General features: G+C 52.0%; 45 protein-coding genes, 1 tRNA gene and 2 other RNA genes. 32 read left to right on the top strand and 16 right to left on the bottom strand.

The annotated features are described in order from the left end of the window. Positions 1–83: IS3 family transposase (locus tag ACJHYD_RS22150; protein ID WP_131728219.1), on the top strand; the 83-nt coding region annotated here is incomplete at its 5' end. A 101-nt stretch (positions 84–184) separates the two neighbouring features. Then, on the top strand, positions 185–337 hold the full coding sequence (gene hokA, locus ACJHYD_RS22145) for a type I toxin-antitoxin system toxin HokA (protein WP_019842825.1): 153 nt from the start codon (positions 185–187) through the stop codon (positions 335–337). On the opposite strand, the gene ACJHYD_RS22140 is transcribed toward hokA, so the two are convergent. From ACJHYD_RS22140 to ACJHYD_RS22130, 3 genes are all read right to left on the bottom strand, one after another. Next, a complete protein-coding gene (locus tag ACJHYD_RS22140) occupies positions 314–385 on the bottom strand; it encodes a hypothetical protein (protein WP_212734940.1) in 72 nt (23 codons plus the stop codon). The two genes, hokA and ACJHYD_RS22140, sit on opposite strands and share 24 nt — an antisense overlap. Positions 386–524: 139 nt before the next feature. Then, the gene (cspA, locus tag ACJHYD_RS22135; protein ID WP_000014594.1) at positions 525–737 is read right to left on the bottom strand and encodes an RNA chaperone/antiterminator CspA; all 213 of its coding nucleotides are present in this window, start codon (positions 735–737) and stop codon (positions 525–527) included. 280 nt (positions 738–1,017) lie between these two features. Then, positions 1,018–1,308: an HTH-type transcriptional regulator gene (locus tag ACJHYD_RS22130; protein WP_000455798.1), complete on the bottom strand. Its 291-nt coding sequence runs from the start codon at positions 1,306–1,308 to the stop codon at positions 1,018–1,020. A 433-nt stretch (positions 1,309–1,741) separates the two neighbouring features. Between ACJHYD_RS22130 and ACJHYD_RS22125 the strand changes: the two genes are divergently transcribed. Then, positions 1,742–2,452: a DUF3053 domain-containing protein gene (locus ACJHYD_RS22125; protein ID WP_000190516.1), complete on the top strand. Its 711-nt coding sequence runs from the start codon at positions 1,742–1,744 to the stop codon at positions 2,450–2,452. Positions 2,453–2,501: 49 nt separating this feature from the next. Here ACJHYD_RS22125 and ghrB read toward each other — a convergent pair whose 3' ends face one another. Beyond that, positions 2,502–3,476, bottom strand: coding sequence for a glyoxylate/hydroxypyruvate reductase GhrB (gene ghrB, locus ACJHYD_RS22120; protein WP_000805031.1), 975 nt, complete (start codon positions 3,474–3,476; stop codon positions 2,502–2,504). Positions 3,477–3,579: 103 nt separating this feature from the next. Continuing rightward, complete coding sequence (locus tag ACJHYD_RS22115) at positions 3,580–4,239, bottom strand: OmpA family lipoprotein (protein ID WP_000747625.1); 660 nt, start codon at positions 4,237–4,239, stop codon at positions 3,580–3,582. A 152-nt stretch (positions 4,240–4,391) separates the two neighbouring features. On the opposite strand from ACJHYD_RS22115, the gene bisC reads away from it, so the two are divergent. After that, complete coding sequence (gene bisC, locus ACJHYD_RS22110; protein WP_001551816.1) at positions 4,392–6,725, top strand: biotin sulfoxide reductase; 2,334 nt, start codon at positions 4,392–4,394, stop codon at positions 6,723–6,725. On the opposite strand, the gene ACJHYD_RS22105 is transcribed toward bisC, so the two are convergent. Beyond that, positions 6,694–7,134 carry an N-acetyltransferase gene (locus tag ACJHYD_RS22105; RefSeq protein WP_000617470.1) on the bottom strand — a complete coding sequence of 147 codons (441 nt, stop codon included), beginning with the start codon at positions 7,132–7,134 and terminating at the stop codon, positions 6,694–6,696. The genes bisC and ACJHYD_RS22105 overlap by 32 nt on opposite strands. Continuing rightward, positions 7,131–7,694: a DNA-3-methyladenine glycosylase I gene (gene tag / locus ACJHYD_RS22100; RefSeq protein ID WP_000438962.1), complete on the bottom strand. Its 564-nt coding sequence runs from the start codon at positions 7,692–7,694 to the stop codon at positions 7,131–7,133. The genes ACJHYD_RS22105 and tag overlap by 4 nt, the downstream gene beginning before the upstream one ends. Positions 7,695–7,888: 194 nt before the next feature. On the opposite strand from tag, the gene ACJHYD_RS22095 reads away from it, so the two are divergent. The 11 genes from ACJHYD_RS22095 to dppF all read left to right on the top strand — a co-directional run bounded on the left by ACJHYD_RS22095 (position 7,889) and on the right by dppF (position 18,817). Continuing rightward, complete coding sequence (locus tag ACJHYD_RS22095) at positions 7,889–8,548, top strand: autotransporter outer membrane beta-barrel domain-containing protein (RefSeq protein WP_096945186.1); 660 nt, start codon at positions 7,889–7,891, stop codon at positions 8,546–8,548. A gap of 228 nt (positions 8,549–8,776) precedes the next feature. Continuing rightward, positions 8,777–9,985 (top strand): MFS transporter, encoded by a 1,209-nt coding sequence (locus ACJHYD_RS22090; RefSeq protein WP_000189022.1) that lies wholly within the window; start codon positions 8,777–8,779, stop codon positions 9,983–9,985. A 323-nt stretch (positions 9,986–10,308) separates the two neighbouring features. Next, complete coding sequence (eptB, locus tag ACJHYD_RS22085) at positions 10,309–12,000, top strand: kdo(2)-lipid A phosphoethanolamine 7''-transferase (RefSeq protein ID WP_001269196.1); 1,692 nt, start codon at positions 10,309–10,311, stop codon at positions 11,998–12,000. A 91-nt stretch (positions 12,001–12,091) separates the two neighbouring features. Beyond that, a tRNA-Pro gene (locus ACJHYD_RS22080) sits at positions 12,092–12,168 on the top strand. A gap of 34 nt (positions 12,169–12,202) precedes the next feature. Continuing rightward, a non-coding RNA gene (locus tag ACJHYD_RS22075) (RtT sRNA) lies at positions 12,203–12,336 on the top strand. 32 nt (positions 12,337–12,368) lie between these two features. After that, a non-coding RNA gene (locus ACJHYD_RS22070) (RtT sRNA) lies at positions 12,369–12,504 on the top strand. Positions 12,505–13,132: 628 nt separating this feature from the next. Then, positions 13,133–14,740 (top strand): dipeptide ABC transporter substrate-binding protein DppA, encoded by a 1,608-nt coding sequence (gene dppA, locus ACJHYD_RS22065; RefSeq protein WP_001222876.1) that lies wholly within the window; start codon positions 13,133–13,135, stop codon positions 14,738–14,740. A 150-nt stretch (positions 14,741–14,890) separates the two neighbouring features. Then, positions 14,891–15,910 (top strand): dipeptide ABC transporter permease DppB, encoded by a 1,020-nt coding sequence (dppB, locus tag ACJHYD_RS22060; RefSeq protein ID WP_000938855.1) that lies wholly within the window; start codon positions 14,891–14,893, stop codon positions 15,908–15,910. A 9-nt stretch (positions 15,911–15,919) separates the two neighbouring features. Continuing rightward, positions 15,920–16,822 (top strand): dipeptide ABC transporter permease DppC, encoded by a 903-nt coding sequence (dppC, locus tag ACJHYD_RS22055; RefSeq protein WP_000084677.1) that lies wholly within the window; start codon positions 15,920–15,922, stop codon positions 16,820–16,822. Positions 16,823–16,832: 10 nt separating this feature from the next. Continuing rightward, the gene (dppD, locus tag ACJHYD_RS22050) at positions 16,833–17,816 is read left to right on the top strand and encodes a dipeptide ABC transporter ATP-binding protein (protein ID WP_001196487.1); all 984 of its coding nucleotides are present in this window, start codon (positions 16,833–16,835) and stop codon (positions 17,814–17,816) included. Then, the gene (dppF, locus tag ACJHYD_RS22045; RefSeq protein ID WP_000103574.1) at positions 17,813–18,817 is read left to right on the top strand and encodes a dipeptide ABC transporter ATP-binding subunit DppF; all 1,005 of its coding nucleotides are present in this window, start codon (positions 17,813–17,815) and stop codon (positions 18,815–18,817) included. The genes dppD and dppF overlap by 4 nt, the downstream gene beginning before the upstream one ends. A gap of 29 nt (positions 18,818–18,846) precedes the next feature. Here the strand turns inward: dppF and ACJHYD_RS22040 are convergent, their stop codons facing one another. Beyond that, entirely contained in the window at positions 18,847–20,118 is a 1,272-nt protein-coding gene (locus ACJHYD_RS22040) for an aromatic amino acid transport family protein (protein WP_001521562.1), read from the bottom strand. Between the two features lie 475 nt (positions 20,119–20,593). Between ACJHYD_RS22040 and ACJHYD_RS22035 the strand changes: the two genes are divergently transcribed. The 3 genes from ACJHYD_RS22035 (at position 20,594) to ACJHYD_RS22025 (ending at position 21,668) form a co-directional block, all read left to right on the top strand. Then, positions 20,594–20,701, top strand: a complete 108-nt coding sequence (locus ACJHYD_RS22035; protein WP_001295224.1) for a type I toxin-antitoxin system toxin Ldr family protein — start codon at positions 20,594–20,596, stop codon at positions 20,699–20,701. Between the two features lie 376 nt (positions 20,702–21,077). Further along, positions 21,078–21,185 (top strand): type I toxin-antitoxin system toxin Ldr family protein, encoded by a 108-nt coding sequence (locus tag ACJHYD_RS22030; RefSeq protein WP_000170738.1) that lies wholly within the window; start codon positions 21,078–21,080, stop codon positions 21,183–21,185. A 375-nt stretch (positions 21,186–21,560) separates the two neighbouring features. Continuing rightward, the gene (locus ACJHYD_RS22025) at positions 21,561–21,668 is read left to right on the top strand and encodes a type I toxin-antitoxin system toxin Ldr family protein (RefSeq protein ID WP_001521561.1); all 108 of its coding nucleotides are present in this window, start codon (positions 21,561–21,563) and stop codon (positions 21,666–21,668) included. A gap of 86 nt (positions 21,669–21,754) precedes the next feature. Here ACJHYD_RS22025 and bcsG read toward each other — a convergent pair whose 3' ends face one another. The 3 genes from bcsG to bcsE are packed head-to-tail and all read right to left on the bottom strand — an operon-like array spanning position 21,755 to position 25,190. Beyond that, positions 21,755–23,434 carry a cellulose biosynthesis protein BcsG gene (gene bcsG, locus ACJHYD_RS22020; protein ID WP_000191596.1) on the bottom strand — a complete coding sequence of 560 codons (1,680 nt, stop codon included), beginning with the start codon at positions 23,432–23,434 and terminating at the stop codon, positions 21,755–21,757. Next, a complete protein-coding gene (gene bcsF / locus ACJHYD_RS22015; protein ID WP_000988308.1) occupies positions 23,431–23,622 on the bottom strand; it encodes a cellulose biosynthesis protein BcsF in 192 nt (63 codons plus the stop codon). The genes bcsG and bcsF overlap by 4 nt, the downstream gene beginning before the upstream one ends. Continuing rightward, complete coding sequence (gene bcsE, locus ACJHYD_RS22010; protein ID WP_019842823.1) at positions 23,619–25,190, bottom strand: cellulose biosynthesis c-di-GMP-binding protein BcsE; 1,572 nt, start codon at positions 25,188–25,190, stop codon at positions 23,619–23,621. Before bcsE ends, bcsF begins: the two co-directional genes overlap by 4 nt. 271 nt (positions 25,191–25,461) lie before the next feature. On the opposite strand from bcsE, the gene bcsR reads away from it, so the two are divergent. The 9 genes from bcsR to ACJHYD_RS21965 all read left to right on the top strand — a co-directional run bounded on the left by bcsR (position 25,462) and on the right by ACJHYD_RS21965 (position 41,202). After that, on the top strand, positions 25,462–25,650 hold the full coding sequence (bcsR, locus tag ACJHYD_RS22005) for a cellulose biosynthesis protein BcsR (RefSeq protein WP_001063314.1): 189 nt from the start codon (positions 25,462–25,464) through the stop codon (positions 25,648–25,650). Between the two features lie 11 nt (positions 25,651–25,661). Next, positions 25,662–26,414, top strand: a complete 753-nt coding sequence (bcsQ, locus tag ACJHYD_RS22000) for a cellulose biosynthesis protein BcsQ (RefSeq protein ID WP_000279507.1) — start codon at positions 25,662–25,664, stop codon at positions 26,412–26,414. Next, positions 26,411–29,029: a UDP-forming cellulose synthase catalytic subunit gene (gene bcsA / locus ACJHYD_RS21995; protein ID WP_000025849.1), complete on the top strand. Its 2,619-nt coding sequence runs from the start codon at positions 26,411–26,413 to the stop codon at positions 29,027–29,029. The genes bcsQ and bcsA overlap by 4 nt, the downstream gene beginning before the upstream one ends. Positions 29,030–29,039: 10 nt before the next feature. Further along, a complete protein-coding gene (bcsB, locus tag ACJHYD_RS21990; protein ID WP_023910089.1) occupies positions 29,040–31,379 on the top strand; it encodes a cellulose biosynthesis cyclic di-GMP-binding regulatory protein BcsB in 2,340 nt (779 codons plus the stop codon). A gap of 6 nt (positions 31,380–31,385) precedes the next feature. Then, a complete protein-coding gene (gene bcsZ, locus ACJHYD_RS21985) occupies positions 31,386–32,492 on the top strand; it encodes a cellulose synthase complex periplasmic endoglucanase BcsZ (RefSeq protein WP_001302749.1) in 1,107 nt (368 codons plus the stop codon). Next, positions 32,474–35,947, top strand: coding sequence for a cellulose synthase complex outer membrane protein BcsC (gene bcsC / locus ACJHYD_RS21980; protein WP_220412354.1), 3,474 nt, complete (start codon positions 32,474–32,476; stop codon positions 35,945–35,947). The genes bcsZ and bcsC overlap by 19 nt, the downstream gene beginning before the upstream one ends. An 81-nt stretch (positions 35,948–36,028) precedes the next feature. Next, complete coding sequence (hmsP, locus tag ACJHYD_RS21975; protein WP_001266309.1) at positions 36,029–38,017, top strand: biofilm formation regulator HmsP; 1,989 nt, start codon at positions 36,029–36,031, stop codon at positions 38,015–38,017. 182 nt (positions 38,018–38,199) lie between these two features. Next, the gene (dctA, locus tag ACJHYD_RS21970) at positions 38,200–39,486 is read left to right on the top strand and encodes a C4-dicarboxylate transporter DctC (protein WP_000858214.1); all 1,287 of its coding nucleotides are present in this window, start codon (positions 38,200–38,202) and stop codon (positions 39,484–39,486) included. Positions 39,487–39,705: 219 nt separating this feature from the next. Further along, entirely contained in the window at positions 39,706–41,202 is a 1,497-nt protein-coding gene (locus tag ACJHYD_RS21965) for a M16 family metallopeptidase (protein ID WP_001163160.1), read from the top strand. A 95-nt stretch (positions 41,203–41,297) separates the two neighbouring features. On the opposite strand, the gene kdgK is transcribed toward ACJHYD_RS21965, so the two are convergent. Further along, a complete protein-coding gene (gene kdgK, locus ACJHYD_RS21960) occupies positions 41,298–42,227 on the bottom strand; it encodes a 2-dehydro-3-deoxygluconokinase (protein WP_001296796.1) in 930 nt (309 codons plus the stop codon). Positions 42,228–42,458: 231 nt separating this feature from the next. Between kdgK and pdeH the strand changes: the two genes are divergently transcribed. Together pdeH and ACJHYD_RS21950 are read left to right on the top strand one after the other, a co-directional pair. Further along, entirely contained in the window at positions 42,459–43,226 is a 768-nt protein-coding gene (pdeH, locus tag ACJHYD_RS21955; RefSeq protein WP_001551807.1) for a cyclic-guanylate-specific phosphodiesterase, read from the top strand. 69 nt (positions 43,227–43,295) lie between these two features. Beyond that, positions 43,296–45,356: an AsmA family protein gene (locus ACJHYD_RS21950; RefSeq protein WP_410228831.1), complete on the top strand. Its 2,061-nt coding sequence runs from the start codon at positions 43,296–43,298 to the stop codon at positions 45,354–45,356. Positions 45,357–45,537: 181 nt separating this feature from the next. On the opposite strand, the gene ACJHYD_RS21945 is transcribed toward ACJHYD_RS21950, so the two are convergent. The 3 genes from ACJHYD_RS21945 to ACJHYD_RS21935 form a co-directional block, all read right to left on the bottom strand. Next, positions 45,538–46,860 (bottom strand): MFS transporter, encoded by a 1,323-nt coding sequence (locus ACJHYD_RS21945; RefSeq protein WP_001149003.1) that lies wholly within the window; start codon positions 46,858–46,860, stop codon positions 45,538–45,540. A 391-nt stretch (positions 46,861–47,251) separates the two neighbouring features. Further along, positions 47,252–48,265 carry an inner membrane protein YhjD gene (yhjD, locus tag ACJHYD_RS21940; protein WP_000191259.1) on the bottom strand — a complete coding sequence of 338 codons (1,014 nt, stop codon included), beginning with the start codon at positions 48,263–48,265 and terminating at the stop codon, positions 47,252–47,254. A gap of 48 nt (positions 48,266–48,313) precedes the next feature. After that, a complete protein-coding gene (locus tag ACJHYD_RS21935; protein ID WP_024186492.1) occupies positions 48,314–49,213 on the bottom strand; it encodes a LysR family transcriptional regulator in 900 nt (299 codons plus the stop codon). Positions 49,214–49,733: 520 nt separating this feature from the next. Here ACJHYD_RS21935 and ACJHYD_RS21930 point away from each other — a divergent pair. Next, entirely contained in the window at positions 49,734–50,336 is a 603-nt protein-coding gene (locus ACJHYD_RS21930; protein WP_001167676.1) for a helix-turn-helix transcriptional regulator, read from the top strand. A 50-nt stretch (positions 50,337–50,386) separates the two neighbouring features. On the opposite strand, the gene ACJHYD_RS21925 is transcribed toward ACJHYD_RS21930, so the two are convergent. Continuing rightward, complete coding sequence (locus ACJHYD_RS21925) at positions 50,387–52,036, bottom strand: alpha,alpha-trehalase (RefSeq protein ID WP_000934216.1); 1,650 nt, start codon at positions 52,034–52,036, stop codon at positions 50,387–50,389. Positions 52,037–52,440: 404 nt separating this feature from the next. On the opposite strand from ACJHYD_RS21925, the gene ccp reads away from it, so the two are divergent. Then, positions 52,441–53,838, top strand: coding sequence for a cytochrome c peroxidase (gene ccp / locus ACJHYD_RS21920; protein WP_001564186.1), 1,398 nt, complete (start codon positions 52,441–52,443; stop codon positions 53,836–53,838). Positions 53,839–54,048: 210 nt separating this feature from the next. Continuing rightward, positions 54,049–54,838, top strand: a 790-nt coding sequence (locus ACJHYD_RS21915) for a glutamate decarboxylase (protein ID WP_169030324.1), incomplete at its 3' end; no start/stop codon positions are given.

Below are 54,838 nucleotides of genomic sequence, written 5' to 3'. Positions count from 1 at the left end.
ACAACAGCAGAAGAATTAGCCTGAAATTAAAAGGTCTGACTCCAATTGAATATCGGAATCAGACCTATATGCCTCGTGTTTAACTGTCCAACTTTTTGGGGTCAGTACAAAGTGAGGCCCCTCTATGCATAGACACCATAAGGTTAGCCTCTTACTCGTTGGAAATCAACACAGGGGGCTGGGAATGCCGCAGAAATATAGATTACTTTCTTTAATAGTGATTTGTTGCACGCTTTTATTTTTCACCTGGATGATAAGTGATTCACTGTGTGAATTGCATATTAAACAGGGGAGTTATGAGCTGGCGGCATTTTTAGCCTGCAATTTGAAAGAGTAAGAGTCTTCGGCGGGAAGTTATTCCCGCCTTTCTTACGGCGTTGCGCATTCTCATTGCACCCAAATTTATTTTTCACAAAAATAATAATAGATTTTATTACGCGATCGATTATTTATTTCCTGAAAAACAAATAAAAAAATCCCCGCCAAATGGCAGGGATCTTAGATTCTGTGCTTTTAAGCAGAGATTACAGGCTGGTTACGTTACCAGCTGCCGGGCCTTTAGCGCCGCTTTCGATGGTGAAGGACACTTTCTGACCTTCGTCCAGAGATTTGTAACCATCGTTCTGGATAGCAGAGAAGTGTACGAACACGTCTTTAGAGCCATCGTCAGGAGTGATGAAGCCGAAGCCTTTGTCAGCGTTGAACCATTTTACGATACCAGTCATTTTACCGGACATAGTGTATTACCTTTAATAATTAAGTGTGCCTTTCGGCGATATGGCGTGCTTTACAGATTTTGAAGCGTTAAAGGAATGTGCACTACGAGGGGTATCAACGATAACTCTTGAAGGGACTTGCCTTACTACACTGCTTTAATGGTCTGTACGTCAAACCGTTGATGTGCATTAAGCCACGCATTGGCGGGTGATGCAACAATTATTTTTCATATTTATGATTAATCGGTTGGAAAACGGTCCTGTCATCAGGACCGTAAACAGCAATAAAGTGGATAAAAGTCTATTCCATCAACTGCTTACTTAATGCCGGGTTGGCTTGAATCAAACGCATCAATTTTAGTTCGGCACTTGAAGGCTTCACGCGTCTGGATTCCCATTCCTTTACCATGGCGACTGATACGCCCAAAACCCGGGCGAAATCATCGATTTTTAATCCTGTCCCTTTTCGTAACTGCTCAATTTCGGTACAGGATGTTGTTCTGTGCGTCAGGGTAATTTTCTGCGTTTCATCTTTAAAAACAATCTGTTCCAGGCTGCTCAACAGCTCATGCATTGGATCTTTATATTCCATTGAAAACTCCTCAAATCACACTGCGGGATCGTGAATTGCATCGAAGCTCATTAAGAATAGTCGGGAAAAGCAGACACAGCGGGGTGAAGTCAGGGCATGCTCTGGCTATGATTCGATTCAGCCAGTCATTTAGCGTGACTTATAGCCACCTAACGATCTGATAAATGCCGATATATCTCTTACCACTCCCGGTTTGTAAAGATTTCGAAAATCTAACGTTCTGCGAAGGCGTAAATCTCGGTCTACAAAAAAAGCAACGGCACTATCATTTATTAACAATGAAACAACAAATTAACCTTGTTTCATTTTCTCCATGATTTTACCAGGAAGATTACGTAGAAAGGGTATCCTGCAAGCCTGTCCTGGACTATCCTTGTCACGTCAGACACGCGTGTGTCGTTGTGCGCTTTTTTTGGGTGAAAGGAGTAAGAAAATGGCGACAGGAAAGTCCTGCTCTCGCTGGTTTGCGCCTCTTGCGGCGTTATTAATGGTAGTTAGCCTGAGTGGGTGTTTTGATAAAGAAGGCGATCAGCGTAAAGCGTTTATCGACTTCCTGCAGAATACAGTGATGCGTAGCGGTGAACGTCTACCAACCCTGACTGCCGATCAGAAAAAACAGTTTGGTCCTTTTGTCTCTGATTACGCGATTCTGTATGGTTATTCTCAGCAGGTGAATCAGGCGATGGATTCCGGTCTGCGCCCGGTCGTAGACAGCGTTAACGCAATTCGCGTACCGCAGGATTACGTTACGCAAAGCGGCCCACTGCGTGAAATGAACGGTTCTCTGGGCGTACTGGCGCAACAGCTGCAAAATGCGAAGTTGCAGGCCGATGCTGCGCACTCTGCGCTAAAACAGAGCGATGACCTGAAACCGGTCTTTGATCAGGCATTCACCAAAGTGGTAACGACGCCAGCTGATGCATTGCAACCGTTGATTCCGGCGGCACAAACTTTCACGCAACAACTGGTGATGGTTGGAGACTACATTGCCCAACAAGGTACTCAGGTGAGCTTTGTCGCAAATGGCATCCAGTTCCCGACGTCACAGCAGGCAAGTGAATATAACAAACTGATTGCGCCATTACCGGCACAGCATCAGGCGTTTAATCAGGCCTGGACTACAGCAGTTACTGCAACCCAATAAAGAGTAAAAGCCCGAGCGATTATCGGGCTTTACTCCACGCAGTCGCGGCTTAGTCCGCGACGTGCGGATTCACACAGTTCTTCTCAACCTTTCCTTGTAACGCATCAATCAAATTATCCACGGCACAGGCGGCCATGCCATAACGCGTCTCATGGGTGGCAGATCCAATATGCGGTACTGCGACGACATTTGCCATTGAGAGCAACGGCGAATCTACGGAAAGTGGCTCTTGTTCGAAGACATCCAGCCCGGCGGCGTGAATTTCGCCTTTCTGCAATGCAGCAATCAGTGCATTTTCATCAACCACCGGGCCACGTCCGGCATTAATGAAAATGGCGGAGGATTTCATTTTGCCGAATTGTTCTGCGCCAAATAGATGATACGTCTCATCAGTTAACGGCAGGATCAGGCAAACGAAATCTGACTCTTGTAACAGTGTATCCAAATCGCAGTAGCGGGCGTTGAAGCGTTCTTCTGCTTCTTTATGGTGGCGGCGCGCGTTATAGAGGATGGGCATGTTGAAACCAAAGTGCGCACGTTGTGCCAGCGCCATACCGATCCGTCCCATCCCGACAATGCCCAGTGTTTTATGGTGAACGTCAGTGCCGTACCAGTCCGGGCCTATGCTCGCGGTCCATTCGCCTGCTTTTACCCGTTCTGCTACCTCCACAACCCGACGAGCGGTAGACAACACCAGCGCCATCAGCGTATCGGCGACGGTTTCTGTTAATACGGTTGGCGTGTGCATCAGCAGAATTTTTCGGGCGGTAAGCGCATCGACATCAAAATTGTCATAGCCGACAGAGATCGTTGATGTGGCACGCAGTTTCGGCATTTTTTCCAGCAATGCGGCATCAACATTCTCGTTTGAACCCAGTAAACCTTCAGCTTCGGCAAAAATTGCTGCATTTTGTTCGACGGTTTGTGGGCTGAGGTTTGCCACCTGGTGAACGGTGAAATGCTCTTGCAGGCGTTGCAGTAAATCATCAGGTAAGGCTTTGTAGAGGATAACGGACGGCTTCATGCTTCTCTCCATTCACTGATAAGGCGATCACCTTAGCCTGAAATATGATGAAGGAAAACTGAAGAATGCCAGGTGATTTCTGCATCACCTGGCATGAAAGGGATTACAGCGGGCTTAAGGTAATTTCTACACGGCGGTTTTGCGCCTTACCTTCTGCAGTGCTGTTGCTGGCGATTGGGTTAGCCGGGCCAAGGCCCTGAGTACGGATGCGGCTGGCGTCCACGCCCTGGGTGATCAACGCGCTGGCAACGGAATCCGCACGCTGCTGGGAGAGACGCATGTTCAGGTCGTGACCACCCGTGCTGTCGGTATAACCAATCACGTTAACCGCCGTTTTCGGATACTCTTTCAGCACCATTGCCACGCCGGTCAGGGTGTTAGCGCCTGCCGGTTTCAGGGTCGCGCTGCTGCTGTCGAAGGTCACATTGTTCGGCATATTGAGGATAATGTTATCCCCGCTGCGGGTTACGCTAACACCAGTGCCACGCATTTTGTCACGCAGCTTCGCTTCCTGCACATCCATGTAATAACCCACGCCGCCGCCCAGAGCTGCACCCGCTGCTGCGCCAATCAGCGCGCCTTTACCGCGATCTTTCTTCGAAGAAGAGAGCGCACCAATACCCGCGCCAACGAGAGAGCCCAGACCTGCGCCGATAGCAGATTTACCTGCTTCGCGTTCGCCGGTGTAAGGGTTAGTTGTGCAGCCAGATACCGCCAGAGCGCCACTCACTACGGCGGCAATAAGATAAACACGTTTCTTCATTGTTAATCCTTAATAACCTTTTTATTCTTTGCCACGGGTTCCGTGGCGGGAGATTATGCCGCGTGAACATGAAGATTATTCCTGGGAATACTCGGAAATTTGTAAGTAATATTTAACTGCTCAATACATCTAACCTTTCAGGAGTCTTCGGTTTGGCCAACTCATCCTCACGATATTCCGTTCTGACTGCCGCCCACTGGGGGCCCATGCTGGTTGAAACTGACGGCGAAACCGTGCTTAGCTCGCGTGGCGCGTTAACCACAGGAATGGAAAACTCCTTGCAGAGCGCGGTTCGCGACCAGGTTCACAGCAATACGCGGGTACGATTTCCAATGGTGCGCAAAGGCTTTCTCGCGTCACCGGAAAAACCGCAAGGCATTCGCGGGCAGGATGAATTTGTTCGTGTGAGTTGGGATGAGGCGCTGGAGCTTATTCACCAACAACATAAACGCATTCGTGAGGCTTATGGTCCGGCATCGATTTTTGCTGGTTCCTACGGCTGGCGTTCAAACGGCGTGCTGCATAAGGCCTCGACATTATTACAACGCTATATGGCGCTGGCAGGCGGTTATACCGGGCATCTGGGGGATTATTCGACCGGTGCAGCACAGGCGATCATGCCGTATGTCGTGGGGGGCAGCGAAGTTTATCAACAGCAAACCAGTTGGCCCCTGGTGCTGGAACATAGCGATGTCGTGGTGCTGTGGAGTGCTAATCCACTCAATACGCTGAAAATTGCGTGGAATGCATCCGATGAGCAGGGGCTTTCTTACTTTTCCGCACTGCGTGACAGCGGGAAAAAGCTGATCTGCATTGATCCAATGCGATCGGAAACCGTCGATTTCTTTGGCGATAAAATGGAGTGGGTGGCACCGCACATGGGCACCGATGTTGCGCTGATGCTGGGGATCGCCCATACGCTGGTGGAAAATGGTTGGCACGACGAAGCGTTTCTGGCGCGTTGCACCACCGGTTATGCCGTCTTCGCCTCTTATTTGCTGGGCGAGAGTGACGGAATAGCCAAAACCGCCGAATGGGCGGCAGGGATTTGTGGAGTTAACGCAGAGAAAATCCGCGAGCTGGCGGCTCTTTTCCACCAAAACACGACCATGCTGATGGCTGGCTGGGGAATGCAGCGTCAACAGTTTGGTGAGCAAAAACACTGGATGATCGTCACGCTGGCGGCAATGTTGGGGCAAATCGGCACACCCGGCGGCGGTTTTGGTCTTTCTTATCATTTTGCCAATGGTGGTAACCCCACGCGGCGTTCTGCGGTGCTCTCTTCCATGCAGGGCAGCTTGCCTGGCGGCACCGATGCGGTAGATAAAATCCCTGTTGCCCGCATTGTTGAAGCACTGGAAAACCCTGGTGGCGCATATCAACACAACGGTATGAACCGACATTTCCCGGATATTCGTTTTATCTGGTGGGCGGGCGGTGCCAACTTTACTCATCATCAGGATACCAATCGCCTGATCCGTGCCTGGCAAAAACCGGAGCTGGTGGTGATCTCTGAATGCTTCTGGACGGCTGCGGCGAAACACGCGGATATCGTTCTGCCTGCGACCACTTCGTTTGAGCGTAATGATCTCACCATGACCGGCGATTACAGCAATCAGCATCTGGTGCCGATGAAACAAGTGGTGCCGCCACGTTATGAAGCGCGTAATGATTTTGATGTCTTTGCCGAGTTGAGTGAACGTTGGGAGAAGGGCGGCTATGCGCGGTTTACGGAAGGAAAAAGTGAGCTGCAATGGCTGGAAACGTTTTATAACGTTGCCCGGCAGCGCGGGGCAAGCCAGCAGGTTGAATTGTCGCCATTTGCTGAGTTCTGGCAAGCCAACCAGTTAATTGAGATGCCGGAAAACCCGGACAGTGAGCGGTTTATTCGCTTCGCCGATTTTCGCCGCGATCCGCAGGCGCATCCATTAAAAACCGCCAGCGGTAAGATTGAAATATTCTCGCAGCGTATTGCCGATTATGGTTACCAGGATTGCCCTGGGCATCCGATGTGGCTGGAGCCGGATGAGTGGCAGGGCAATGCCGAACCAGAACAGTTGCAGGTACTTTCTGCTCATCCGGCACATCGTCTGCACAGCCAGCTGAATTACAGTTCTCTGCGCGAATTGTACGCGGTGGCAAATCGTGAGCCTGTCACCATTCATCCTGACGATGCCCAGGCGCGCGGCATACAAGATGGCGATATTGTTCGGTTGTGGAACGCACGCGGGCAAATTCTTGCCGGAGCGGTCATTAGCGAGGGAATTAAACCTGGCGTGATTTGTATTCATGAAGGGGCATGGCCGGATCTGGATTTAACCGCTGACGGTATTTGTAAAAACGGCGCGGTGAACGTTCTGACCAAAGATCTCCCCAGCTCGCGGCTGGGGAATGGCTGTGCGGGTAATACGGCACTGGCATGGCTGGAAAAATACAACGGTCCGGAACTGACACTTACAGCGTTTGAACCACCGGCCAGCTCATAATCCAGGTGGGTAGTTGGGTTTCATCCTGCCATGCGCAGTCGACAATGTGAAAACCCTGCGCATGGTAAAAATCTATCGCCGGTTGATTTTTTTGATAAACCTCCAGCATCAGATGGGGATGGCGCTGCTGCACATACTGCATTAGCGCCTTACCAATACCGCGTCTGACGGCCTTCGGTGCGACAAACATTGCAGCCAGAAATCGGCCTTCCATAATGCTGACAAAACCGAGAAGCTTACCGTCTTCTTCCCAGACCCAGTTTTGCGCATTGGCAAGATAGGCATCCCGCACCAGCGGAATGCAATCACGCCAGTAATTCGCTTTTATAAAGGGATGCCCCCAGGTTGTACTTTCCAGCCACAGTTCGAGGATCGCGGGGAGTTCTGAACGTTGCGCTTCCCGAATCATGGTTTATTTCCCGGATAGCAACAGCAGCCAACCACATGATCATTCACCAGCCCACATGCCTGCATAAAGGAGTAACAGATTGTGGTACCAACAAACTTAAAACCACGCTTTTTCAGGGCTTTAGATAGAGCGTCGGAGGCGGGCGTAGATGTAGGGATTTCGCTCAACGTTGTGGCTTGTGTCACCTGTGGTTGATGATTGACAAACGACCAGACAAAGTCGGCAAACGGTTCGCCGTTCTGTTCCATTTGCAGGTACGCCCGCGCATTACCAATAATTGCCTGAATTTTCCCGCGATGGCGGATAATCCCGGCGTCCTGTACCAGTCTTTCGACATCCTCTTCCTGCATTGCAGCCACCTTCACCGGATCGAACTGATGAAAGCTGGCGCGATAGTTTTCGCGTTTTTTGAGGACGGTGATCCACGATAATCCAGCCTGCTGCCCTTCAAGGCAGATCATTTCGAACAGTTTTTTACTGTCAGTTTCAGGCACGCCCCACTCATTATCATGGTAGGCAATATAAAGCGGGTCCTGACTCACCCAGCCGCAACGTTCCATACTTTCCCTCGCTATGTACCCGATCGTAAAAATTTCAGCCGCTTTTCTTGACGCATCGGTGAAAAAGTCAATATTTAATACAGGGCTACTATGCCCGATATCCTTCATACAATGACAATAATATTGCCGAATTCGGCTCTTCCCTGGAGTCGTGTTAATGATCATAAAAAAGCGGTGGTCGCTGGCAGCTAAGCCTGCTGGCGAGTGTGGTAATCAGTGCCTTTTTTCTCAACACAGCTTACGCCTGGCAACAAGAATATATCGTTGATACGCAACCCGGACATTCCACAGAGCGTTACACCTGGGATAGTGATCATCAACCTGATTACAACGATATTTTGTCGCAACGTATTCAAAGTAGCCAAAGGGCGCTGGGACTGGAAGTCAATCTGGCGGAAGAAACTCCTGTGGATGTGACCAGCAGTATGAGTATGGGCTGGAATTTTCCTTTATATGAGCAGGTTACAACCGGCCCGGTCGCGGCATTACATTACGATGGCACAACCACCTCGATGTATAACGAGTTTGGCGACAGTACTACCACGCTGGCCGATCCGTTATGGCATGCCAGCGTGAGTACCTTAGGCTGGCGTGTTGACTCCCGGCTTGGCGATCTCCGACCCTGGGCGCAAATCAGCTATAACCAGCAATTTGGCGAGAATATCTGGAAGGCGCAATCAGGCCTGAGCCGGATGACGGCGACAAACCAGAACGGCAACTGGCTGGATGTCACCGTAGGCGCTGATATGTTGCTCAATCAAAATATTGCTGCCTATGCTGCGCTATCTCAGGCAGAAAATACCACTAACAATAGCGACTATCTGTATACGATGGGGGTTAGTGCCAGATTTTAACGTTATAGATACAATTGAAACCATTGGATAACAACAGTTGTGGCGATAGTGGGTGCTAACTTACTAAATAATAAATTTGGTGAATAATTGTCGAGTCATTCATTCCTGAACTAATGCATTTCATTCCGTTCTGATGGCATTTCATGCCGTTTTTCCCCAGGCATAAAGTGCACTTCGTTATGGTTGTCAGCAGAGATTTTTCCTTTTTATTACTGCAGGAATACTGCCATGACACCTTCAAATTATCAGCGTACCCGCTGGTTGACACTCATCGGTACTATCATTACCCAGTTTGCGCTGGGGTCGGTTTATACCTGGAGCCTGTTTAACGGCGCGCTTTCTGCCAAGCTGGATGCGCCGGTAAGCCAGGTCGCTTTCTCTTTCGGCTTGTTAAGTCTGGGGCTGGCAATTTCATCTTCTGTTGCGGGGAAATTACAGGAACGTTTTGGCGTTAAACGCGTCACTATGGCTTCCGGCATTTTGCTGGGATTAGGCTTCTTCCTGACAGCGCATTCTGACAACCTGATGATGCTGTGGTTAAGCGCCGGTGTGCTGGTCGGTCTGGCGGATGGCGCGGGTTACCTGCTGACGCTCTCTAACTGCGTGAAGTGGTTCCCGGAGCGTAAAGGTCTGATCTCCGCGTTCGCTATCGGTTCTTATGGTCTGGGTAGCCTGGGGTTCAAATTTATCGACACGCAGCTGCTCGAAACGGTGGGTCTGGAAAAAACATTTGTGATTTGGGGAGCGATTGCGCTGGTGATGATTGTTTTCGGCGCAACGTTAATGAAAGACGCACCAAAACAGGAAGTGAAAACCAGCAATGGTGTCGTGGAGAAAGATTACACGCTGGCAGAGTCGATGCGTAAACCGCAGTACTGGATGTTAGCGGTAATGTTCCTGACTGCCTGCATGAGCGGCCTGTACGTGATTGGGGTAGCGAAAGATATCGCCCAAAGTCTGGCACACCTTGATGTGGTTTCCGCAGCCAATGCAGTCACTGTTATTTCCATCGCCAACCTTTCAGGTCGTCTGGTTCTGGGGATACTGTCTGACAAAATCGCCCGAATCCGTGTTATCACCATTGGTCAGGTGATTTCGCTGGTGGGTATGGCGGCCCTGCTGTTTGCACCATTGAATGCAGTGACGTTCTTTGCAGCGATTGCCTGCGTGGCGTTTAACTTTGGCGGCACTATCACGGTGTTCCCGTCACTGGTCAGTGAGTTCTTCGGCCTCAATAACCTGGCGAAAAACTACGGTGTGATTTATCTCGGTTTCGGTATCGGCAGCATTTGTGGGTCGATTATCGCCTCACTGTTTGGCGGCTTCTATGTGACCTTCTACGTGATTTTCGCCCTGCTGATTCTGTCACTGGCGCTCTCTACGACGATTCGTCAGCCAGAGCAGAAAATGTTGCGTGAGGCGCATGGCTCCCTTTAATCATCTGCCGCGAGCTACTGGGCTTTAGCCTTAGTGTGAATCAAACGCTTCAACGCAATGTATAAACAATGACGCGTAAAATTTGGGCCAGTTAACTGGCCCTTTTTACTGCTTTTTGTAACGCTAAAGTCTCTTTTCAAACTTGCATTTTTGTAAATTTGTGCTTCGTGCACACTCTTTCCCCACACTTTTTCCCTTTGCTGTGGTCTACTTATTCGCGCGTGTAGATTTTACTTATCTGACTACCTCCGCACTTTTCCCCTGCCGGGCCTGAAAAGCCGTTAAGCAGGGTGTTATCACCTGTTTGTCCAGGGTTTGTTTGCATGAGATACATCAAATCGATTACACAGCAGAAGCTGAGCTTTTTGCTTGCAATCTATATTGGCCTTTTTATGAATGGCGCGGTTTTTTACCGCCGCTTCGGCAGCTATGCGCACGATTTTACCGTCTGGAAAGGCATTTCTGCTGTTGTTGAACTGGCCGCCACCGTACTGGTGACCTTCTTTTTACTGCGTCTTCTTTCGCTGTTTGGCCGCCGCAGCTGGCGTATTCTGGCATCGCTGGTGGTGCTCTTTTCCGCAGGTGCCAGCTATTACATGACCTTCCTTAATGTAGTCATTGGTTATGGCATCATCGCATCCGTCATGACCACCGATATCGACCTGTCAAAAGAAGTTGTTGGTCTGAACTTTATTCTCTGGTTAATCGCCGTTAGTGCATTGCCTCTTATCCTTATCTGGAATAACCGCTGTCGCTACACCTTGCTCCGACAACTGCGAACCCCAGGGCAGCGTATTCGCAGCCTGGCGGTCGTCGTACTGGCGGGTATTATGGTTTGGGCACCGATTCGTTTGCTGGATATCCAGCAGAAGAAAGTGGAGAGGGCGACCGGCGTTGATTTGCCGAGTTATGGCGGTGTCGTAGCGAACTCTTATCTGCCATCAAACTGGCTTTCTGCGTTGGGGCTGTATGCCTGGGCGCGGGTCGATGAATCTTCCGATAACAATTCATTGCTTAATCCGGCGAAGAAATTCACTTATCAGGCACCGCAAAACGTTGATGACACTTATGTCGTGTTTATCATCGGTGAAACCACGCGTTGGGACCATATGGGCATTTTCGGCTATGAGCGTAATACCACGCCGAAGCTGGCCCAGGAGAAAAATCTGGCGGCGTTCCGTGGCTATTCTTGTGACACGGCGACCAAACTTTCTCTGCGTTGCATGTTTGTACGAGAGGGTGGAGCGGAAGATAATCCGCAGCGCACATTAAAAGAACAGAACATTTTCGCGGTGCTGAAGCAGTTAGGATTCAGTTCTGACCTCTACGCTATGCAGAGCGAAATGTGGTTCTACAGCAACACGATGGCAGACAACATTGCTTATCGTGAGCAGATTGGTGCGGAGCCACGTAACCGTGGCAAGCCGGTAGATGATATGTTGCTGGTAGACGAAATGCAGCAATCGCTGGGGCGCAACCCGGATGGCAAGCATCTGATCATTTTGCATACCAAAGGTTCGCACTTTAACTACACCCAGCGTTACCCGCGCAGCTTTGCGCAGTGGAAGCCGGAATGTATTGGTGTTGATAGCGGCTGTACCAAAGCGCAGATGATCAACTCCTATGACAACTCGGTGACCTATGTGGATCACTTTATCTCCAGCGTGATTGATCAGGTTCGCGATAAGAAAGCGATTGTGTTCTACGCAGCTGACCACGGTGAGTCAATTAATGAACGCGAGCACCTGCACGGCACACCGCGTGAACTGGCACCGCCGGAGCAGTTCCGTGTGCCGATGATGGTCTGGATGTCAGATAAATATCTGGAAAATCCGGTCAATGCACAGGCATTTGCGCAGCTGAAAAAAGAAGCCGACATGAAAGTGCCACGCCGTCATGTAGAACTGTACGACACCATCATGGGTTGTCTTGGCTATACTTCACCGGATGGTGGAATTAACGAAAACAACAACTGGTGCCACATCCCGCAGGCAAGAGAGGCGGCGGCTAACTAAGAGGCCTGCTGACTTTCTCGCCGATCAAAAGGCATTTTGCTATTAAGGGATTGACGAGGGCGTATCTGCGCAGTAAGATGCGCCCCGCATTCGGTGATTGGCGCAGCCTGGTAGCGCACTTCGTTCGGGACGAAGGGGTCGGAGGTTCGAATCCTCTATCACCGACCAAATTCGAAAAGCCTGCTCAACGAGCAGGCTTTTTTGCATCTGCAGCCCATGAGGATGAGAACCTCCGGGGGCAGGGAGGTTCGACTCGAGCGAAGCGAGAGAACGTTGCGCCAGCAACGGCCCGCAGGGCGAGCCACGAAGTGGCGAGTAATCCTCTATCACCGACCAAATTCGAAAAGCCTGCTCAACGAGCAGGCTTTTTTGCATTTGTAGCCTATGAGGATGAGAACCTCCGGGGGCAGGGAGGTTCGACTCGAGCGAAGCGAGAGAACGTTGCGCCAGCAACGGCCCGCAGGGCGAGCCACGAAGTGGCGAGTAATCCTCTGGCACCGACCAAATTCGGCACCGCACTCATTGTGGGATACAGCGTATCCGTCTTATCCGATCTAAACGGCAACACTCCACACATTTCCCTGCCAAATTTGCGCCCCATATCTCACTATCCATTAACGGATTTGTGACAGAAACCATTGTCTTTTTTTATATTTGCTTAAATCTTTTTTTGCGTTACTTATGGCTGGCGCTGGCATTTTCCGCTGTGCGGTTTAGCGTTCATGGTATTAATCGCTCAGATATCCACCTTTTCATCAGATTTTTTTCACAAAATGCATAAAACTTAATCACCAATTGTTGCTAATTATTAAGCTGATTGTTCTGGTTATGTTGGAGTAGCACAAATTTCTCTGCTGCAAATAGCTGTTTGAAGTTTTTTTAATCTTTGTTTGTGGATTCTCACCGTTGGTGTAAATCCCGGTGGGCTGTATTGACGTTTTCACATTCTGTTGACAGATTGTAGGTCACGAGGGGCATTTTATGGAGGATCCGCACTGTAACACTGATGTTAATTAGTACGGCATCCCCACCTCATAACGTTGACCCGACCGGGCAAAAAACAAAAAAGGTCAGGCAGCGACAACCCACTGCAAAGGGTTAAAACAACAAACATCACAATTGGAGCAGAATAATGCGTATTTCCTTGAAAAAGTCAGGGATGCTGAAGCTTGGTCTCAGCCTGGTGGCTATGACCGTCGCAGCAAGTGTTCAGGCTAAAACTCTGGTTTATTGCTCAGAAGGATCTCCGGAAGGGTTTAACCCGCAGTTGTTTACCTCCGGTACTACCTATGACGCCTCTTCCGTGCCGCTTTATAACCGCCTGGTTGAATTTAAAATCGGCACCACCGAAGTGATTCCGGGCCTCGCTGAAAAGTGGGAAGTCAGCGAAGACGGAAAAACCTATACCTTCCATCTGCGTAAAGGTGTGAAGTGGCACGACAACAAAGAATTCAAACCGACGCGCGAACTGAACGCCGATGACGTGGTGTTCTCGTTCGATCGTCAGAAAAACGCGCAAAACCCGTACCATAAAGTCTCTGGCGGCAGCTACGAATACTTCGAAGGCATGGGCTTGCCGGAGCTGATCAGCGAAGTGAAAAAGGTGGACGACAACACCGTTCAGTTTGTGCTGACTCGACCGGAAGCGCCGTTCCTCGCTGACCTGGCAATGGACTTCGCCTCTATTCTGTCAAAAGAATATGCTGACGCGATGATGAAAGCCGGTACACCGGAAAAACTGGACCTCAACCCAATCGGTACCGGTCCGTTCCAGTTACAGCAGTATCAAAAAGATTCCCGTATCCGCTACAAAGCGTTTGATGGCTACTGGGGCACCAAACCGCAGATCGATACGCTGGTTTTCTCTATTACCCCTGATGCTTCCGTGCGTTACGCGAAATTGCAGAAGAATGAATGCCAGGTGATGCCGTACCCGAACCCGGCAGATATCGCTCGCATGAAGCAGGATAAATCCATCAACCTGATGGAAATGCCGGGGCTGAACGTCGGCTATCTTTCATATAACGTGCAGAAAAAACCACTCGATGATGTGAAAGTTCGCCAGGCTCTGACCTACGCGGTGAACAAAGACGCGATCATCAAAGCGGTTTATCAGGGCGCGGGCGTGGCAGCGAAAAACCTGATCCCGCCAACCATGTGGGGCTATAACGACGACGTTCAGGACTACACCTACGATCCCGAAAAAGCGAAAGCCTTGCTGAAAGAAGCGGGCCTGGAAAAAGGCTTCTCCATCGACCTGTGGGCAATGCCGGTACAACGTCCGTATAACCCGAACGCTCGCCGCATGGCGGAGATGATTCAGGCAGACTGGGCGAAAGTCGGCGTGCAGGCCAAAATTGTCACCTACGAATGGGGTGAGTACCTCAAGCGTGCGAAAGATGGCGAGCACCAGACGGTAATGATGGGCTGGACTGGCGATAATGGGGATCCGGATAACTTCTTCGCCACCCTGTTCAGCTGCGCCGCCTCTGAACAAGGCTCCAACTACTCAAAATGGTGCTACAAACCGTTTGAAGATCTGATTCAACCGGCGCGTGCTACCGACGACCATAACAAACGCGTTGAACTGTACAAGCAAGCGCAGGTGGTGATGCACGATCAGGCTCCGGCACTGATCATCGCTCACTCCACCGTGTTTGAACCGGTACGCAAAGAAGTTAAAGGCTATGTGGTTGATCCATTAGGCAAACATCACTTCGAAAACGTCTCTATCGAATAATTAAAAGCCATACCCGGTGGCGCTGTGCCTCTGCGTGCAGCGCCATCCGGCAGCAATACTTCATTCCCTGCCCGACCTGGGCGGGAATTGATTTGTGAGCAATACAGACACGCAGTTCCAGGCTGCGGGTCACTACAGAGAATCCGGGTTATGTTGCAGTTTATTCTCCGACGTTTGGGACTCGTCATCCCCACGTTTATCGGTATTACCCTTCTCACATTTGCCTTTGTCCACATGATCCCGGGCGATCCGGTGATGATCATGGCGGGCGAACGTGGGATCTCCCCAGAGCGTCACGCGCAGCTGCTGGCTGAACTCGGCTTAGATAAACCGATGTGGCAGCAGTATCTCCATTACATTTGGGGCGTAATGCACGGCGATTTAGGCATTTCGATGAAAAGCCGCATCCCGGTATGGGAAGAGTTCGTGCCGCGCTTTCAGGCCACGCTGGAACTTGGCGTCTGCGCGATGATTTTTGCTACGGCAGTCGGTATTCCGGTTGGTGTGCTGGCTGCGGTTAAACGCGGTTCCATTTTCGATCACACGGCGGTTGGCCTGGCGCTGACAGGTTATTCAATGCCTATCTTCTGGTGGGGCATGATGCTGATCATGCTGGTTTCGGTGCACTGGAACCTGACGCCCGTCTCCGGTCGCGTGAGCGACATGGTGTTCCTCGATGATTCCAATCCGTTAACCGGTTTTATGCTAATCGACACCGCCATCTGGGGTGAAGACGGTAACTTTATCGATGCCGTCGCCCATATGATCCTGCCCGCCATTGTGCTGGGTACTATCCCGCTGGCGGTCATTGTACGTATGACACGCTCCTCGATGCTGGAAGTGCTGGGTGAAGATTATATCCGCACCGCGCGCGCCAAAGGGTTGACCCGCATGCGGGTGATTATCGTCCATGCGCTGCGTAACGCGATGCTGCCGGTAGTGACCGTTATCGGCCTCCAGGTGGGAACATTGCTGGCGGGGGCGATTCTGACCGAAACCATCTTCTCGTGGCCCGGTCTGGGGCGCTGGTTGATTGACGCACTGCAACGCCGCGACTATCCGGTAGTGCAGGGCGGCGTATTGCTGGTGGCGACGATGATTATCCTCGTCAACTTGCTGGTCGATCTGCTGTACGGCGTGGTGAACCCGCGTATTCGTCATAAGAAGTAAGGGGACATCATGTCACAGGTTACTGAAAATAAAGTGATTAGCGCACCGGTGCCGATGACCCCGTTACAGGAGTTCTGGCACTATTTTAAACGCAACAAAGGCGCGGTCGTCGGGCTGGTTTACGTCGTCATCGTGCTGTTTATCGCGATCTTTGCCAACTGGATTGCACCCTATAACCCGGCGGAACAGTTCCGCGATGCACTGCTCGCCCCGCCAGCCTGGCAGGAAGGCGGCAGCATGGCGCACTTGCTGGGCACCGATGACGTAGGCCGTGATGTGCTGTCGCGTCTGATGTACGGTGCGCGATTGTCACTGCTGGTTGGCTGTCTGGTAGTTGTGTTATCGCTGATTATGGGCGTTATTCTCGGCCTGATCGCCGGTTACTTCGGAGGCCTGGTCGATAACATCATCATGCGCGTGGTCGATATCATGCTGGCGCTGCCAAGTTTGCTGTTGGCACTGGTGCTGGTGGCAATTTTCGGCCCGTCGATTGGTAACGCCGCGCTGGCATTGACCTTCGTTGCCTTGCCGCACTATGTGCGCTTAACCCGCGCCGCCGTGCTGGTGGAGGTGAATCGCGATTACGTTACCGCGTCTCGCGTGGCAGGTGCCGGGGCGATGCGTCAGATGTTTATTAACATCTTCCCGAACTGCCTTGCGCCTCTGATTGTTCAGGCGTCGCTCGGTTTCTCTAACGCCATTCTCGATATGGCTGCTCTTGGTTTCCTCGGCATGGGGGCGCAGCCGCCAACGCCGGAGTGGGGCACCATGCTCTCCGACGTGTTGCAGTTCGCGCAAAGCGCCTGGTGGGTCGTGACCTTCCCGGGTCTGGCGATCCTGCTGACGGTGCTGGCATTTAACCTGATGGGTGACGGTCTGCGTGACGCGCTCGATCCCAAACTGAAGCAGTAAGAGGTTCGAGATGGCGTTATTAAATGTAGATAAATTATCGGTGCATTTCGGCGACGAAAGCGCACCGTTCCGCGCCGTAGACCGCATCAGCTACAGCGTAAAACAGGGCGAAGTGGTCGGGATTGTGGGTGAGTCCGGCTCTGGTAAATCGGTCAGTTCGCTGGCGATTATGGGGCTGATTGATTATCCGGGCCGCGTAATGGCGGAAAAGCTGGAGTTTAACGGTCAGGATTTACAGCGTATCTCAGAAAAAGAGCGCCGCAACCTGGTGGGTGCCGAAGTGGCGATGATCTTCCAGGACCCGATGACCAGCCTTAACCCGTGCTACACCGTGGGTTTCCAGATTATGGAAGCGATTAAGGTGCATCAGGGCGGCAACAAAAGTACCCGCCGTCAGCGGGCGATTGACCTGCTGAATCAGGTCGGTATTCCCGATCCGGCATCGCGTCTGGATGTTTACCCGCATCAGCTTTCCGGCGGCATGAGCCAGCGCGTGATGATCGCCATGGCGATTGCCTGTCGACCAAAACTGCTGATTGCCGATGAGCCGACCACTGCGCTGGACGTGACCATTCAGGCGCAAATCATCGAACTGTTGCTGGAGCTACAGCAGAAAGAGAACATGGCGCTGGTGTTGATTACCCATGACCTGGCGCTGGTGGCGGAAGCGGCACATAAAATCATCGTGATGTATGCAGGCCAGGTGGTGGAAACGGGCGATGCCCACGCCATCTTCCATGCGCCGCGTCATCCATATACTCAGGCATTGCTGCGTGCGCTGCCGGAATTTGCTCAGGACAAAGAACGTCTGGCGTCGTTGCCAGGTGTTGTTCCCGGCAAGTATGACCGCCCGAACGGCTGCCTGCTTAACCCGCGCTGCCCCTATGCCACTGACAGATGTCGCGCTGAAGAACCGGCGCTGAATATGCTCTCTGACGGGCGTCAGTCCAAATGCCATTACCCACTTGATGATGCCGGGAGGCCGACACTATGAGTACGCATGAGGCCACCTCGCAACAACCGCTGTTGCAGGCTATCGACCTGAAAAAACATTATCCGGTGAAGAAAGGTATGTTCGCGCCGGAACGTCTGGTGAAGGCGCTGGACGGCGTTTCGTTTAACCTTGAACGTGGCAAAACGCTGGCAGTAGTAGGTGAATCTGGCTGCGGTAAATCGACCCTCGGTCGGTTGCTGACGATGATCGAAATGCCCACCGGTGGTGAGCTGTATTACCAGGGGCAGGATCTGCTCAAGCACGATCCGCAGGCGCAGAAGCTGCGTCGGCAGAAAATCCAGATTGTCTTCCAGAACCCTTACGGTTCGCTGAATCCACGTAAAAAAGTCGGGCAAATTCTTGAAGAGCCGCTGCTTATTAATACCAGCTTAAGCAAAGAACAGCGTCGGGAAAAAGCCCTGTCGATGATGGCGAAAGTCGGCCTGAAAACCGAACATTATGACCGCTATCCGCATATGTTCTCCGGCGGTCAGCGTCAGCGTATCGCCATTGCCCGTGGTCTGATGCTCGACCCGGATGTGGTGATTGCCGATGAACCGGTTTCCGCGCTGGACGTTTCAGTGCGTGCGCAGGTGCTGAATCTGATGATGGATTTGCAGCAGGAGTTGGGGCTGTCTTATGTCTTTATCTCGCACGACCTGTCAGTGGTTGAGCACATTGCCGATGAAGTGATGGTGATGTACCTGGGCCGCTGCGTGGAGAAGGGAACGAAGGACCAAATCTTCAATAACCCGCGTCATCCGTACACTCAGGCGCTACTCTCCGCGACGCCGCGCCTGAACCCGGACGATCGCCGCGAGCGCATCAAGCTCACCGGTGAACTGCCAAGCCCGCTCAATCCACCGCCGGGCTGCGCGTTTAACGCCCGCTGTCGTCGGCGCTTCGGCCCCTGCACTCAGTTGCAGCCGCAGCTAAAAGACTACGGCGGTCAACTGGTAGCTTGTTTTGCTGTTGATCAGGATGAAAATCCGCAGCGTTAACTCACAAAACCGGGGCCATGCGCTCCGGTTTACTCAATAAGCTTCAACAGTGGCGACAAGCATAACAAAATGCCGTACAGCAGAATCAGCCAGGCTTTAAACCCGCGAAGTTTTTCCAGTTGTGCGACTTTATAGATCAGGAAAAATGGAATGAGGCACGACACAATGCCATATAACGGGCTTCCCAACTGAAAGAACACCAGCACCGATACACGAAACGAAACCCAAATCGTCAACGTAATGACGATAAAAGCGCAGATCGCCAGAGTCAGCATGCGTGAGTTAATTTTCTTGGTATCAATAATTCGGCTTAACAGATTGAGAATAATGCCTTTAATAGCCTCGTGGAAACCGAGATAAATGCCAAAGAATGCGGTCAGTACGGCAAAGATATTCAGCACCGTAGAGGTGATATGAATGATATGCCCAGGGATCACCTGCGCGGCCAGTGCCAGTGCCGAGATATTTTGTTCAAAGGCAGAAACGGCTTCTTCGTGGCTAATTGAGAAAGTAAACGAAAAGGCAAAAAACAGGATCACCGCGATGAGCGTGATATAACTAATTCGGTGGGTACGCAGCGCGAGCCGGGTTGCCAGTACTTTATCTGCTTCCCGTTTACGATAGGCAATATTCATTGGGTTAAGTACCTGAATAAATACTGCAGAAAAGAAGCAAAATGGAATGGTAAGCAGGACATCGCGGAAAAAGACGGAGGCTTGCGGGAAGGCGGTTATATTGGTGAAATTCCAGTGCGGGATCATCGCAAAACCGAACACGACGATAATCCCTACTTTGACCACCACCATTGGCCCGGAAATCTTAAACAGTAATCGTTCACCACCAGACGCAATTGCCACCAGTACGGCGAAAATGGCGACTTTATAAAGTAGAGATTGTGAAAGATCGGCATCGGTTAAACCGAAGGTTTTCAGGTACGAGGCGCTGTCGAAAACCACGGAGAGAGAGTAGATAAAAATCCCGTGGATAATCATCAAAAAGTAGATAACCCCGAGGAAAATTCCCCAGTTCTTCCCCAGGTAATGACTGATAATATCGGTGTAGTCATTACAGGAATCGCTTTCAGAAAGGGTTTTTAAATAAATGTCCTGCACTACCCAGGTGGCAGGATAAGCAATGATCGCTGCGGTAATAAATACCCAAATTCCCTTCAAGCCAATTTGTACTGGCATCAGCACGGTTCCGGCACCAATCGCCATGCCTATGCATAATAAAACCCAGCCGAAGTCGTAGCGTGTAAACGGCAATTTCTGATCGTGTTTCGGTAGTGTGTTGTGCTGCATAAAGTCCTGTCCAGAAAGAAGTCGGCCTCGCAAAAATGAATAAACCCAGTTTCTCTTGCGCAACAGGTGGAGAAGTCGAATACGCAGTATGTAAAAAATGAGGCAACAGATTCACTGGGGAGGTCGCGAGGAGGCGCAATTCTACAAAATTGCGCATTTCACTACCAGTCTGGAGTCAGCTCGGATATGAACTGCAACTATTGCAAATAAAGAAATTAAGCTGGAAGGCATCGCGCAATGAGGAAGATTGCCGGGTGCTGACGGTAAAAAGCAATCGTAAAATCAGCGGCAAGCCGGAAAGGTTCCGGTGAGGCGCAATGTTGCGGGGGCTTAATCCCTGGTGGCATTGGTTGCTGGAGAGAGAAAACCCCCGCACGTTGCAGGTATGCACCTGACAACACCACGGGGGCCATTCTTGCATCCAAACAATACAAGAATAGCCGCGAAACGTTGTCATTACAACTCAGGCGGCTATATGACGCTCGCAGAGCTGGGCATGGCCTTCTGGCATGATTTAGCGGCTCCGGTCATTGCTGGCATTCTTGCCAGCATGATCGTGAACTGGCTGAATAAGCGGAAGTAACGTGTCAGACGGGCGTCAGGCTGCCGTAATGGCAATTTGCGCCCGGACCAGGCCGCAGGGATAAAACTCTGCGGCCTTTTTCGTAAGAAAAATGCAACGGTTGCAAGCGGATAATATTCTGCTGAATGCACAGCACAGAGTGAAGAAGTGATGGATTTCGACGAACAAAAATGGCCGTAGAATCAGCGGCAAGCCGGAAGGGTTCCGGTGAGGCGCAATGTTGCGGGGGGCTTTATCCCTGGTGGCATTGGTTGCTGGAGAGAGAAAACCCCCGCACGTTGCAGGTATGCACCTGACAACACCACGGGGGCCATTCTTGCATCTAGACCATTCAAGAATAGCCGCGAAACGTTGTCATTACAACTCAGGCGGCTATATGACGCTCGCAGAGCTGGGCATGGCCTTCTGGCATGATTTAGCGGCTCCGGTCATTGCTGGCATTCTTGCCAGTCTGATCGTGAACTGGCTGAACAAGCGGAAGTAACGTGTCAGACGGGCGTCAGGCTGCCGTAATGGCAATTTGCGCCCGGACCAGGCCGCAGGGATAAAACTCTGCGGCCTTTTTCGTAAGAAAAATGCAACGGTTGCAAGCGGATAATATTCTGCTGAATGCACAGCACAGAGTGAAGAAATGATGGATTTCGACGAACAAAAATGGCCGTAGAATCAGCGGCAAGCCGGAAAGGTTCCGGTGAGGCGCAATGTTGCGGGGGCTTTATCCCTGGTGGCATTGGTTGCTGGAGAGAGAAAACCCCCGCACGTTGCAGGTATGCACCTGACAACACCACGGGGGCTAATCTTGACTCTAGACCACTCAAGAATAGCCGCGAAACGTTGTCATTACAACACAGGCGGCTATATGACGCTCGCAGAACTGGGCATGGCCTTCTGGCATGATTTAGCGGCTCCGGTCATTGCTGGCATTCTTGCCAGTATGATCATGAACTGGCTGAACAAGCGGAAGTAACGTGTCATGCGGGCGTCAGGCTGCCGTAATGGCAATTTGCGCCCGGATCAGGCCGCAGGGGTGAAACTCTGCGGCCTTTTTCGTGCTTACTGCGGGTAAGGCACCCAGTCGCCGCCGTTCAGGCGAACGTACGGTTTATCCTGGTATTGAATAACTACTGCATTTGAGTTCTCTGAGACCGGTGCTGTTTGTGGCAACCCACTGGTGAGTTTTTTCCAGTCAACATTGTCTTCGGTGAAAATCTTGCCATCAAGAACGCGAACCACCAGATCGGAGATAGCCAGGAAGCTGCTCGGTTGGTCGATGACAATCGGTGCCCCCTGATGTGGTGCCTTCATGCCGAAGAATTTCACCCCAACGGGGACGTCTGTGATAGACGGGCTAGGGATATCACGTAGGCCAGATACCTGCATTCTGTCGCCCTTCAGCGCGCCGCCGTGTTCCGGCACCACGACCACCATCACTTTACGACCCGATTTCTCCAGTTCAGTAAAGAAGGCGTCCAGTTCATCAAAGAATTTCTGCGCCCGCGCTTTGTAATCCGCTGTTTTGCTGACGCCCGGATAATGGTTGCCGTCATGCAGTGGAAGCGTGTTGTAGAACGTGGCACTACGGCTGTTTTTATCTTTTTCGGTAACGTCCAGCCAGCGGTTAAGCACGGCGGTATCGTCATAAACCGGCGAACCATCAAAGCCCAGCAAAATAACCGGCAGATTTGTTTGATCCATCAATTCGGTCTGCATGCCGCCATTTTCGCGAACTTCTTTCAAAAAACCGCCGAACTGGCCGTTATGTCCCATCATCAGGTGCTGGGTAAAGCCCAGTTTCGACAGGTTATCAAACAGATAGCAGTCGTTATTTGCCGGTTGATACAGATTAGTGTGCGAAGTCTGCCCGCAGCTGGCGCGCAGTAAACGGATCGCCGCCGGGCCACTGTAGGAGGTGGCGGAGTTAAAGTTCTTGAACTCAATATCGAAATGCGACCACAGCGGATGCGACATCAACCCGGCGGCTTCAATATCCGACCAGGAAAGCGAACAGATATTAATCACCAGTAGTTCAAATGGTTGAGCATCAGCGGGCAGCGAAGACGGGAAGGTCGATTTACGTTTCGCCTCCGCGTTATAGAAATTATTCAGCCAGGCGTTAAGGTTCGCCGTTGTTGGCGGTGCAGTTTGTGCGGGCATATCACCCACTACCGGTGCGCCACCCGTCGCCGCAACGGTTGCCGCTGCGTTGCCACCCGTCGTTGTTACAGTGGTCGTCGGTTGACCGGCTGGCCACAAGGAGAAACTTGGTCCCGCCAGGGTAAGTACGTTCAGCCATAGCAGAATGGCAACCACAAAAACGGTAATGCGAATCCATTGTGACAGGAATAACCAGGCCACTAATAAAACAAAAATGGCCCCAATCATCTGCCAGTTAATAAAGCGTGTGACAAGGTCGATTAAATAATCGGTACTGAACCCCGCCACCTGCGAACCCTGGCTCATTATGCTTTCCGGGCCAGGCAACCAGGTGTCATGCCAGAACAAAGCAAAGCCGATCGGCAGGGCAATCCAGTGGCGTAAGCGATGCAGGCTGTAGCGCGGAATGGGCATCAGCAGAAACGCGGCAAACACCAGATTGAGGAGCGGATGGAAGTTAAGATATCCCGCCCACAACAGGCCGAACTTAACCAGAAAATAGAAGTTCCAGCCGGAAAGGCCGCGCCAGTATTGCCAGAGGGAAGAAGGCATGGCGGTATTTTGCGTAAATTGAGTCATTTTTTGGTTGCCCTGGCTTTTTCCGTGCGGCGTAACGTCCCGGCCGGTTTAACATAACGAGGTTTAGCAAAGAACAAACGTAAGGTGTCGCGAATGCGTCGCAAAGAGTGCCGCGCCAGATAGCCCAGCGGGAAAAATATCAGTGCGCAAACGACAATAATTTCAATGATATCGCTGATGGTCATCATGATGAGCGCTCCACAGCATCATCTAACAGTCGCATTGGTTCTGGTATTCGTCGCCAGTGGCGACCATCGTGCTCGGCATTAATGACCGGTTTAGAATTTTGCGTTAAAGGCAGCGGCATGCCCCATTGTTCTGGGGCAAGCAGGCGCATCTGCACCAGCTCGGCACTGATTTGATCATCTTCAAACCAGACCATACGGTTTGAGAAAATGTCGCCAGTCGGCAATGGGAAAATATGATTCAACGCGGTATCCAGATCGTTAATCCGACAGAATGAGAGAAACAGCACCAGCCGATTACCGCCAATAGTCATGATATCGCCGGTGCGGTTAGGGCGACACAGCGTCAGGGCTTGCTCAACGCGGATACCCGGTACCGGACGTAGGGCAACCAGAACGCCTTTACCGTGGGCAGGTAATAGAGGGTTATTCATCATGTTGTTGACGGCATTACAGAACACATCCCACTTCTGGAAACCACGCAGTTTGAGCGGCTGGGTCATTGACAGCAAGGTAGTGATACCTTCCGGCACATAGCGACTAAACTTCTGCCCTTGCACGCTTTCGATCATCGTCAGACAGCGGGAGAGTGGGGCATTCCATGGGATAACCATATTTGCACCGCAGGCCAATAACAAACGTTCATCGGTGGCGCGCAGGCTAGCGGTATTTTCCCGTACGAGGATTTTCATCGCACTACCGCGCTGGCGACGCAGAGTATGAATGCTGCGGGCCAGTGGCTCGATTTGCGCATTTTGTTGTAAAGAAAAGACCACCGTCGCCGCCTGAGCGGTACGGGCTTCATTGAACAGGACTTCGTTATTGTTGAACAGTTGCCAGTGTTCTGATAGCGGCGGCGCACCTTCCAGTACAGCAACATTACTCAGAATGCGTTTTTCGTCGCTGCGTGGTTGGATCTCCGCCTCTTCGCTTTGAACTAATGTCCAGATACCATTTTGTTGCTGAACGCTAAGCTGCTGACGGGCGCTAACCCCTTTTTCGTTGCACCAGAAGGCAATATCCAGCAAATGTTGGTCGCCCTGAAAACGCAAACTGGCAAGACCAAAAAGTGAACGGTATTCCTCAAGCAACAATGAAAATTGTTTATCGTTATTATTTCCGGGATTAATTACCAAAAGCGAACAATGGTTTAACCTGCTCCATTTATTCATTTTATCCAACCATGAGCGAAGCCGCTCGGCAGGAATGTTTTGCCATGCGTTATTTGCGCAAACAAGAATAAAAAGGTAATTATGGGGATCAATAGAACACTGCAAATCACGGGCCAAATAGTATAGACCTTTTTCATGATTTAGCATTGAAAATAATTTTATTTTTTCCGGTCCTTGAGAATCATCTAATTGAAAGATTTTCGCCGGATCGCTGTCCATGCTAATGACCGCGACGTGTGCGGTTTCAGCCTGGGATGCAATTGTTTGATTCGCCAGACTGATAGCATCTTCATGGCGATCGACGTTAAACCACCAGACGCCGCCTGCTGGCATATGTCGCAGCTCATCCCATAATGATGAGATACCGATAGAGAATACAGGGTCCACAATGTCCCTCATGTCATCATTTTGTCTGATTATCAGTTTACTAGCGAAAGCTAAGAAATAAACCTACCATTGAAATTAAAACTTATCAGATTTAGCATGTGAATCAATTTAGCAGGTCACAAGACGTGTGATTTTAGTCTTTTCGTTTTTAACTTTTTTTGTTGCGTAACGGAAAGTCAAAAAGTGAGCAAATTCCCGTCTCGCCGTAAACAATAAACCGGCGAAATGCTCACGGTTAGAATTGTCTCATGAACGGTACGGTTATTTCATAGGGATCAAGCAAATGAATAACAATGAACCAGATACTCTGCCTGATCCCGCGATAGGCTATATCTTCCAGAATGATATTTTGGCGTTAAAGCAGGCATTTTCACTGCCTGATATTGATTATGCCGATATTTCCCAACGCGAACAGTTGGCCGCGGCATTAAAACGCTGGCCGTTGCTGGCAGAGTTTGCGCAACAAAAGTAGGGGATTGGTGAATGGCCGTACTGGGATTGCAGGGGGTGCGGGGAGGCGTGGGGACAACAACCATCACCGCCGCATTAGCCTGGTCATTACAAATGTTGGGAGAAAATGTCCTGGTGGTCGATGCCTGCCCGGACAACTTGTTGCGCCTGTCATTTAACGTTGATTTTACCCACCGTCAGGGCTGGGCCAGAGCTATGCTGGATGACCAGGACTGGCGTGACGCCGGGTTGCGCTATACCTCGCAGCTCGATTTGCTGCCTTTTGGTCAGTTATCCATTGAAGAACAAGAAAATCCACAGCACTGGCAAACCCGGCTGAGCGATATTTGCTCCGGCTTACAGCAACTAAAAGCCAGCGGGCGTTACCAGTGGATTTTAATCGACTTACCGCGTGATTCCTCGCAGATAACCCACCAGCTGCTGAGTTTGTGCGATCACTCGCTGGCAATCGTCAATGTGGATGCCAACTGCCATATCCGGCTGCATCAGCAGGCGCTGCCGGATGGCGCGCATATTTTGATTAATGACTTCCGTATCGGCAGTCAAGTTCAGGACGATATTTACCAGCTTTGGTTGCAAAGCCAGCGCCGATTACTGCCGATGCTCATTCATCGTGATGAAGCGATGGCTGAATGCCTGGCGGCTAAGCAACCAGTCGGTGAATATCGCAGTGATGCGCTGGCGGCTGAAGAGATACTGACGCTGGCTAACTGGTGCCTGTTGAACTATTCCGGGCTGAAAACGCCAGTCGGGAGTAAATCATGAGTATCCTGACCCGGTGGTTGCTTATCCCGCCGGTCAACGCGCGGCTTATCGGGCGTTATCGCGATTATCGTCGTCACGGCGCGTCGGCTTTCAGCGCGACGCTCGGCTGTTTTTGGTTGATCCTGGCCTGGATTTTTATTCCGCTGGAGCACCCGCGCTGGCAGCGTATTCGCGCAGAACATAAAAACCTGTATCCGCATATCAACGCCTCGCGTCCGCGTCCGCTGGACCCGGTCCGTTATCTCATTCAAACATGCTGGTTACTGATCGGTGCATCGCGCAAAGAAACGCCGAAACCGCGCAGGCGGGCATTTTCAGGTCTGCAGAATATTCGTGGACGTTACCATCAATGGATGAACGAGCTGCCTGAGCGCGTTAGCCATAAAACACAGCATCTTGATGAGAAAAAAGAGCTCGGCCATTTGAGTGCCGGGGCGCGGCGGTTGATCCTCGGTATCATCGTCACCTTCTCGCTGATTCTGGCGTTAATCTGCGTTACTCAGCCGTTTAACCCGCTGGCGCAGTTTATCTTCCTGATGCTGCTGTGGGGGGTAGCGCTGATCGTACGGCGGATGCCGGGGCGCTTCTCGGCGCTAATGTTGATTGTGCTGTCGCTGACCGTTTCTTGCCGTTATATCTGGTGGCGCTACACCTCTACGCTGAACTGGGACGATCCGGTCAGCCTGGTGTGCGGGCTTATTCTGCTGTTCGCCGAAACGTACGCGTGGATTGTGCTGGTGCTCGGCTACTTCCAGGTAGTATGGCCGCTGAATCGTCAGCCGGTGCCATTGCCGAAAGATATGTCGTTGTGGCCGTCGGTGGATATCTTTGTCCCGACTTACAACGAAGATCTCAACGTGGTGAAAAATACCATTTACGCCTCGCTGGGTATCGACTGGCCGAAAGACAAGCTGAACATCTGGATCCTTGATGACGGCGGCAGGGAAGAGTTTCGCCAGTTTGCGCAAAACGTGGGGGTGAAATATATCGCCCGTACCACTCATGAACATGCGAAAGCGGGCAACATCAACAATGCGCTGAAATATGCCAAAGGCGAGTTCGTGTCGATTTTCGACTGCGACCACGTACCAACGCGATCGTTCCTGCAAATGACCATGGGCTGGTTCCTGAAAGAAAAACAACTGGCGATGATGCAGACGCCGCACCACTTCTTCTCACCGGACCCGTTTGAACGCAACCTGGGGCGTTTCCGTAAAACACCTAACGAAGGCACGCTGTTCTATGGTCTGGTGCAGGATGGCAACGATATGTGGGACGCCACTTTCTTCTGCGGTTCCTGTGCGGTGATTCGCCGTAAGCCGCTGGATGAAATTGGCGGCATTGCTGTCGAAACTGTGACTGAAGATGCGCATACCTCTTTGCGCCTGCACCGTCGTGGCTACACCTCTGCATATATGCGTATTCCGCAGGCGGCGGGGCTGGCGACCGAAAGTCTGTCGGCGCATATCGGTCAGCGTATTCGCTGGGCGCGCGGGATGGTGCAAATCTTTCGTCTCGATAACCCGCTCACCGGTAAAGGGCTGAAGTTTGCTCAGCGGCTATGTTACGTCAACGCCATGTTCCACTTCTTGTCGGGCATTCCACGACTGATCTTCCTGACTGCGCCGCTGGCGTTCCTGCTGCTGCATGCCTACATCATCTATGCGCCAGCGTTGATGATTGCCCTGTTCGTGCTGCCGCATATGATCCATGCCAGCCTGACCAACTCCAAGATCCAGGGCAAATATCGCCACTCTTTCTGGAGTGAAATCTACGAAACGGTGCTGGCGTGGTATATCGCACCACCGACGCTGGTGGCGCTGATTAACCCGCACAAAGGCAAATTTAACGTCACCGCCAAAGGTGGACTGGTGGAAGAAGAGTACGTCGACTGGGTGATCTCGCGGCCCTACATCTTCCTTGTTCTGCTCAACCTGGTGGGCGTTGCGGTAGGCATCTGGCGCTACTTCTATGGCCCGCCAACCGAGATGCTCACCGTGGTCGTCAGTATGGTGTGGGTATTCTACAACCTGATTGTTCTTGGCGGCGCAGTTGCGGTATCGGTAGAAAGCAAACAGGTACGCCGATCGCACCGCGTGGAGATGACGATGCCCGCGGCAATTGCCCGCGAAGATGGTCACCTCTTCTCGTGTACCGTTCAGGATTTCTCCGACGGTGGTTTGGGGATCAAGATCAACGGTCAGGCGCAGATTCTGGAAGGGCAGAAAGTGAATCTGTTGCTTAAACGCGGTCAGCAGGAATACGTCTTCCCGACCCAGGTGGCGCGCGTGATGGGTAATGAAGTTGGGTTGAAATTAATGCCGCTCACCACCCAGCAACATATCGATTTTGTGCAGTGTACGTTTGCCCGTGCGGATACATGGGCGCTCTGGCAGGACAGCTACCCGGAAGATAAGCCGCTGGAAAGTCTGCTGGATATTCTGAAGCTCGGCTTCCGTGGCTACCGCCATCTGGCGGAGTTTGCGCCTTCTTCGGTGAAGGGCATATTCCGTGTGCTGACTTCTCTGGTTTCCTGGGTTGTATCGTTTATTCCGCGCCGCCCGGAGCGGAGCGAAACGGCACAACCATCGGATCAGGCTTTGGCTCAACAATGATGATAACGCGATGAAAAGAAAACTATTCTGGATTTGTGCAGTGGCTATGGGGATGAGTGCGTTCCCCTCTTTCATGACGCAGGCGACGCCAGCAACGCAACCACTGATCAATGCTGAGCCAGCTGTAGCCGCCCAGACGGAACAAAATCCGCAGGTGGGGCAAGTGATGCCAGGCGTGCAGGGCGCTGATGCCCCCATCGTGGCGCAGAACGGTCCTTCGCGTGATGTGAAGCTGACCTTTGCGCAAATTGCGCCCCCGCCGGGCAGCATGGTGCTACGTGGCATTAACCCGAACGGCAGCATTGAGTTTGGTATGCGCAGCGATGAAGTGGTGACGAAGGCGATGCTCAACCTCGAATACACGCCATCGCCATCGTTACTGCCTGTCCAGTCGCAGTTAAAGGTTTATCTCAATGATGAACTGATGGGCGTGCTGCCAGTGACCAAAGAACAGTTGGGTAAAAAAACGCTGGCACAAATGCCCATTAACCCACTGTTTATTACCGACTTCAACCGTGTGCGGCTGGAGTTTGTCGGTCATTATCAGGACGTGTGCGAAAACCCGGCCAGCACCACGCTTTGGCTGGATGTTGGGCGGAGCAGTGGACTGGATTTGACCTATCAGACCCTGAATGTGAAGAATGACCTGTCACACTTCCCGGTACCATTCTTTGACCCGCGTGATAACCGTACTAACACCTTGCCGATGGTCTTTGCGGGTGCGCCGGATGTTGGGCTGCAACAAGCATCTGCCATTGTCGCCTCGTGGTTTGGTTCGCGTTCTGGCTGGCGTGGGCAGAACTTCCCGGTGCTCTATAACCAATTGCCGGATCGCAATGCCATCGTTTTTGCCACCAATGACAAACGCCCGGACTTCCTGCGCGATCATCCGGCGGTAAAAGCCCCGGTGATTGAGATGATCAACCATCCGCAGAATCCTTATGTCAAACTGCTGGTGGTGTTTGGTCGTGACGACAAAGACCTGTTGCAGGCAGCGAAAGGTATCGCTCAGGGTAACATTCTGTTCCGTGGTGAAAGCGTGGTAGTGAATGAAGTGAAACCGCTGCTACCGCGTAAGCCGTACGATGCGCCGAACTGGGTGCGTACCGATCGTCCGGTTACCTTTGGTGAACTGAAAACCTATGAAGAACAGTTACAATCCAGCGGTCTTGAGCCAGCAGCGATTAACGTTTCGCTAAACCTGCCGCCGGATCTCTACCTGATGCGCAGTACCGGCATTGATATGGATATTAATTATCGCTACACCATGCCGCCGGTGAAAGACAGTTCGCGGATGGATATCAGCCTGAATAACCAGTTCCTGCAATCCTTCAACCTGAGCAGCAAACAGGAGGCGAATCGCCTGCTGCTGCGGATTCCGGTATTACAAGGTTTGCTGGATGGCAAAACGGATGTCTCTATTCCGGCGCTGAAACTGGGCGCGACCAACCAGCTGCGCTTTGACTTTGAGTATATGAACCCGATGCCGGGCGGTTCGGTGGATAACTGCATTACCTTCCAGCCGGTGCAGAATCATGTGGTGATTGGTGATGATTCCACCATCGACTTCTCGAAGTATTACCACTTCATCCCGATGCCGGATCTACGCGCCTTTGCTAACGCGGGCTTCCCGTTCAGCCGGATGGCGGATCTGTCACAAACCATCACCGTGATGCCGAAAACGCCTAACGAAGCACAGATGGAAACCTTGCTGAATACTGTTGGTTTTATCGGCGCACAGACGGGCTTCCCGGCGATTAATCTGACGGTGACCGATGATGGCAGCACCATTCAGGGCAAAGATGCCGACATCATGATCATCGGTGGTATCCCGGACAAATTAAAAGACGACAAGCAGATCGACCTGCTGGTGCAGGCGACCGAAAGCTGGGTGAAAACGCCGATGCGCCAGACCCCGTTCCCCGGCATTGTGCCGGACGAGAGCGATCGCGCGGCAGAAACCCAGTCAACGCTGACCTCTTCCGGTGCGATGGCGGCGGTGATTGGCTTCCAGTCGCCGTATAACGACCAGCGTAGCGTGATTGCGCTGCTGGCAGATAGCCCACGCGGTTATGAAATGCTTAACGATGCGGTGAACGATAGCGGCAAACGCGCCACCATGTTCGGTTCGGTCGCGGTGATCCGCGAGTCCGGTATCAATAGCCTGCGTGTTGGCGACGTCTATTACGTTGGCCATCTGCCGTGGTTCGAACGCTTATGGTATGCCCTGGCAAACCATCCGATTCTGCTGGCGGTGCTGGCGGCAATCAGCGTCGTGCTGCTGGCCTGGGTACTGTGGCGTTTGCTGCGTATTATCAGCCGTCGTCGTCTTAACCCGGATAACGAGTAATTGAAGATGAATGTGTTGCGTAGTGGACTCGTGACGATGCTGCTGCTGGCTGCCTTTAGTGTTCAGGCAGCCTGTACCTGGCCTGCCTGGGAACAGTTTAAAAAGGATTACATCAGTCAGGAAGGGCGCGTCATCGACCCCAGCGACGCGCGCAAAATCACCACTTCCGAAGGGCAAAGTTACGGCATGTTCTTTGCCCTGGCGGCTAACGACCGTGCAGCTTTCGATAATATTCTCGACTGGACGCAGAACAATCTCGCTCAGGGTTCTTTAAAAGAACGTTTGCCTGCCTGGCTGTGGGGCAAGAAAGAGAACAGTAAGTGGGAAGTGCTGGACAGCAATTCGGCCTCCGATGGTGATGTCTGGATGGCCTGGTCGTTGCTGGAGGCGGGGCGTTTGTGGAAAGAGCAGCGTTATACCGACATCGGCAGCGCGTTGTTAAAACGTATCGCGCGGGAGGAAGTGGTGACGGTGCCTGGGCTGGGTTCCATGTTGTTACCGGGCAAAGTGGGTTTTGCTGAGGATAACAGCTGGCGTTTTAACCCCAGCTACCTGCCGCCGACGCTGGCGCAGTATTTCACCCGCTTTGGCGCGCCGTGGACTACGCTGCGCGAAACCAATCAACGTTTATTGCTGGAAACCGCCCCGAAAGGCTTTTCGCCAGACTGGGTGCGCTATGAGAAAGACAAAGGCTGGCAGCTAAAAGCCGAAAAAACATTGATCAGCAGCTACGACGCGATCCGCGTTTACATGTGGGTAGGCATGATGCCTGACAGCGATCCGCAAAAAGCGCGGATGCTCAACCGGTTTAAACCGATGGCGACATTCACCGAGAAAAACGGCTATCCGCCAGAAAAAGTGGATGTGGCTACGGGGAAAGCGCAGGGTAAAGGACCGGTCGGTTTTTCTGCCGCCATGCTGCCCTTTTTACAAAACCGCGATGCGCAGGCCGTTCAGCGCCAGCGCGTGGCCGATAACTTTCCCGGCAGCGATGCCTATTACAACTATGTGCTGACCCTGTTTGGACAAGGCTGGGATCAACACCGTTTCCGCTTCTCGACAAAAGGTGAGTTATTACCTGACTGGGGCCAGGAATGCGCAAATTCACACTAAACATATTCACGCTTTCCCTCGGTCTGGCCGTCATGCCGATGGTCGAGGCAGCACCAACCGCTCAGCAACAGTTGCTGGAGCAAGTTCGGTTAGGCGAAGCGACCCATCGTGAAGACCTGGTGCAACAGTCGTTGTATCGGCTGGAACTTATTGATCCGAATAACCCGGACGTCGTTGCCGCCCGTTTCCGTTCTCTGTTACGTCAGGGCGATATTGATGGCGCGCAAAAACAGCTCGATCGGCTGTCGCAGTTAGCGCCGAGTTCAAATGCGTATAAATCGTCGCGGACCACAATGTTGCTTTCCACGCCGGATGGTCGTCAGGCACTGCAACAGGCAAGATTGCAGGCGACGACTGGTCATGCAGAAGAAGCTGTGGCGAGTTACAACAAACTGTTCAACGGTGCGCCGCCGGAAGGTGACATTGCCGTCGAGTACTGGAGTACGGTGGCGAAAATTCCGGCTCGCCGTGGCGAAGCGATTAATCAGCTAAAACGCATTAATGCGGATACGCCGGGCAATACGGGCCTGCAAAACAATCTGGCGCTATTGCTGTTTAGTAGCGATCGCCGTGACGAAGGTTTTGCCGTCCTGGAACAGATGGCGAAATCAAACGCCGGGCGCGAAGGGGCCTCTAAAATCTGGTACGGGCAGATTAAAGACATGCCCGTCAGCGATGCCAGTGTGTCGGCGCTGAAAAAATATCTCTCGATCTTTAGTGATGGCGATAGCGTAGCTGCGGCGCAATCGCAACTGGCAGAACAGCAAAAACAGCTGGCCGACCCTGCTTTCCGCGCTCGTGCGCAAGGTTTAGCGGCGGTGGACTCTGGTATGGCGGGTAAAGCCATTCCCGAACTACAACAGGCAGTGCGGGCGAACCCGAAAGACAGTGAGGCTCTGGGGGCGCTGGGCCAGGCGTATTCTCAGAAAGGCGATCGCGCCAATGCGGTGGCGAATCTGGAAAAAGCCCTCGCCCTGGATCCGCACAGCAGCAACAACGACAAATGGAACAGTCTCCTGAAAGTAAACCGCTACTGGCTGGCGATCCAGCAGGGCGATGCTGCGCTGAAAGCCAATAATCCTGACCGGGCAGAACGCCTGTTCCAGCAGGCGCGTAATGTCGATAACACCGACAGCTATGCAGTGCTGGGGCTGGGCGATGTGGCGATGGCGCGAAAAGATTATCCCGCCGCCGAACGTTATTATCAGCAGACCTTGCGTATGGACAGCGGCAACACTAACGCCGTGCGCGGGCTGGCGAATATATACCGCCAGCAATCGCCAGAAAAAGCTGAAGCGTTTATCGCCTCGCTCTCTGCCAGTCAGCGGCGAAGCATTGATGATATCGAACGCAGCCTGCAAAACGACCGTCTGGCACAGCAGGCAGAGGCACTGGAAAACCAGGGCAAATGGGCGCAGGCGGCAGCACTTCAGTGGCAACGACTGGCGCTGGATCCCGGCAGCGTATGGATTACTTACCGACTTTCGCAGGATCTCTGGCAGGCCGGACAACGCAGCCAGGCTGATACATTAATGCGCAATCTGGCACAGCAGAAGCCAAACGACCCGGAGCAGGTTTACGCTTACGGGCTGTATCTCTCTGGTCATGACCAGGACAGAGCGGCGCTGGCGCATATCAACAGCCTGCCGCGCGCGCAGTGGAGCAGCAATATTCAGGAGCTGGTTAATCGACTGCAAAGCGATCAGGTACTGGAAACCGCTAATCGCCTGCGAGAAAGCGGCAAAGAAGCTGAAGCGGAAGCGATGCTGCGCCAGCAACCACCTTCCACGCGCATAGACCTCACGCTGGCTGACTGGGCGCAACAACGACGTGATTACACCGCCGCTCGCGCTGCATATCAGAATGTCCTGACGCGGGAGCCAACTAACGCCGATGCCATTCTTGGTCTGACGGAAGTGGATATTGCTGCCGGTGACAAAGCGGCGGCACGTAGCCAGCTGGCGAAACTGCCCGCTACCGATAACGCCTCGCTGAACACACAGCGGCGCGTGGCGCTGGCACAGGCGCAGCTTGGCGATACCGCAGCGGCGCAGCAGACGTTTAATCAGTTGATCCCGCTGGCAAAATCTCAGCCGCCGTCGATGGAAAGTGCGATGGTGCTGCGCGACGGTGCGAAGTTTGAAGCGCGGGCGGGCGATCCAAAGCAGGCGCTGGAAACCTACAAAGACGCTATGGTCGCATCCGGTGTGACCACGACGCGTCCGCAGGATAACGACACCTTTACCCGGCTGACCCGTAACGACGAGAAAGATGACTGGCTGAAACGCGGCGTGCGCAGCGATGCAGCGGACCTCTATCGCCAGCAGGATCTTAACGTCACCCTTGAGCACGATTATTGGGGATCGAGCGGCACCGGTGGTTACTCCGATCTGAAAGCGCACACTACCATGTTGCAGGTGGATGCGCCGTATTCTGACGGGCGGATGTTCTTTCGCAGTGATTTCGTCAATATGAACGTCGGCAGTTTCTCCACTAATGCCGATGGCAAATGGGATGACAACTGGGGCACCTGTACATTACAAGACTGTAGCGGCAACCGCAGCCAGTCGGATTCCGGTGCCAGCGTGGCGGTCGGCTGGCGAAATGACGTCTGGAGCTGGGATATCGGCACCACGCCGATGGGCTTCAATGTGGTGGATGTGGTCGGCGGCATCAGTTACAGCGATGATATCGGGCCGCTGGGTTACACCGTTAACGCCCATCGTCGGCCCATCTCCAGTTCTTTGCTGGCCTTTGGCGGGCAAAAAGACTCCCCGAGCAATACCGGGAAAAAATGGGGCGGCGTGCGTGCCGACGGCGTGGGGCTAAGCCTGAGCTACGATAAAGGTGAAGCAAACGGCGTCTGGGCATCGCTTAGCGGTGACCAGTTAACCGGTAAAAATGTCGAAGATAACTGGCGCGTGCGCTGGATGACGGGCTATTACTATAAGATCATCAACCAGAATAATCGCCGTGTGACCATTGGTCTTAACAATATGATCTGGCATTACGACAAAGACCTGAGTGGCTACTCACTCGGTCAGGGCGGTTACTACAGCCCGCAGGAATACCTGTCGTTTGCCATACCGGTGATGTGGCGGGAGCGCACGGAAAACTGGTCGTGGGAGCTGGGGGCGTCTGGCTCGTGGTCGCATTCACGCACCAAAACCATGCCGCGTTATCCGCTGATGAATCTGATCCCGACCGACTGGCAGGAAGAAGCTGAGCGGCAATCGAACGATGGCGGCAGCAGTCAGGGCTTTGGCTACACGGCGCGGGCATTACTTGAACGACGTGTTACTTCCAACTGGTTTGTCGGCACGGCAATTGATATCCAGCAGGCGAAAGATTACGCACCCAGCCATTTCCTGCTCTACGTACGTTATTCCGCCGCCGGATGGCAGGGTGACATGGATTTACCGCCGCAGCCGCTGATACCTTACGCCGACTGGTAAGTTTTCAGATAGCGCCTCTCTTAATGCCGCTGCGATCGGGTATACTCGGGCGGCAATCTGGGATTTCCGGGGGGAGACAATTTGCGCGTAAGTCGCTCGTTAACAATCAAGCAGATGGCAATGGTGGCAGCCGTTGTCCTGGTGTTCGTTTTTATTTTTTGCACCGTTTTGCTGTTCCATCTGGTCCAGCAGAATCGCTATAACACGGCTACGCAACTGGAAAGCATTGCTCGCTCTGTCCGCGAACCCTTATCTTCAGCTATTTTGAAAGGCGATATTCCCGAAGCGGAAGCTATTCTTGCCAGCATTAAACCGGCAGGCGTGGTCAGCCGTGCCGATGTGGTGCTGCCCAACCAGTTCCAGGCACTGCGTAAAAGTTTTATTCCAGAGCGTCCGGTGCCGGTAATGGTTACTCGCCTGTTTGAGCTACCGGTGCAAATCTCGCTGGGCGTTTACTCGCTGGAACGTCCGGCAAACCCGCAGCCAATTGCCTATCTGGTGCTACAGGCGGATTCCTTCCGCATGTATAAGTTCGTGATGAGCACCCTCTCAACGTTAGTGACCATTTACTTACTTTTGTCGCTTATCCTGACCGTCGCCATCAGCTGGTGTATTAATCGACTGATTTTACATCCTTTACGCAATATTGCTCGCGAACTTAACGCCATCCCAGCCCAGGAGCTTGTTGGTCACCAACTGGCATTACCGCGTCTGCATCAGGATGATGAAATCGGTATGTTGGTGCGCAGTTACAACCTCAACCAGCAATTGCTGCAGCGCCATTATGAAGAACAGAACGAAAACGCGATGCGCTTCCCGGTGTCGGATTTGCCGAACAAAGCCTTGCTGATGGAGATGCTGGAGCAGGTTGTCGCGCGTAAACAAACCACCGCGCTGATGATCATCACCTGTGAAACCCTGCGTGATACTGCGGGCGTGCTGAAAGAGGCGCAACGAGAAATTCTGCTGCTGACGCTGGTGGAAAAACTCAAATCGGTACTGTCGCCACGTATGATCCTCGCGCAGATTAGTGGTTATGACTTTGCTGTCATTGCCAATGGTGTACAGGAACCGTGGCACGCAATCACTTTAGGTCAGCAAGTGCTCACTATCATGAGCGAGCGCCTGCCGATTGAACGTATTCAACTCCGTCCGCACTGTAGCATTGGCGTGGCGATGTTCTACGGCGATCTCACCGCCGAACAGCTTTACAGTCGCGCTATTTCTGCGGCATTTACCGCTCGCCATAAAGGCAAGAATCAGATTCAGTTCTTTGATCCGCAGCAGATGGAAGCCGCCCAGCAGCGGTTGACGGAAGAGAGCGATATCCTTAATGCGCTGGAAAATCATCAGTTTGCGATTTGGTTACAGCCACAGGTCGAGATGAACAGCGGTAAACTGGTCAGTGCGGAAGTGTTACTGCGTATCCAGCAACCGGATGGCAGTTGGGATCTGCCGGATGGCTTAATCGATCGCATTGAGTGCTGTGGGCTGATGGTTACCGTCGGTCACTGGGTGCTGGAAGAGTCCTGTCGATTGCTTGCAGCCTGGCAAGAGCGCGGCATTATGCTGCCCTTGTCGGTAAACCTCTCTGCGCTGCAACTGATGCACCCGAATATGGTGGCGGATATGCTGGAACTGTTAACCCGCTATCGCATTCAGCCGGGAACACTGATTCTGGAAGTGACAGAAAGCCGACGTATTGACGACCCTCATGCTGCGGTGGCAATCCTCCGTCCGCTGCGCAATGCCGGAGTTCGGGTGGCGCTGGATGATTTCGGCATGGGCTACGCAGGGCTGCGTCAGCTGCAGCATATGAAATCGTTGCCAATCGACGTGTTAAAAATCGACAAAATGTTTGTTGAAGGCTTGCCGGAAGATAGCAGCATGATTGCTGCAATTATCATGTTGGCGCAAAGCCTGAACTTACAAATGATTGCCGAAGGCGTGGAGACTGAAGCACAACGCGACTGGCTGGCAAAAGCGGGCGTTGGTATTGCCCAGGGCTTCCTTTTTGCTCGCCCACTCCCTATTGAAATCTTCGAAGAGAGTTACCTGGAAGAAAAGTAGCTACCCCAAACTGATTACAAAACTTTAAAAAGTGCTGGTTTGTGCGAGCCAGCTCAAACTTTTTAACCTTTTTGTTTCAATTATGATCCAGGTACATTTCTGTGATGTTGTCTGGGTGTTATTTTAAGGCCGCAGGTACCCCATAACCTTACAAGACCTGTGGTTTTACTAAAGGACACCCTATGAAAACCTCTCTGTTTAAAAGCCTTTACTTTCAGGTCCTGACAGCGATAGCCATTGGTATTCTCCTTGGCCATTTCTACCCTGAAATAGGCGAGCAAATGAAACCGCTTGGCGACGGGTTCGTTAAGCTCATTAAGATGATCATCGCTCCTGTCATCTTTTGTACCGTCGTAACGGGCATTGCGGGCATGGAAAGCATGAAGGCGGTCGGTCGTACCGGCGCAGTCGCACTGCTTTACTTTGAAATTGTCAGTACCATCGCGCTGATTATTGGTCTTATCATCGTTAACGTCGTGCAGCCTGGTGCCGGAATGAACGTCGATCCGGCAACGCTTGATGCGAAAGCGGTAGCGGTTTACGCCGATCAGGCGAAAGACCAGGGCATTGTCGCCTTCATTATGGATGTCATCCCGGCGAGCGTCATTGGCGCATTTGCCAGCGGTAACATTCTGCAGGTGCTGCTGTTTGCCGTACTGTTTGGTTTTGCGCTCCACCGTCTGGGCAGCAAAGGCCAACTGATTTTTAACGTGATCGAAAGTTTCTCGCAGGTCATCTTCGGCATCATCAATATGATCATGCGTCTGGCACCTATTGGTGCGTTCGGGGCAATGGCGTTTACCATCGGTAAATACGGCGTCGGCACACTGGTGCAACTGGGGCAGCTGATTATCTGCTTCTACATCACCTGTATCCTGTTTGTGGTGCTGGTACTGGGTTCAATCGCTAAAGCGACGGGTTTCAGTATCTTCAAATTTATCCGCTACATCCGTGAAGAACTGCTGATTGTACTGGGGACTTCATCTTCCGAGTCGGCGCTGCCACGTATGCTCGACAAGATGGAGAAACTCGGCTGCCGCAAATCGGTGGTGGGGCTGGTCATCCCGACAGGCTACTCGTTTAACCTTGATGGCACATCGATATACCTGACAATGGCGGCGGTGTTTATCGCCCAGGCCACTAACAGTCAGATGGATATCGTCCACCAAATCACGCTGTTAATCGTGTTGCTGCTTTCTTCTAAAGGGGCGGCAGGGGTAACGGGTAGTGGTTTTATCGTGCTGGCGGCAACGCTCTCTGCGGTGGGCCATTTGCCGGTAGCGGGTCTGGCGCTGATCCTCGGTATTGACCGCTTTATGTCAGAAGCTCGTGCGCTGACTAACCTGGTCGGTAACGGCGTAGCGACCATTGTCGTTGCTAAGTGGGTGAAAGAACTGGACCACAAAAAACTGGACGATGTGCTGAATAATCGTGCGCCGGATGGCAAAACGCACGAATTATCCTCTTAATCTCACCACTTATGCCCGCACTCCCTTCCCCGAGTGCGGGTGTTTGCGCATAATTGACCCCTGTGCCTGAACTTACCACCTGGGTGAGTTCAGGTTTATTTCACTTCTTCCGTGACATTTTCATGTTCTTGCGGTCTAACACGAAGTGTTTTTAACGTTATTTAGACTGACCGACAACGGGCAGTTTTTTATTACCAGGATAGTTGATCAGGGGTTCACATGCAGGGCACAAAAATTCGACTTTTAGCGGGCGGTTTGCTGATGATGGCCACTGCTGGCTATGTGCAGGCAGATGCGCTCCAGCCTGATCCAGCATGGCAACAGGGGACGCTTTCCAACGGTTTACAGTGGCAAGTGCTGACCACGCCCCAGCGTCCCAGCGATCGTGTTGAAATTCGCCTGCTGGTTAATACCGGTTCGCTCGCCGAAAGTACACAACAGAGCGGTTACAGCCACGCCATCCCTCGTATTGCGTTAACGCAAAGCGGTGGCCTTGAAGCAGCACAGGCGCGTTCATTGTGGCAGCAGGGGATCGACCCTAAACGCCCGATGCCGCCGGTAATTGTCTCTTATGACACCACGCTGTTTAATCTGAGTTTGCCCAATAACCGTAACGACTTGCTGAAAGAAGCGCTCTCTTATCTGGCAAATGCCACTGGCAAACTGACTATCACGCCAGAAACCATCAACCACGCGCTGCAAAGTCAGGACATGGTGGCAACCTGGCCTGCCGATACTAAAGAGGGCTGGTGGCGCTATCGTCTGAAAGGATCAACCTTGTTAGGTCACGATCCTGCCGATCCGCTGAAACAACCCGTTGAAGCGGAAAAGATTAAAGATTTCTATCAGAAATGGTATACCCCGGATGCAATGACGCTGCTGGTGGTGGGAAACGTGGATGCGCGCTCGGTCGTCGACCAAATCAATAAAACGTTTGGCGAACTGAAAGGCAAACGTGAAACACCGGCTCCGGTGCCGACGCTTTCTCCGCTGCGTGCGGAAGCGGTGAGTATTATGACTGACGCGGTGCGTCAGGACCGGTTATCAATCATGTGGGATACGCCGTGGCAGCCGATTCGTGAATCAGCCGCACTGCTGCGCTACTGGCGTGCGGACCTGGCCCGTGAGGCGCTGTTCTGGCATGTTCAGCAAGCGTTAAGCGCCAGTAACAGCAAAGATATCGGTCTTGGATTTGACTGTCGTGTGCTGTATCTGCGTGCGCAGTGTGCCATTAACATCGAATCACCAAACGACAAGCTGAGCAGCAACCTTAATCTGGTGGCGCGTGAACTGGCGAAGGTTCGCGATAAAGGTCTGCCGGAAGAAGAGTTCAATGCGTTAGTGGCGCAAAAGAAACTGGAGCTGCAGAAACTGTTTGCCGCCTATGCGCGAGCTGATACCGATATTCTGATGGGGCAGCGGATGCGTTCGTTGCAAAATCAGGTTGTCGATATCGCGCCGGAGCAATATCAGAAACTGCGCCAGGACTTCCTTAACAGCCTGACGGTGGAGATGTTAAATCAGGATCTGCGTCAGCAGTTGTCGAACGATATGGCGTTAATACTGCTGCAGCCGAAAGGCGAGCCGGAATTTAACATGAAAGCGTTGCAGGCGGCCTGGGATCAAATCATGACCCCATCTACTGCCGCTGCGACCACCTCTGTCGCCACGGATGACGTTCATCCTGAAGTGACGGATATTCCACCCGCACAGTAATGCCTGATGGTGATGAGTTAGCACAACCATCAGGTATTTATGGATGAGCTGGATAGAGGGGTAACACTTTATCCAGCCTTTTGCATATGCTGCTTTTACGCCGGCATCGCCTCACGCGGGATAATCGCGCCGCGATACTGAATAACGGTACTTGCGGTCAGGTGCCCGCGTTTCGCCGCGTTTTCCGCACTGCCGCCCGTCAAACGTACCGCCAGATAACCGGCACTGAAAGAGTCGCCAGCTGCGGTGGTATCGATCACTTTTTCTTTCGGCAGTTTCACCGCCGGAACATCCACTAACCCTTCGCCAGCAATGGACACCAGGCAAGAATCCGCCCCGCGTTTCACCACCACTTCTTTCACGCCCGCGTTATGGGTGCGCGCAATGACGTCTTCCACCGGCTGTTGACCCCACAGCGCGTCTTCGTCGTCCAGCGTCAGGAAGGCGATATCCGTGCATTCCAGCATTTGCTGGTACACCTGCTGTGTCTCTTCTTTGCTGGCCCACAGGCGCGGACGATAGTTATTGTCGAAAATCACTTTTCCGCCGTTGGCGCGGCATTCGCGCAACAAAGAAAGCAGTTTCTCGCGGCTGGTCGGGCTTAAGATCGCCAGGCTAATCCCGCTCAGGTAGAGATAATCGAAATTCGCCAGCTCTTCGCAAATCGCCGCAGATTGCTCGCTCTCCAGCCAGAATTTGGCGGCGGCTTCGTTACGCCAGTAGTAGAACGTACGTTCGCCGGTGCTGTCGGTTTCAATGTAGTAAAGGCCCGGCAGACGGTTTTCCATCCGTTGGGTCAGGGAAGTATCAACGTTCTCGCCGTGCCAGGCGTCCAGCATCTGCTGGCTAAAACTGTCCGTTCCCAGCGCCGTTACGTAATGAACGGTTAATGCCGCAGGATCGACCTGACGGGCGATATAGACGGAAGTGTTCAGGGTATCGCCGCCGAAACCGCGCTTAACGTCCGCGCCTTTCTCGGAAAGCTCAATCATGCATTCGCCAATCACGGCAATCTTTTTGGACATAGTCGTGAACCTGATCTGTAAAAAATTAACGTTAGTTTGCGCTGTGGTGGTTTGCTGGTCAACCATATTAAAACAGTGTTCCATTATTTTTTTGAGCCAGCACGTATTCCTGAAAGATTCCGTTGTGGAGTGGGGAAATTTACTCCGGTCAGGCGGTAAAGTTCTGCCCTTGCGCGCCGATAATCTTTGTCGAGTCCGGGCAGCATCACTTTTAAACACAGGACATCTTTGATGATAAGGCAGGTTATCCAGCGAATAAGCAACCCTGAAGCAAGCATCGAGAGCTTGCAGGAACGGCGTTTTTGGTTGCAGTGTGAGCGTGCTTACACCTGGCAGCCGATCTATCAAACATGCGGGCGGTTAATGGCCGTGGAGCTATTAACGGTGGTCACGCATCCCTTGAACCCTTCGCAACGCCTGTCGCCGGATCGCTATTTTACTGAAATCACCGTCAGCCATCGGATGGAGGTTGTGAAAGAGCAGATTGATTTGCTGGCGCAAAAAGCCGACTTCTTTATAGAGCACGGCCTGCTGGCATCGGTCAATATTGATGGACCTACGCTCATCGCCCTGCGTCAGCAACCAAAAATCCTGCGCCAGATTGAGCGTCTTCCCTGGCTGCGTTTCGAACTGGTGGAGCATATCCGTCTGCCGAAAGATTCAACCTTTGCCTCGATGTGTGAATTTGGCCCGCTGTGGCTGGATGATTTTGGCACCGGGATGGCAAATTTCTCTGCACTAAGTGAAGTGCGTTATGACTACATCAAAATCGCGCGAGAACTGTTTGTGATGCTGCGTCAGTCGCCGGAAGGCCGCACACTCTTTTCTCAGCTTTTACATCTAATGAATCGCTATTGTCGCGGGGTGATCGTCGAGGGCGTAGAAACGCCGGAAGAGTGGCGCGATGTACAGAACTCGCCCGCATTCGCCGCACAAGGCTGGTTTCTTTCACGCCCGGCACCGATAGAAACGCTGAATACGGCGGTTCTGGCGCTATAAGCTGCCTCATTTTCCGACTGGCTGGACTATCTTTAGGACTGGCACAGGAAGAATATGAGGAAGCGAACGATGAGCAAGGCAGGCAAAATAACCGCTGCGATTTCAGGGGCTTTCTTGTTGTTGATTGTCGTGGCGATCATTTTGATTGCAACTTTTGACTGGAATCGACTCAAACCGACCATCAACCAGAAAGTCTCTGCGGAGTTGAATCGTCCGTTCGCTATCCGTGGCGATCTGGGCGTGGTGTGGGAGCGACAAAAACAAGAAACTGGCTGGCGCAGCTGGGTGCCGTGGCCCCATATACACGCGGAAGACATCATTCTCGGCAACCCACCAGATATTCCCGAAGTCACAATGGTGCATTTGCCACGCGTAGAGGCAACGCTGGCCCCGCTGGCGCTGCTGACCAAAACGGTCTGGCTACCGTGGATCAAACTGGAAAAGCCCGACGCACGCCTGATTCGCCTCTCTGAAAAGAACAATAACTGGACGTTTAATCTTGCCAACGATGGCAACAAAGACGCGAATGCAAAGCCGTCGGCATGGTCGTTTCGGCTGGATAATATTCTTTTCGATCAAGGGCGGATCGCCATTGATGACAAAGTAAGCAAAGCGGATCTGGAAATTTTTGTCGATCCGTTAGGCAAGCCGCTGCCGTTCAGCGAAGTTACTGGATCGAAAGGTAAAGCGGATAAAGAAAAGGTGGGTGATTACGTTTTTGGCCTGAAGGCGCAGGGACGTTATAACGGTGAACCGCTCACTGGTACGGGAAAAATAGGCGGTATGCTGGCGCTGCGTGGCGAAGGTACACCATTTCCGGTACAGGCTGATTTTCGCTCTGGTAACACCCGTGTTGCTTTTGATGGCGTTGTGAATGACCCAATGAAGATGGGGGGTGTCGATTTACGGCTTAAATTTTCTGGCGATTCGCTGGGTGATCTCTATGAACTGACGGGCGTTCTGCTGCCCGATACCCCGCCGTTTGAAACGGATGGTCGGCTGGTAGCGAAAATCGACACTGAAAAATCGTCGGTCTTTGATTATCGCGGTTTTAATGGGCGCATTGGCGATAGCGATATCCACGGTTCTCTGGTCTACACCACCGGCAAGCCACGACCAAAACTGGAAGGTGATGTCGAGTCGCGGCAATTGCGGCTGGCGGACTTGGGACCGTTGATTGGCGTTGATTCCGGGAAAGGAGCTGAAAAGTCGAAACGGTCTGAACAGAAGAAGGGTGAAAAAAGCGTTCAGCCTGCGGGCAAAGTGCTGCCTTATGACCGCTTCGAAACCGATAAATGGGACGTCATGGATGCCGATGTTCGCTTCAAAGGGCGGCGCATTGAGCATGGCAGTAGCCTGCCGATTAGCGATCTTTCTACTCATATCATCCTCAAAAATGCTGACCTGCGCCTGCAACCGCTGAAATTTGGCATGGCGGGCGGCAGCATTGCGGCGAATATTCATCTGGAAGGTGATAAAAAACCGATGCAAGGGCGGGCAGATATTCAGGCTCGTCGGCTGAAACTGAAAGAACTGATGCCCGATGTAGAACTGATGCAGAAGACGCTGGGGGAAATGAACGGTGACGCGGAACTACGCGGTAGCGGTAACTCGGTGGCGGCGCTTTTAGGCAACAGTAACGGCAACCTGAAACTGTTGATGAATGACGGGCTGGTGAGCCGCAACCTGATGGAGATTGTCGGGCTGAATGTCGGTAACTACATTGTCGGTGCGATATTTGGTGACGATGAGGTGCGGGTGAACTGTGCGGCGGCGAATCTGGATATTGCCAACGGCGTGGCGTGTCCGCAGATTTTTGCTTTTGATACTGAGAATGCGTTGATCAATGTTACCGGCACGGCAAGTTTTGCTTCGGAGCAACTGGATTTGACTATCGATCCAGAAAGTAAAGGGATTCGGATTATCACGCTGCGTTCGCCGCTGTATGTGCGTGGGACATTTAAAAATCCGCAGGCTGGGGTGAAAGCCGGGCCGTTGATTGCCCGTGGTGCTGTTGCGGCGGCACTGGCAACGCTGGTTACGCCAGCGGCGGCGTTACTGGCGCTGATCTCACCTTCCGAAGGGGAGGCTAATCAGTGCCGGACAATTTTGTCGCAGATGAAGAAGTGATGATAATTGCCGGATGTCTGACATCCGGCAATTAAACAGATTTAGAGTGTTGGCAAAGTGTGCTTTGTTCATGCCGGATGCGGCGTGAACGCCTTATCCGTCCTACAAATCTTTGCGAATTCAATATATTGTATGGAAATTCAGGCCTGATAAGCGTAGCGCATCAGGCTTTTCACTCTTATTACAACGATTGATGTCGCGTCTCATGGGTCAGCAGTAGGGCGATTAAGGTCAAGCCAGCCATCGCCGCCAGATATAACCCCACCGCACCTAACCCGTAGTTAGTCTGCAACCAGGCTGCGATATACGGCGCAACGGAAGCCCCGAGAATCGACGCTACGTTGTAAGAGAATGATGCTCCGGTGTAACGCACTTCTGTCGGGAACAGCTCTGGTAACAGCGCGCCCATCGGCCCGAAGGTCAGCCCCATCAGACTTAACCCCAGCAGCAGGAAGGCAAAAACCAGAATCGGGTTGCCAGAACCGAGCAGCGGGTTAAAGGCGAACAGCGCGAACAGGATGATCAGCGTGGTGATGATTACCATGCTTTTACGGCGACCAAAGGCATCAGCCAGTAATCCGGCGACTGGTACCATCACGCCAAAACCAATCACTGCCATCATCAGCATCCACAACACTTCGTTACGCGGCAGGCCAAGCCCAACTGGCGCGGCGGCGGTACTAAAGGTCATAGAGTAGACCGTCATGATGTAAAACAGCGTATAGGTTGCCAGCATGATGAAGGTACCGAGCACCGTGACGCGTACGTGTTTGGTCAGCAGCGTACCCAGCGGGATCTTCACCTGCTTTTTCGCTTTAGCGACTTTCTCAAACACCGGCGACTCATGCAGCGACACGCGAACATACAGGCCGATAATGACCAGCACCGCCGAGAAGATAAACGGCACACGCCAGCCCCAGCTCATAAACTGCTCGTCGGTCAGTAGCCAGGAAAGCAGCAAGAAAGTGCCGTTGGCAAAGAAGAAGCCAATCGGTGCGCCCAGCTGCGGGAAGGAGCCATACAGTGCACGTTTGCGCGGTGGGGCGTTTTCAGTCGCCAGCAGCGCCGCGCCGCCCCATTCACCGCCTAAGCCCAGACCCTGACCAAATCGAGCCAGCGCCAGCAGCAGCGGGGCGAAAATACCAATCGTGGCATAGCCCGGCAGCAGACCAATCACCACGGTCGAAATCCCCATCGTTAGCAACGAGGCGACCAGCGTCGCTTTACGCCCAACGCGATCGCCAAAATGACCAAAAACGGCAGAGCCAATGGGGCGCGCGACGAAGGCGATGGCGAAGGTGGCGAGCGACTGGAGCGTTGCTGCCGTAGGATCGCCCTGCGGGAAGAAGATATGCGGAAACACAATAACGGCCGCAGTGGCGTAAATGTAAAAGTCGAAAAACTCAATGGCCGTGCCAATGAGAGAGGCGACAAGGACTTTATTACGCGAGTTGATCGGCGTGTATTCTTGCTCGTGGTCGAGTGTTGTGGCTGTTGCTTGCATAATCTTTTCTTATTTTTTGGCTAACGAATAGCCATATTACGCACAGCAAAAGTGATATTTCAATGTGTAACAAATCGCGGAAATGGTCAAAAACCAGGCAAAAAGGGGATAATGTTTAGGCCAGTGATTTTTCTTCTATGAAATGCTTCACATAATTTTATAAATAGTGGATAAAACTGGTTTCAGGTTAAATAAAAGTTACCAACTGGATTTATATGCTGGGGTTATGAGTTGGTATGAAATTGTTTGCTCCTGAAGAGATGTAGTTTCAGGTGGTTATGTGCATGTCGTTGCCTGGTCTCTGGCTGGCTTGTACCCCCTCACCCTAATCCTCTCCCCGAAGGGGCGAGGGGATCGACCGTGCGTTTATCAGGCATTATAAACCAATGAATTACCGCTGCGTTTTCCCCGGCATTCGCGGGTCGTCTTTATATTCGGCGGTGGCAATCCACGCCGCGCAAAACAGCGTCAAACGGGCGAAGAAGTAGAAAAACGCCATCAGCCCCAGCACGGAACCAAATGCTGCGCCAGAGGGGGATTTCATCAGCGATGGCAGGGTGTAGGTCATCACGATTTTAATCACTTCAAAACCAATCGCAGCCAGAAATGTTCCACGAATCAGGGCTTTTTTGCGCGGACGGTGGCGCGGCAACCGCCAGAAGATCCAAAAGAAAAGCAGATAGTTGGCGAAGATGGAAATCGCCAGGCCAATCAACCGCCACGTCGGTTTCAGCCACTCAATGCTGTTCAGGTGCAGGGCGCTAATAATCATTTGCTGCGCCGAACCGGCAACCGAGGTGATCGAAAGCGTCACAATCAGTGCAATCAACAAACCAATCAGCGAAATAAAATCACGCAGATATTTTACCCAGAACTTCTCCTGATCTTGCGGCGAGCGTTCCCAGACATCGCGCGACTGGGCGCGAATCGCTTCACGCAGGTTACCCATCCAGTTGATGCCGGAATAAAGCGCCACCGCCAGGCCGACAAGCCCTACGGTAGTACGCTGCTGAACGGCGGTGTTGATGGTGTTTTTCAACGTGGCGGCTAGCGTCGGATCGCTGATGTTTTGCAGAATTTTGTCGAAGATATCCTGTAGCAACATCGGATGGGAGGCCAGCACAAAGCCCCCTGCGGCAAACGACACCATCAAAATCGGGATCATCGACAAAAATGAGAAATAGGTGATAGCCGCACCAAACTGGTTACCCAGCCGATCGTTAAAGCGCTCTGTTGCGCGAATCAGGTGCGCAATAACCGGTTGGCGTTGGACTTTCTCGGCAGTAGTGGTGACGGTTTCCAGCGCCTGGCTAACTTTGCCGCCTTTCTCGCTATTATCCAACTGCTTAATCGGCTCGTGCTCCAGATCCTGGGTGGGACGTTTGATCTCGTTTTCCTGCGTCATCCGCTCTTTTGTCCTTCTGTCGTGGTCATTCTTAAAAAGTATAGTCGGTCAGTCCAGGTGCTCTTTCATTACGCCAGCCAGCCACTGCATAAACAGGTTTACACGCCGGGAAAGCTCCCGACGCTGCGGATAAATCAGCGAAAGGGAGAGCGGCTCGGCACGGTAGCCAGGTAATACTTCAATAAGCCTCCCGGCACGCAGGGCTTCGCGCACGGCAATGCGCGGGATCTGAATAATCCCCAGACCGGCAAGACCGGCGGCGAGATAGTTTTCGCGACTGTTTACCGTCAACATGCCGCCAGACTTAAACCACTGGACGCCATTAACGCTGGCAACCTCAAAACCTAACGGATGTACACCCAGGTGCGGTGTGTAACGCACTATTGCGTGCGAAGTCAGATCGTCGGGGCTTTGAGGATAACCAAAGCGCGTCAGATAGTGTGGACTGGCACAATTGACCACGGTCAGTTTGCCGAGGGGACGGGCGATAACGCCATCTTCCGGTGACGCGCCAGTGCGTATCACGCAATCAAAACCATCGTGAAGAATATCTACCGGACGGTCATGGCTACTCAGCTCCAGCTCAATTCCCGGATGCAGATAGAGAAACTCCGACAGACGCGGCAGTAACAGGCTTTTCGCGATTCCTGGCGGGATGTCGATGCGTAATTTACCGCTGATACTGGTGGCATCCTGTTGAAACAGACCGTCCAGTTCGTTGAGATTACTCAACACATCTTTTGCCCGTTGATAATAGGTCATGCCTTCTGGCGTGAGTTTGACCCGCCGCGTGGTGCGCTGGAGAAGCTGGGTGCCAAGTTGATGTTCCAGTGCCTGTATCTGGCGCGAAACACTTCCCTTTGGCAAAGCAAAGAAATCCGCCGCGCGGGAAAAACTTTCCAGCTCCGCGACTTTGATGAACAACTGCATTGCGTGAATTTTATCCATTTCTTTGACCGATTGTTGTTCACAGCGAAACAGTAACGCGCATATCGCATTGTTTATTGTTTTTTCTAACATCTAATGCCGGGTTTCACAATGTTGTCATGACGAATGTGGCGATTTCTCAGCAGGAAAAGGGCGGAATAGCTTTATGAGAAAGGTGAATTTCCCTAAACAGAGCGTTTTTTTTCAGCGATTCCCTTTAAAGTGAACAGAGGACGTGTTGGCTATTTGTGCTTATTTTTGTCTCATTGCCATTTGTTATTTTTGCTTGTGGTCGCGGAATTTCATTTTTAATTGCATGCGTACTAACCATCAATATAAGGAAATCCTCAAAATTGTTTTAAATAGTGCCCTCGACATGTAATTTCAGGCGTTTAGCTGTAACGATTTATATCGGTAACTATTTTCTACGCGTCATCTCTGTAGAATGGCCACCGCCAAATGGCGAATTCTTATTTTTTCTCGCGGGTAATACCCTTCCACTACTTAAGTCTTTTTAACGTATTCAGGTGGAGATTCAGTTATGCAAATAGTCATGTTTGACAGGCAGTCAATATTTATTCATGGAATGAAAATCAGTTTACAGCAGCGTATTCCAGGAGTGAGTATTCAGGGGGCCAGTCAGGCAGATGAGTTATGGCAAAAGCTGGAAAGTTACCCTGAAGCCTTAGTGATGCTCGATGGCGATCAGGATGGTGAGTTTTGCTACTGGTTACTGCAAAAAACCGTGGTGCAATTTCCTGAGGTTAAGGTGTTAATTACGGCGACGGATTGCAATAAACGGTGGTTACAGGAAGTTATCCATTTTAATGTGCTGGCCATTGTGCCTCGTGATTCAACCGTCGAGACATTTGCGTTGGCGGTAAATAGTGCGGCGATGGGGATGATGTTTCTGCCTGGAGACTGGCGGACGACGCCGGAAAAGGACATTAAAGATCTCAAATCGTTAAGCGCCCGCCAGCGGGAGATTTTAACCATGTTAGCGGCGGGCGAATCAAATAAGGAGATCGGCAGGGCGCTGAATATCAGTACCGGAACGGTAAAAGCGCATCTGGAATCCCTGTATCGCCGTCTGGAAGTGAAAAATCGCACCCAGGCGGCAATGATGTTAAATATCTCCTCCTGAAGAGGATAATTTTACAGCCAGCAGGAAGTTAGCGGCTGGCTGTAAAAATATTATGGTTCACCGTACAAACCAATTAAACGGCGCACCACACCGTTAGTCCAGCCAAACCCATCCTGCAACGGATACTCGCCACCGCCGCCTTCGCGGGGAACACCATCGGCAATATGGTATTTCTCGATCAGTTTGTGCTGTTCCAGATAGAACTGATTCACCGTCTTCAGCCAGCTGCGCGCGATTTCATCACCCAGAAGGTCATCGCCGTACATTTTAAATCCCTGAATCGCCATCCATTGTAATGGTGCCCAGCCGTTAGGTTTATCCCACTGTTCACCGGTTTCGTACTCGCTTGCCAGAATCCCGCCAGGTGTCAGTAACCGACTGCGCACGGCGTTTGCCAGACGATCGGCCTGTTCATGGTTCGCCATACCGACATAGAGCGGCACAATGGCGGCAGCGGAAAACAGCGCCAGTTGTTCGCGTCGCCAGTCGTAATCGCGGTAGATACCGTTTTCATCATCCCAGAGGTAACGGTTTACCGCATCGCGACGGGCACTGGCCTTCTGGCGGAACAGTGCTTCTGTCTCTTTCTCGCCTTTCAGCGCCGAGATGTTGGCGATGGCGCTCTCCAGTTTAAACAGGAAGGCATTCAGATCGATGGGGATGAACTGGGTGGTACGAATGCTCGCCAGACGACCAGTATCACGCAGCCAGCGGGAAGAGTAATCCCAACCGGAGGCCGCCCCCGCGCGTAAATCGCGGTACACCTCGTTGGGCGGGCGACCAGAATGTTTCGCGGTTTCAACGTCCTCAAGCCAGGATTCGTCACGCGGTGTGTCGCGATCGTCCCAGTAACGGTTGAGCAGCGATCCGTCCGGCATCCGCACAACATGGCGATAGGCCTGATTAGGGATCAACGATTCTGCACCGTCCATCCAGAAGGCATATTCCATTTTCAGGTGGTCGAGATAGCGGCGCGCACCGCGTACACCATCCTCTTCAAACAACTCCACCATCAGCGCAAAAACCGGTGGTTGCGAGCGGCTCAAATAATAGGTGCGGTTGCCGTTGGGGATGTGACCGTAGTTTTCGATCATCCAGGCGAAGTTATCGGCCATGCATTTCAGCAAATCTTCCCGACCACTTTCCGCCAGCCCCAGCATGGTGAAATAGGAATCCCAATAGTAGGTTTCGCTAAAACGGCCGCCCGGGACAATATATGACTGCGGCAGCGCCAGCAGAGAAGACCACGGAATGTGATCCTGTGGTTCGCGGGTTAGCACCGGCCACAGCTGGTCGATATGCTCTTTCAGGGAATTTTGCGGGTCCGATACATACTCGCTGGAGTAGACCTCCGGTAGCCAGAAGTGGTTTTCAACAAACTTGCGCAAGTCAAAATCACGATGACGGCGCACTTTACGGTAGCGGATTAAAATATCCAGCGGGTCCATTTTAGGTGCGCAGTCGGGAAAGGTTTTACTGTCGGGGAAAATTTTCGCCGACTGAACATGCTCGAACAGTTCGAGATAGCGATCAGCAGGCGTCAGCGCATCAGAGGCGGGCAGCCCTTCAATCATCTCGGGTTCCGGTTCTGCCTCGATCATCTCATCCAGTTTTAATTCATACGGGTCCAGTTCATAGCAGAGATCGACCTCGATCATCAGTTCGTCTGGATTAGGGTTTTGAATTTTCTGATTGAGCATAAGGATCCAACCTCCGAAATTCGTTGCTAATTATCGGGCTTTTCTTTAAGGGTAGTCATTCGCTCCGCCTGGTGGGCGACAAAGCGTGCGGTGGATCACGTTTATTTACCTGTCAAAAAATATAACGCACTAATATCCATGGAATTTATAAAAATACAGATTTCGTGTTGTTTTTCATTTTCAGAACATTCAATCCTGCTCTCGCCGCAATCATGATATGCCATTCCTGATCTGGGTAATAGGCACAGGCTATCTTATTGATAGTTTATATTCATGTAATTGATTGATTCCTATCAAAAAGCATATTTCCCTGTTTTTTATGATGGCTTTGTCTCGCAGAGACGTTTGCAGCATTCTGGAAAATTTTCTGGGTCACAATAACTCACCACCGTGAGGGAAGAATAATGAAAATGGTCTCACGTATTACCGCGATCGGCCTGGCTGGCGTCGCGATTTGCTATTTAGGGTTATCTGGTTATGTGTGGTACCACGATAATAAACGCAGTAAACAGGCTGATGTTCAGGCATCTGCTGTCAGTGAAAATAATAAGGTTTTAGGCTTTCTCCGCGAAAAAGGATGCGACTATTGCCACACGCCTTCGGCAGAATTACCCGCCTATTATTATATTCCTGGCGCGAAACAGTTGATGGATTACGACATTAAGCTTGGATATAAATCTTTTAACCTCGAGGCCGTGCGTGCGGCTCTGCTGGCTGATAAACCCGTTTCGCAAAGCGATCTGAATAAGATTGAATGGGTGATGCAGTATGAAACCATGCCACCAACGCGTTATACCGCGCTACACTGGGCGGGTAAGGTGAGTGATGAAGAGCGGGCGGAAATACTCGCCTGGATTGCAAAACAGCGCGCGGAATATTACGCCAGCAATGACACTGCACCGGATCATCGTAATGAACCGGTGCAGCCCATCCCGCAAAAACTGCCTACCGATGCGCAAAAAGTGGCGTTGGGCTTTGCGCTGTATCACGATCCCCGTTTATCGGCGGATAGCACCATTTCATGCGCTCATTGCCATGCGTTGAATGCGGGGGGCGTCGATGGCAGAAAAACATCGATTGGTGTTGGTGGCGCAGTGGGGCCGATTAACGCGCCGACGGTATTTAACTCAGTATTTAACGTTGAGCAGTTCTGGGATGGTCGTGCAGCAACATTGCAGGATCAGGCTGGTGGACCGCCGTTGAATCCGATTGAAATGGCGTCGAAATCCTGGGACGAAATTATTGCTAAGCTGGAAAAAGATCCGCAGCTTAAAGCGCAGTTCCTTGAAGTCTATCCGCAAGGTTTCAGTGGCGAAAATATTACTGATGCCATTGCTGAATTTGAGAAAACATTAATTACGCCGGATTCCCCATTTGATAAATGGTTGCGTGGAGATGAGAATGCGCTGACGGCACAACAGAAAAAAGGCTATCAATTATTCAAAGATAATAAATGTGCAACTTGTCATGGTGGTATTATTCTCGGCGGACGTTCCTTCGAACCGTTGGGGCTGAAAAAAGACTTTAACTTTGGTGAAATTACGGCGGCGGATATTGGTCGTATGAATGTTACTAAAGAAGAGCGCGATAAATTGCGTCAGAAAGTACCCGGTTTACGTAACGTTGCACTAACGGCACCGTACTTCCATCGCGGTGATGTGCCGACGCTGGACGGGGCGGTGAAACTGATGTTGCGCTATCAGGTAGGCAAAGAGCTGCCGCAGGAGGATGTGGATGATATCGTAGCTTTCCTGCACAGTCTGAACGGGGTTTACACGCCGTATATGCAGGATAAACAATAATTAATTTAATCGCCCGAACAGGAATGTTCGGGTGATTTTTATTGCGATAATAAAGTCTGTTTTTAATATTATCATGTTAAATGTTTATATTATAAAAAGTCGTTTTTCTGCTTAGGATTTTGTTATTTAAATTAAGCCTGTAATGCCTTGCTTCCATTGCGGATAAATCCTACTTTTTTATTGCCTTCAAATAAATTTAAGGAGTTCGAAATGGACCAGAAGCTGTTAACGGATTTCCGCTCAGAACTACTCGATTCACGTTTTGGCGCAAAGGCCATTTCTACTATCGCGGAGTCAAAACGATTTCCGCTGCACGAAATGCGCGATGATGTCGCATTCCAGATTATCAATGATGAATTATATCTTGATGGCAACGCTCGTCAGAACCTGGCCACTTTTTGCCAGACCTGGGACGACGAAAACGTCCATAAATTGATGGATTTGTCGATCAATAAAAACTGGATCGACAAAGAAGAATATCCGCAATCTGCAGCCATCGACCTGCGTTGCGTAAACATGGTTGCCGATCTGTGGCATGCGCCTGCGCCGAAAAATGGTCAGGCCGTTGGCACCAACACCATTGGTTCTTCCGAGGCCTGTATGCTCGGCGGGATGGCGATGAAATGGCGTTGGCGCAAGCGTATGGAAGCCGCAGGTAAGCCGACCAACAAACCAAACCTGGTGTGCGGTCCGGTACAAATCTGCTGGCATAAATTTGCCCGCTACTGGGATGTGGAGCTGCGTGAGATCCCTATGCGCCCCGGTCAGTTGTTTATGGACCCGAAACGCATGATTGAGGCCTGCGACGAAAACACCATCGGCGTGGTGCCGACTTTCGGCGTGACCTACACCGGTAACTATGAGTTCCCGCAACCGCTGCACGATGCGTTGGATAAATTCCAGGCCGACACCGGTATCGACATCGACATGCACATCGACGCCGCCAGCGGTGGCTTCCTGGCACCGTTCGTCGCCCCGGATATCGTCTGGGACTTCCGCC

It is taken from the genome of Escherichia sp. WS1368 (genome assembly GCF_046487485.1).
Lineage (GTDB): Bacteria > Pseudomonadota > Gammaproteobacteria > Enterobacterales > Enterobacteriaceae > Escherichia > Escherichia coli.
This window is presented reverse-complemented; position numbering and strand designations above follow the sequence as displayed.

Coding starts and splice junctions, on each gene's coding strand:
- dppB (WP_000938855.1), top strand. CDS start 14,891: ATGTTGCAGTTTATTCTCCGACGTTTGGGACTCGTCATCCCCACGTTT.
- ACJHYD_RS22035 (WP_001295224.1), top strand. CDS start 20,594: ATGACGCTCGCAGAGCTGGGCATGGCCTTCTGGCATGATTTAGCGGCT.
- bcsA (WP_000025849.1), top strand. CDS start 26,411: ATGAGTATCCTGACCCGGTGGTTGCTTATCCCGCCGGTCAACGCGCGG.
- dppF (WP_000103574.1), top strand. CDS start 17,813: ATGAGTACGCATGAGGCCACCTCGCAACAACCGCTGTTGCAGGCTATC.
- ACJHYD_RS22090 (WP_000189022.1), top strand. CDS start 8,777: ATGACACCTTCAAATTATCAGCGTACCCGCTGGTTGACACTCATCGGT.
- ACJHYD_RS22025 (WP_001521561.1), top strand. CDS start 21,561: ATGACGCTCGCAGAACTGGGCATGGCCTTCTGGCATGATTTAGCGGCT.
- pdeH (WP_001551807.1), top strand. CDS start 42,459: ATGATAAGGCAGGTTATCCAGCGAATAAGCAACCCTGAAGCAAGCATC.
- dppC (WP_000084677.1), top strand. CDS start 15,920: ATGTCACAGGTTACTGAAAATAAAGTGATTAGCGCACCGGTGCCGATG.
- bcsF (WP_000988308.1), bottom strand. CDS start 23,622: ATGATGACCATCAGCGATATCATTGAAATTATTGTCGTTTGCGCACTG.
- bcsE (WP_019842823.1), bottom strand. CDS start 25,190: ATGAGGGACATTGTGGACCCTGTATTCTCTATCGGTATCTCATCATTA.
- bcsB (WP_023910089.1), top strand. CDS start 29,040: ATGAAAAGAAAACTATTCTGGATTTGTGCAGTGGCTATGGGGATGAGT.
- bcsG (WP_000191596.1), bottom strand. CDS start 23,434: ATGACTCAATTTACGCAAAATACCGCCATGCCTTCTTCCCTCTGGCAA.
- ACJHYD_RS21935 (WP_024186492.1), bottom strand. CDS start 49,213: ATGGATAAAATTCACGCAATGCAGTTGTTCATCAAAGTCGCGGAGCTG.
- ACJHYD_RS21965 (WP_001163160.1), top strand. CDS start 39,706: ATGCAGGGCACAAAAATTCGACTTTTAGCGGGCGGTTTGCTGATGATG.
- bcsQ (WP_000279507.1), top strand. CDS start 25,662: ATGGCCGTACTGGGATTGCAGGGGGTGCGGGGAGGCGTGGGGACAACA.
- dctA (WP_000858214.1), top strand. CDS start 38,200: ATGAAAACCTCTCTGTTTAAAAGCCTTTACTTTCAGGTCCTGACAGCG.
- dppD (WP_001196487.1), top strand. CDS start 16,833: ATGGCGTTATTAAATGTAGATAAATTATCGGTGCATTTCGGCGACGAA.
- bcsZ (WP_001302749.1), top strand. CDS start 31,386: ATGAATGTGTTGCGTAGTGGACTCGTGACGATGCTGCTGCTGGCTGCC.
- ACJHYD_RS22105 (WP_000617470.1), bottom strand. CDS start 7,134: ATGATTCGGGAAGCGCAACGTTCAGAACTCCCCGCGATCCTCGAACTG.
- ACJHYD_RS21925 (WP_000934216.1), bottom strand. CDS start 52,036: ATGCTCAATCAGAAAATTCAAAACCCTAATCCAGACGAACTGATGATC.
- ACJHYD_RS21930 (WP_001167676.1), top strand. CDS start 49,734: ATGCAAATAGTCATGTTTGACAGGCAGTCAATATTTATTCATGGAATG.
- tag (WP_000438962.1), bottom strand. CDS start 7,694: ATGGAACGTTGCGGCTGGGTGAGTCAGGACCCGCTTTATATTGCCTAC.
- eptB (WP_001269196.1), top strand. CDS start 10,309: ATGAGATACATCAAATCGATTACACAGCAGAAGCTGAGCTTTTTGCTT.
- dppA (WP_001222876.1), top strand. CDS start 13,133: ATGCGTATTTCCTTGAAAAAGTCAGGGATGCTGAAGCTTGGTCTCAGC.
- ccp (WP_001564186.1), top strand. CDS start 52,441: ATGAAAATGGTCTCACGTATTACCGCGATCGGCCTGGCTGGCGTCGCG.
- bcsR (WP_001063314.1), top strand. CDS start 25,462: ATGAATAACAATGAACCAGATACTCTGCCTGATCCCGCGATAGGCTAT.
- hokA (WP_019842825.1), top strand. CDS start 185: ATGCCGCAGAAATATAGATTACTTTCTTTAATAGTGATTTGTTGCACG.
- ACJHYD_RS22130 (WP_000455798.1), bottom strand. CDS start 1,308: ATGGAATATAAAGATCCAATGCATGAGCTGTTGAGCAGCCTGGAACAG.
- ACJHYD_RS21945 (WP_001149003.1), bottom strand. CDS start 46,860: ATGCAAGCAACAGCCACAACACTCGACCACGAGCAAGAATACACGCCG.
- ACJHYD_RS22125 (WP_000190516.1), top strand. CDS start 1,742: ATGGCGACAGGAAAGTCCTGCTCTCGCTGGTTTGCGCCTCTTGCGGCG.
- cspA (WP_000014594.1), bottom strand. CDS start 737: ATGTCCGGTAAAATGACTGGTATCGTAAAATGGTTCAACGCTGACAAA.
- ACJHYD_RS22115 (WP_000747625.1), bottom strand. CDS start 4,239: ATGAAGAAACGTGTTTATCTTATTGCCGCCGTAGTGAGTGGCGCTCTG.
- ACJHYD_RS22040 (WP_001521562.1), bottom strand. CDS start 20,118: ATGCAGCACAACACACTACCGAAACACGATCAGAAATTGCCGTTTACA.
- kdgK (WP_001296796.1), bottom strand. CDS start 42,227: ATGTCCAAAAAGATTGCCGTGATTGGCGAATGCATGATTGAGCTTTCC.
- ACJHYD_RS21950 (WP_410228831.1), top strand. CDS start 43,296: ATGAGCAAGGCAGGCAAAATAACCGCTGCGATTTCAGGGGCTTTCTTG.
- ghrB (WP_000805031.1), bottom strand. CDS start 3,476: ATGAAGCCGTCCGTTATCCTCTACAAAGCCTTACCTGATGATTTACTG.
- bcsC (WP_220412354.1), top strand. CDS start 32,474: ATGCGCAAATTCACACTAAACATATTCACGCTTTCCCTCGGTCTGGCC.
- ACJHYD_RS22030 (WP_000170738.1), top strand. CDS start 21,078: ATGACGCTCGCAGAGCTGGGCATGGCCTTCTGGCATGATTTAGCGGCT.
- yhjD (WP_000191259.1), bottom strand. CDS start 48,265: ATGACGCAGGAAAACGAGATCAAACGTCCCACCCAGGATCTGGAGCAC.